Source organism: Streptomyces sp. NPDC001781 (genome assembly GCF_053596035.1).
This window is the reverse complement of record NZ_JBSFFI010000003.1, coordinates 56565-114235: the sequence shown is the minus strand read 5'-3', so window position 1 is coordinate 114235 and position 57671 is coordinate 56565. Positions and strand designations below refer to the sequence as shown.

General features: G+C 72.3%; 47 protein-coding genes (2 of these 47 cut by a window edge). 37 read left to right on the top strand and 10 right to left on the bottom strand.

Annotated features, from left to right (window positions below; genetic code table 11):
• Both rpsI and glmM read left to right on the top strand, forming a co-directional pair.
• A protein-coding gene (gene rpsI, locus ACWCV3_RS03605; RefSeq protein ID WP_135783691.1) for a 30S ribosomal protein S9 crosses the window boundary here: on the top strand, positions 1–454 show its 3' portion. Its footprint begins 68 nt before the window's first position; only the last 454 of its 522 coding nucleotides appear in the window; its start codon lies off the left edge, out of view; its stop codon occupies positions 452–454.
• Between the two features lie 180 nt (positions 455–634).
• The gene (gene glmM, locus ACWCV3_RS03600) at positions 635–1993 is read left to right on the top strand and encodes a phosphoglucosamine mutase (protein ID WP_451217804.1); all 1359 of its coding nucleotides are present in this window, start codon (positions 635–637) and stop codon (positions 1991–1993) included.
• Positions 1994–2227: 234 nt separating this feature from the next.
• Here the strand turns inward: glmM and ACWCV3_RS03595 are convergent, their stop codons facing one another.
• Positions 2228–3193: a DUF389 domain-containing protein gene (locus ACWCV3_RS03595; RefSeq protein WP_451217801.1), complete on the bottom strand. Its 966-nt coding sequence runs from the start codon at positions 3191–3193 to the stop codon at positions 2228–2230.
• 23 nt (positions 3194–3216) lie between these two features.
• Complete coding sequence (gene coaA / locus ACWCV3_RS03590; RefSeq protein WP_451218231.1) at positions 3217–4185, bottom strand: type I pantothenate kinase; 969 nt, start codon at positions 4183–4185, stop codon at positions 3217–3219.
• Positions 4186–4398: 213 nt separating this feature from the next.
• Here coaA and ACWCV3_RS03585 point away from each other — a divergent pair, with 213 nt between their 5' ends.
• From ACWCV3_RS03585 to ACWCV3_RS03545, 9 genes are all read left to right on the top strand, one after another.
• A complete protein-coding gene (locus ACWCV3_RS03585; protein ID WP_451217798.1) occupies positions 4399–4596 on the top strand; it encodes a hypothetical protein in 198 nt (65 codons plus the stop codon).
• Positions 4597–4709: 113 nt separating this feature from the next.
• Positions 4710–5921, top strand: a complete 1212-nt coding sequence (locus tag ACWCV3_RS03580) for an acyltransferase family protein (protein ID WP_451217795.1) — start codon at positions 4710–4712, stop codon at positions 5919–5921.
• A gap of 172 nt (positions 5922–6093) precedes the next feature.
• The gene (gene glmS / locus ACWCV3_RS03575) at positions 6094–7941 is read left to right on the top strand and encodes a glutamine--fructose-6-phosphate transaminase (isomerizing) (protein ID WP_451217792.1); all 1848 of its coding nucleotides are present in this window, start codon (positions 6094–6096) and stop codon (positions 7939–7941) included.
• Positions 7942–7964: 23 nt separating this feature from the next.
• A complete protein-coding gene (locus tag ACWCV3_RS03570; protein WP_451217789.1) occupies positions 7965–8336 on the top strand; it encodes a holo-ACP synthase in 372 nt (123 codons plus the stop codon).
• A gap of 46 nt (positions 8337–8382) precedes the next feature.
• Positions 8383–9816: an NAD(P)H-hydrate dehydratase gene (locus ACWCV3_RS03565; RefSeq protein WP_451217786.1), complete on the top strand. Its 1434-nt coding sequence runs from the start codon at positions 8383–8385 to the stop codon at positions 9814–9816.
• Positions 9817–9881: 65 nt separating this feature from the next.
• Entirely contained in the window at positions 9882–11036 is a 1155-nt protein-coding gene (alr, locus tag ACWCV3_RS03560; RefSeq protein ID WP_451217783.1) for an alanine racemase, read from the top strand.
• Positions 11037–11122: 86 nt separating this feature from the next.
• On the top strand, positions 11123–12364 hold the full coding sequence (locus ACWCV3_RS03555) for an alpha/beta fold hydrolase (protein ID WP_451217780.1): 1242 nt from the start codon (positions 11123–11125) through the stop codon (positions 12362–12364).
• Complete coding sequence (gene tsaE, locus ACWCV3_RS03550; RefSeq protein WP_451217777.1) at positions 12330–12842, top strand: tRNA (adenosine(37)-N6)-threonylcarbamoyltransferase complex ATPase subunit type 1 TsaE; 513 nt, start codon at positions 12330–12332, stop codon at positions 12840–12842. Before ACWCV3_RS03555 ends, tsaE begins: the two co-directional genes overlap by 35 nt.
• A gap of 126 nt (positions 12843–12968) precedes the next feature.
• Positions 12969–13118 (top strand): hypothetical protein, encoded by a 150-nt coding sequence (locus ACWCV3_RS03545; RefSeq protein WP_451217774.1) that lies wholly within the window; start codon positions 12969–12971, stop codon positions 13116–13118.
• 12 nt (positions 13119–13130) lie between these two features.
• Here ACWCV3_RS03545 and ACWCV3_RS03540 read toward each other — a convergent pair whose 3' ends face one another.
• Entirely contained in the window at positions 13131–13682 is a 552-nt protein-coding gene (locus ACWCV3_RS03540; RefSeq protein WP_451217771.1) for a hypothetical protein, read from the bottom strand.
• A gap of 146 nt (positions 13683–13828) precedes the next feature.
• On the opposite strand from ACWCV3_RS03540, the gene tsaB reads away from it, so the two are divergent.
• Genes tsaB through ACWCV3_RS03520 form a run of 4 tightly spaced genes read left to right on the top strand, consistent with a single transcriptional unit; the run spans position 13829 to position 16326 of the window.
• On the top strand, positions 13829–14485 hold the full coding sequence (gene tsaB / locus ACWCV3_RS03535; RefSeq protein ID WP_451217768.1) for a tRNA (adenosine(37)-N6)-threonylcarbamoyltransferase complex dimerization subunit type 1 TsaB: 657 nt from the start codon (positions 13829–13831) through the stop codon (positions 14483–14485).
• A gap of 17 nt (positions 14486–14502) precedes the next feature.
• Positions 14503–14985: a ribosomal protein S18-alanine N-acetyltransferase gene (gene rimI / locus ACWCV3_RS03530; RefSeq protein WP_451218228.1), complete on the top strand. Its 483-nt coding sequence runs from the start codon at positions 14503–14505 to the stop codon at positions 14983–14985.
• Positions 14978–16075, top strand: coding sequence for a tRNA (adenosine(37)-N6)-threonylcarbamoyltransferase complex transferase subunit TsaD (tsaD, locus tag ACWCV3_RS03525; RefSeq protein WP_451217765.1), 1098 nt, complete (start codon positions 14978–14980; stop codon positions 16073–16075). Before rimI ends, tsaD begins: the two co-directional genes overlap by 8 nt.
• Positions 16072–16326: a hypothetical protein gene (locus tag ACWCV3_RS03520; protein WP_451217762.1), complete on the top strand. Its 255-nt coding sequence runs from the start codon at positions 16072–16074 to the stop codon at positions 16324–16326. Before tsaD ends, ACWCV3_RS03520 begins: the two co-directional genes overlap by 4 nt.
• A 266-nt stretch (positions 16327–16592) precedes the next feature.
• Here ACWCV3_RS03520 and ACWCV3_RS03515 read toward each other — a convergent pair whose 3' ends face one another.
• On the bottom strand, positions 16593–17777 hold the full coding sequence (locus tag ACWCV3_RS03515) for a class I SAM-dependent methyltransferase (protein ID WP_451217759.1): 1185 nt from the start codon (positions 17775–17777) through the stop codon (positions 16593–16595).
• 90 nt (positions 17778–17867) lie between these two features.
• On the opposite strand from ACWCV3_RS03515, the gene ACWCV3_RS03510 reads away from it, so the two are divergent.
• The 4 genes from ACWCV3_RS03510 (at position 17868) to groL (ending at position 21830) form a co-directional block, all read left to right on the top strand.
• The gene (locus tag ACWCV3_RS03510) at positions 17868–18773 is read left to right on the top strand and encodes a polysaccharide deacetylase family protein (RefSeq protein WP_451217756.1); all 906 of its coding nucleotides are present in this window, start codon (positions 17868–17870) and stop codon (positions 18771–18773) included.
• Positions 18770–19447 (top strand): hypothetical protein, encoded by a 678-nt coding sequence (locus ACWCV3_RS03505; RefSeq protein ID WP_451217753.1) that lies wholly within the window; start codon positions 18770–18772, stop codon positions 19445–19447. The genes ACWCV3_RS03510 and ACWCV3_RS03505 overlap by 4 nt, the downstream gene beginning before the upstream one ends.
• Before the next feature lie 328 nt (positions 19448–19775).
• The gene (gene groES / locus ACWCV3_RS03500; protein ID WP_135783711.1) at positions 19776–20084 is read left to right on the top strand and encodes a co-chaperone GroES; all 309 of its coding nucleotides are present in this window, start codon (positions 19776–19778) and stop codon (positions 20082–20084) included.
• Between the two features lie 117 nt (positions 20085–20201).
• A complete protein-coding gene (gene groL / locus ACWCV3_RS03495) occupies positions 20202–21830 on the top strand; it encodes a chaperonin GroEL (RefSeq protein ID WP_451217750.1) in 1629 nt (542 codons plus the stop codon).
• Between the two features lie 638 nt (positions 21831–22468).
• Here groL and ACWCV3_RS03490 read toward each other — a convergent pair.
• Together ACWCV3_RS03490 and ACWCV3_RS03485 are read right to left on the bottom strand one after the other, a co-directional pair.
• The gene (locus tag ACWCV3_RS03490; RefSeq protein ID WP_451217747.1) at positions 22469–23242 is read right to left on the bottom strand and encodes an SDR family NAD(P)-dependent oxidoreductase; all 774 of its coding nucleotides are present in this window, start codon (positions 23240–23242) and stop codon (positions 22469–22471) included.
• Positions 23243–23295: 53 nt separating this feature from the next.
• Entirely contained in the window at positions 23296–23964 is a 669-nt protein-coding gene (locus ACWCV3_RS03485) for an MOSC domain-containing protein (RefSeq protein ID WP_451217744.1), read from the bottom strand.
• An 80-nt stretch (positions 23965–24044) separates the two neighbouring features.
• Between ACWCV3_RS03485 and ACWCV3_RS03480 the strand changes: the two genes are divergently transcribed.
• Entirely contained in the window at positions 24045–24944 is a 900-nt protein-coding gene (locus ACWCV3_RS03480) for a LysR family transcriptional regulator (RefSeq protein ID WP_451217741.1), read from the top strand.
• A 101-nt stretch (positions 24945–25045) separates the two neighbouring features.
• On the opposite strand, the gene ACWCV3_RS03475 is transcribed toward ACWCV3_RS03480, so the two are convergent.
• Positions 25046–25369, bottom strand: a complete 324-nt coding sequence (locus ACWCV3_RS03475; RefSeq protein ID WP_451217738.1) for a WhiB family transcriptional regulator — start codon at positions 25367–25369, stop codon at positions 25046–25048.
• 380 nt (positions 25370–25749) lie between these two features.
• On the opposite strand from ACWCV3_RS03475, the gene ACWCV3_RS03470 reads away from it, so the two are divergent.
• The 4 genes from ACWCV3_RS03470 (at position 25750) to ACWCV3_RS03455 (ending at position 30558) form a co-directional block, all read left to right on the top strand.
• Positions 25750–26361 (top strand): response regulator transcription factor, encoded by a 612-nt coding sequence (locus ACWCV3_RS03470; RefSeq protein ID WP_003948568.1) that lies wholly within the window; start codon positions 25750–25752, stop codon positions 26359–26361.
• Between the two features lie 706 nt (positions 26362–27067).
• Positions 27068–27655, top strand: coding sequence for a sigma-70 family RNA polymerase sigma factor (locus tag ACWCV3_RS03465; protein ID WP_030811807.1), 588 nt, complete (start codon positions 27068–27070; stop codon positions 27653–27655).
• A 133-nt stretch (positions 27656–27788) separates the two neighbouring features.
• Positions 27789–29297, top strand: a complete 1509-nt coding sequence (guaB, locus tag ACWCV3_RS03460; protein ID WP_451217734.1) for an IMP dehydrogenase — start codon at positions 27789–27791, stop codon at positions 29295–29297.
• A gap of 136 nt (positions 29298–29433) precedes the next feature.
• Entirely contained in the window at positions 29434–30558 is a 1125-nt protein-coding gene (locus tag ACWCV3_RS03455; RefSeq protein WP_030811813.1) for a GuaB3 family IMP dehydrogenase-related protein, read from the top strand.
• 61 nt (positions 30559–30619) lie between these two features.
• Here ACWCV3_RS03455 and ACWCV3_RS03450 read toward each other — a convergent pair whose 3' ends face one another.
• On the bottom strand, positions 30620–31822 hold the full coding sequence (locus ACWCV3_RS03450; RefSeq protein ID WP_451217731.1) for a nucleotide sugar dehydrogenase: 1203 nt from the start codon (positions 31820–31822) through the stop codon (positions 30620–30622).
• Between the two features lie 304 nt (positions 31823–32126).
• Between ACWCV3_RS03450 and ACWCV3_RS03445 the strand changes: the two genes are divergently transcribed.
• The 9 genes from ACWCV3_RS03445 (at position 32127) to ACWCV3_RS03405 (ending at position 48719) form a co-directional block, all read left to right on the top strand.
• A complete protein-coding gene (locus tag ACWCV3_RS03445; protein WP_451217728.1) occupies positions 32127–33833 on the top strand; it encodes a glycerol-3-phosphate dehydrogenase/oxidase in 1707 nt (568 codons plus the stop codon).
• Positions 33834–34549: 716 nt separating this feature from the next.
• Positions 34550–36517, top strand: a complete 1968-nt coding sequence (locus ACWCV3_RS03440; protein WP_451217725.1) for a serine/threonine-protein kinase — start codon at positions 34550–34552, stop codon at positions 36515–36517.
• A gap of 161 nt (positions 36518–36678) precedes the next feature.
• On the top strand, positions 36679–39123 hold the full coding sequence (locus ACWCV3_RS03435; RefSeq protein ID WP_451217722.1) for a protein kinase: 2445 nt from the start codon (positions 36679–36681) through the stop codon (positions 39121–39123).
• Between the two features lie 168 nt (positions 39124–39291).
• Positions 39292–40842 carry a serine/threonine-protein kinase gene (locus tag ACWCV3_RS03430; protein ID WP_451217720.1) on the top strand — a complete coding sequence of 517 codons (1551 nt, stop codon included), beginning with the start codon at positions 39292–39294 and terminating at the stop codon, positions 40840–40842.
• Between the two features lie 74 nt (positions 40843–40916).
• Positions 40917–42485: a serine/threonine-protein kinase gene (locus ACWCV3_RS03425; RefSeq protein ID WP_451217717.1), complete on the top strand. Its 1569-nt coding sequence runs from the start codon at positions 40917–40919 to the stop codon at positions 42483–42485.
• Between the two features lie 83 nt (positions 42486–42568).
• Positions 42569–44173 carry a serine/threonine-protein kinase gene (locus ACWCV3_RS03420; protein ID WP_451217714.1) on the top strand — a complete coding sequence of 535 codons (1605 nt, stop codon included), beginning with the start codon at positions 42569–42571 and terminating at the stop codon, positions 44171–44173.
• A 66-nt stretch (positions 44174–44239) separates the two neighbouring features.
• Positions 44240–45103 carry a protein kinase domain-containing protein gene (locus ACWCV3_RS03415; protein ID WP_451217711.1) on the top strand — a complete coding sequence of 288 codons (864 nt, stop codon included), beginning with the start codon at positions 44240–44242 and terminating at the stop codon, positions 45101–45103.
• 124 nt (positions 45104–45227) lie between these two features.
• Positions 45228–46841: a succinic semialdehyde dehydrogenase gene (locus ACWCV3_RS03410; RefSeq protein WP_451217708.1), complete on the top strand. Its 1614-nt coding sequence runs from the start codon at positions 45228–45230 to the stop codon at positions 46839–46841.
• A gap of 57 nt (positions 46842–46898) precedes the next feature.
• Entirely contained in the window at positions 46899–48719 is a 1821-nt protein-coding gene (locus ACWCV3_RS03405; protein WP_451217705.1) for a GMC family oxidoreductase N-terminal domain-containing protein, read from the top strand.
• A 663-nt stretch (positions 48720–49382) separates the two neighbouring features.
• On the opposite strand, the gene ACWCV3_RS03400 is transcribed toward ACWCV3_RS03405, so the two are convergent.
• Both ACWCV3_RS03400 and ACWCV3_RS03395 read right to left on the bottom strand, forming a co-directional pair.
• Positions 49383–49652, bottom strand: coding sequence for a chorismate mutase (locus tag ACWCV3_RS03400; protein ID WP_451217702.1), 270 nt, complete (start codon positions 49650–49652; stop codon positions 49383–49385).
• A gap of 246 nt (positions 49653–49898) precedes the next feature.
• Positions 49899–50033, bottom strand: coding sequence for a hypothetical protein (locus ACWCV3_RS03395; protein ID WP_451217699.1), 135 nt, complete (start codon positions 50031–50033; stop codon positions 49899–49901).
• Positions 50034–50587: 554 nt separating this feature from the next.
• On the opposite strand from ACWCV3_RS03395, the gene ACWCV3_RS03390 reads away from it, so the two are divergent.
• The 4 genes from ACWCV3_RS03390 to ACWCV3_RS03375 all read left to right on the top strand — a co-directional run.
• Positions 50588–53755 carry an RHS repeat-associated core domain-containing protein gene (locus ACWCV3_RS03390; protein ID WP_451218225.1) on the top strand — a complete coding sequence of 1056 codons (3168 nt, stop codon included), beginning with the start codon at positions 50588–50590 and terminating at the stop codon, positions 53753–53755.
• Between the two features lie 838 nt (positions 53756–54593).
• The gene (locus ACWCV3_RS03385; RefSeq protein ID WP_451217696.1) at positions 54594–55115 is read left to right on the top strand and encodes a hypothetical protein; all 522 of its coding nucleotides are present in this window, start codon (positions 54594–54596) and stop codon (positions 55113–55115) included.
• Between the two features lie 279 nt (positions 55116–55394).
• Entirely contained in the window at positions 55395–56975 is a 1581-nt protein-coding gene (gene guaA / locus ACWCV3_RS03380; RefSeq protein WP_451217693.1) for a glutamine-hydrolyzing GMP synthase, read from the top strand.
• A gap of 145 nt (positions 56976–57120) precedes the next feature.
• Positions 57121–57671: the 5' portion of a class II aldolase/adducin family protein gene (locus ACWCV3_RS03375; RefSeq protein WP_451217690.1), read on the top strand. The gene runs 244 nt beyond the window's last position; only the first 551 of its 795 coding nucleotides appear in the window; it begins with the start codon at positions 57121–57123; its stop codon lies off the right edge, out of view.

The window sequence follows — 57671 nt, the reverse complement described above, 5'->3', positions numbered from 1 at the left end:
CGAGACCGAGCTCCCCGTCGAGGGCGAGTACACGTCGGAGTCCCTCGCGTCCCGCTTCGGCGAGCCCCAGCCGGCCGCCGGCCTGGGCCGTCGCAAGAACGCCATCGCCCGCGTCCGGATCGTTCCGGGCACCGGCAAGTGGAAGATCAACGGTCGCACCCTCGAGGACTACTTCCCGAACAAGGTGCACCAGCAGGAAGTCAACGAGCCCTTCAAGGTGCTCGAGCTCGAGGGCCGTTACGACGTCGTCGCCCGCATCGCGGGTGGCGGTGTCTCCGGTCAGGCCGGTGCGCTCCGTCTCGGTGTCGCCCGTGCGCTGAACGAGGCGGACGTCGACAACAACCGCGGCGCCCTGAAGAAGGCCGGCTTCCTCAAGCGCGACGACCGTGCGGTCGAGCGCAAGAAGGCCGGTCTCAAGAAGGCCCGCAAGGCTCCGCAGTACAGCAAGCGCTAAACAGCGGCGCTTCGCGCGTACTCCGAACGCCCCGGCGGCACGCCCTGTGTGCCGCCGGGGCGTTCGTTTATCTCCGCCAAGGGCGTATAACGACACAAGAGGCTCAAAGTCTTGTGTGATCGGATGCTCGGGCGGCATGCCATGATTCCTGGCAGCAGTGACGCTTCCTCGGGAGGACAAGTGGGACGACTTTTCGGTACCGACGGCGTGCGTGGCGTCGCCAACGCGGACCTGACGGCCGAGATGGCGCTCGGCCTGTCCGTCGCGGCGGCGCACGTACTGGCCGAGGCCGGCACGTTCGAGGGGCACCGGCCGACCGCCGTGGTGGGCCGTGACCCGCGCGCGTCCGGGGAGTTCCTGGAGGCCGCCGTGGTCGCGGGCCTCGCCAGCGCGGGCGTGGACGTGCTCCGCGTCGGTGTGCTGCCCACGCCCGCCGTCGCCCACCTGACCGGCGCGCTGGGCGCCGACCTCGGTGTGATGCTGTCCGCCAGTCACAACGCGATGCCGGACAACGGCATCAAGTTCTTCGCACGCGGCGGCCACAAGCTCGCGGACGAGCTGGAGGGCCGTATCGAGGCCGTCTACGAGTCGCACCGCCACGGCGAGCCCTGGGAGCGCCCCACCGGCGCCGGGGTCGGCCGGGTCCGCGACTACGAGGCGGGCTTCGAGACCTACGTCACCCACCTGCTCTCGGCGCTGCCCAACCGGCTCGACGGGCTGAAGATCGTCCTGGACGAGGCGCACGGCGCCGCCGCCGGTGTCTCGCCGGAGGCGTTCTCCCGCGCCGGGGCGACCATCGTCACGATCGGTGCCGAGCCGGACGGCCTCAACATCAACGACGGCTGCGGTTCGACCCACCTGGGGCTGCTGAAGGCCGCCGTGCTGGAGCACGGCGCGGACCTCGGCATCGCGCACGACGGCGACGCCGACCGCTGCCTGGCCGTGGACCACACCGGCGAGGAGGTCGACGGCGACCAGATCCTCGCCGTGCTCGCGCTGGCGATGCGCGAGCGGTCCACGCTGTCCGCCGACACGGTCGTGGCCACCGTCATGTCCAACCTGGGCTTCAAGCTCGCCATGGAGCGGGCCGGCATCAGCCTGGTGCAGACGGCCGTGGGCGACCGGTACGTGCTGGAGGAGATGAAGGAGCACGGCTACGCCCTCGGCGGCGAGCAGTCCGGGCACGTCATCATCTTGGACCACGCCACCACCGGTGACGGCACCCTGACCGGTCTGCTGCTGGCGGCGCGGGTCGCCGAGACCGGCCGGGCGCTGCGTGAGCTGGCCTCGGTGATGGACCGGCTGCCGCAGGTCCTGGTCAACGTCCCGGACGTGGACCGCTCGCGGGTGGGCACCTCGGCCGACCTCGCGGCCGCCGTCGGCGAGGCCGAGCGTGAACTCGGCCGCACCGGCCGGGTGTTGCTGCGTCCCTCGGGCACCGAGCCGCTGGTCCGCGTCATGGTCGAGGCCGCCGACATCGACCAGGCCCGCACGATCGCCGGCCGGCTGGCGGACGCGGTCAAGTCGGCGCTGGGTTAGGGCCCGTCCGGCGGATCACGGCGCGGACGCGGGGTCTTGCACGCCCGTCCGCGGCGTTGCCGGACACCCCCTGGTGCTGTGACCGGAAGGGTTCACCGGCTCGCGGCGTCCGGCGCGGCACCTCGCCGCGTTGTCGCGTCGCCCGAGTACATCCCGTACGCGGGCGGTGCTCCGCCTTGCGATGCACCGCACCGGACGCCGCGAGCTTTCCGGCAAACCCTTCCGGTCACAGCGCTAGGCCACTTCGGCCTTCGCGCCGTCGGAGTCGTGCCCGCTCGTCCGGCCCGTCCTGGCCCAGAACGCCTTCTGGGCCAGGAGGGTCAGCACACCCGCCACCACGATGCCGAACAGGTTCAGCAGCAGTTGCTCGCACGAGCCGACGGTCTGCGTGGTGTCCCCGTAGGCCAGGGCCACGGCGGCGTTGGCGGCGGCCGGGACGGTGGTGACCGAGATGGCCACGCCGACCAGGGCGCCGGACTTGGCCGAGGTCAGCGAGAGCGTCCCCGCCGCGCCCGCGAGCAGCGCCACCACGAACGAGAAGGCGTCCGGCGCGTACACGAACCCGGTGTTGGGCCGGTCGCCTTCCAACTGGCTTTCGGTGAACTGGCCGGCCGCGTCCATCAGCACGCTGAAGCCGACGGTGAGGGCCATCGCGGCGGCGAAGCCCACCACCAGCGCGATCAGCGAGCGCGCGGCGAGCCGCGGCTTCCAGCTCACCAGGGCCGTACTGACCCCCGCCAGCGGCCCGAACTCCGGGCCCACCGCCATCGCGCCCACGATCAGCACCGCGTTGTCCAGCACCACACCGCAGGCCGCGATCATCGTGGCGATGGCCAGGAAGGCGACGTAGGTCACCGAGAGGGTGGACTCCTCGTGGGTCGCCTCGACCAGGTGCTGCCACAGCACGGCGTCCGCGGCCTCGCCGGGCGCCTCCTCCTCGGCGCGGTCGGCGCGGGTCGACAGCGACAGGTCCACGTTGTCCGCGGCGATCGAGCCGGTGCGGTCGATGCCGAGCTCCTGGAGCCGGGAGAGCAGGCCGTCGCCCGCCTCCCGCGCGACGTCGCACATCACCACGTCCCCGGCCGGGTCGCGGGCGGCGCCGGGCAGCACCACGAGGTGGACGGCGCCGACCGTGGACTCGATCAGGCGGACCACCTCGTCCGTGCGGTCGGACGGGACTATCAGACGCAGATGCAGCATGTGCCCATCCAACCCTGTCGCCGCTACAGCTTGCGCAGGCGCAGCCGCTGCACGGTGTGGTCGGGTCCCTTGCGGAGCTGGAGGGTCGCCCGGCCGCGGGTGGGGGCGATGTTCTCCGTCAGGTTGGGCTTGTTGATGGTCCGCCACAGCGTGCGCGCGTAGTCCACCGCCTCCTCCTCGGAGACCTGGGTGTACTTGCGGAAGTACGAGGACGGGTTCTGGAAGGCGGTCTGGCGCAGCTTCTTGAACCGCTCCAGGTACCAGCGCTCGATGTCGTCGCCGCCGGCGTCGACGTAGACGCTGAAGTCGAAGTAGTCGGCGAGGCCGACGCGGGTGCGGCCGTCGCTGCCGGGCAGGGCGGGCTGGAGGACGTTGAGGCCCTCGACGATGAGGATGTCCGGGCGGCGCACGGTGAGGCGCTCGCCGGGGACGATGTCGTAGATCAGGTGGGAGTAGACCGGTGCGGTGACCTCGTCCTTGCCGGCTTTGATGTCGGCGACGAACCGGGTCAGGGCGCGGCGGTCGTAGGACTCGGGGAAGCCCTTGCGGGACATCAGCCCGCGGGCCTGCAGCTCCCTGGTGGGCAGCAGGAAGCCGTCGGTGGTGACCAGCTCGACGCGGGGGTGCTCGGGCCAGCGGGAGAGCAGGGCCTGGAGCAGGCGGGCCACGGTGGACTTGCCGACGGCCACCGAGCCGGCCACGCCTATGACGAAGGGGGTGCCGGACTGGGAGCCCTTCTCGCCCAGGAAGGTGTTCAGGGCGCCTCTGAGGCCGTCGGTGGCGCCGACGTAGAGGTTGAGCAGGCGGGAGAGCGGGAGGTAGATGTCCCGCACCTCGTCGAGGTCGATGACGTCGCCGAGGCCGCGCAGCCTCTCCACCTCCTCGGCGGTGAGCGGCTGCGGCGTCTTGTCGCGCAGCGCGCTCCATTCGGCGCGGGTGAGATCGACGTAGGGAGTCGCCTCCGGCCTGTGCCGGTGGGCGCTCCGGGGCATCGCGGAGACCGGTGAGATCACATTCCATTGTTAACGCTGTTTGAACGGCGGTGTGCGTGGGGTGCGTCACGCGGGGCGTGCGGGGAGATCACGTCGCCGTCACGGTCGGGTACCGGCTGGATCCTCGATGATCATTTGTGCGCAGGCTGTGCGTGACGTGCGGGACAACTGTGCGCAAAGCGCGGGGGAAACACCGAAGAGAAGAGCGCCCCTGTGAGTGCCACCGCCGTCCGCCGCACCGTCCTCGCCGCGTCCGCCGCGGCGCTGGCCCTGCTCGCCACCGCCTGCGGCGGCTCCGACGGGGCGGACAGGGCGGACGAGGGCACGATCAACATGGCCGCGATGGCCTCCGGCAAGGACTACCAGGCGCCGGCCGACGTCATCGCCGCTCAGGTGGCCAAGCTGGGTTGAGCGGTGAGGGAGTTGTTCCGAGACGGCGGCACAACTTTTCTCCCACCCACGTGTCGTGTGAACGTAAGTCCGCACAGCACGAACGCAGAGCCCGGCACTGAAACGGTGAATGGATGATCCAGAGGGATGAGACGGCCGTGGCCGTCACGGCCGACGAGCGACACGTGGAGGAGGCCGTCACCGTCCACGTCCCGGTGTCACAGGCACCGTCGGAGCCGAAGGAGGCCGCCCCCGGTGCGCGGGGCAAGGGGCAGCGGCTGGCCGCGCTGGACGGGCTGCGGTTCCTGGCCGCCGTCGCGGTGGTGGTCTTCCACTTCACCGGGCAGACCCCGGACACGATGGAGCACATCTGGGGACGCCCGTACCAGGCGATCTTCCCGGACTCGCACCGCTACCTGGCCTTCGGCCGGCTCGGTGTCGACCTGTTCTTCCTGATCAGCGGCTTCGTGATCTGCATGAGCGCATGGGGCCGGTCACCGCGGGACTTCTTCATATCCCGCGTCACCCGGCTGTACCCGATGTACTGGATCGGCGTGCTGGTGTCGACGGCCGTCATCTACCTCTTCGACACCCCGATGGGGCACCCGAACCCGCGGGTGGTCTTCGCCAACCTCACGATGCTCCAGAAGCCGCTCGGCGTGGACGACCTGGACTCGGTGTACTGGACGCTCTGGCCGGAGCTGTGCTTCTACCTGACGTTCTCCATCGTGGTGTGGAAGGGGCTCACCTACACCCGTGTCGCCGTCTTCGCCGGTATCTGGACCGTCGCCGCGGTACTGGCCCCGGCCGCGCACCTGCCGCTGCTCACGGTGCTGGTCAACCCGGTCTCCGCGCCGTTCTTCATCGCGGGCATGGCGTTCTACCTGATGTACCGGTTCCGGGCGACCCCGCTGCTGTGGGGGATCGTGCTCATGTCGTGGCTGCTGGCGATGCACTTCATCCTCACCCCGCACGGCGGCCGGCTCGACTGGGACACCTGGCACCCGTGGCGCGGCTGGCTGGTGCTGACGATCACCGGCTTCTTCGCGCTGATCGCCGCCATCGCGCTCGGCTGGACCAGCCGCATCCAGTGGCGGTGGCTGAGCGTGGCGGGAACGATGACCTTCCCGCTGTACCTGCTGCACGACGTGATCGGCCTGACCGTCGCCCACCACTTCGGCGACCGGATGGACCCCCGCCTGCTGGTGGTGTGCACCGTGGCCGCGCTGGTCCTGCTCGCCTACGTGGTGCACCGGCTCGTGGAGCGCCCGATCGCGAAGTACATGCGCCGCTGGCTCAACAGCGCCTCCTTCGGCCTGGAGGCCCCCGAGGTACGCCGCGGCTGATCCGGGAAGCCGATCCGGGAGGCCGGTCCGGCGAGGGGAGGCACCGCACGGACCACGTCCGTGCGGTGCCTCCCCTTTTTGTCCCCTCAGGCCTCCGTACGCGAGTGAAAATTTCCGAATCCGGGCACGCGGAAGCGGTTTTCGATCACTGACGGACCGTAGGGTGCGGCACATGTGCGGAATCGTGGGATACGTAGGGGCGCGGTCGGCGCTCGATGTCGTGATGGCCGGGCTGAAGCGGCTGGAGTACCGGGGCTACGACTCGGCCGGTGTCGCGGTGCTCGCGGACGGCGGGACGGCCACCGCGAAGCGGGCCGGGAAGCTGGTCAACCTGGAGAAGGAGCTGGCCGAGCACCCGCTCCCGGCCGGAGCCACCGGCATCGGGCACACCCGCTGGGCCACCCACGGCGGCCCGACGGACGCCAACGCCCACCCGCACCTGGACAACGCGGGCCGGGTCGCCGTCGTGCACAACGGCATCATCGAGAACTTCGCCGTCCTGCGCGCCGAACTCACCGAGCGCGGCCACGACCTGGTCTCCGAGACGGACACCGAGGTGGTCGCGCACCTGCTGGCGGAGGAGTTCTCCGCGAGCGCCGACCTGGCGGAGGCGATGCGGCTGGTGTGCCGCCGGCTGGAGGGCGCCTTCACGCTGGTCGCGGTGCACGCCGACGAGCCGGACGTGGTCGTGGGCGCCCGCCGCAACTCCCCGCTCGTGGTGGGCGTCGGCGAGGACGAGACGTTCCTCGCCTCCGACGTGGCCGCCTTCATCGCGCACACCCGCGAGGCCATCGAACTGGGCCAGGACCAGGTGGTCGAACTGCGCCGCGACGGCGTCACGGTGACCGGCTTCGACGGCAGCCCGGCCGACGTCCGCGCCTACCACGTCGACTGGGACGCCTCGGCCGCCGAGAAGGGCGGCTACGACTACTTCATGCTCAAGGAGATCGCCGAGCAGCCCAAGGCCGTCGCCGACACCCTCCTCGGCCGTATCGACTCCTCCGGCTCGCTCACCCTGGACGAGGTGCGGATCGGCGCGGTCGAGCTGCGCGAGGTCGACAAGGTCGTCATCGTCGCCTGCGGCACCGCCTTCCACGCCGGGCTGATCGCCAAGTACGCCATCGAGCACTGGACCCGCATCCCCTGCGAGGTCGAGCTGGCCAGTGAGTTCCGCTACCGGGACCCGATCCTCGACGGGCGGTCGCTGGTCATCGCCATCTCCCAGTCCGGCGAGACCATGGACACCCTGATGGCCCTGCGGCACGCCCGCGAGCAGGGCTCCAAGGTGCTGGCCATCTGCAACACCAACGGCTCGACCATCCCGCGCGAGTCCGACGCCGTGCTCTACACGCACGCCGGCCCCGAGATCGCCGTCGCCTCCACCAAGGCGTTCCTGACCCAGCTGGTCGCCTGCTACCTCGTCGCCCTCTACCTGGGCCAGGTGCGCGGCACCAGGCGGGCCGACGAGATCCGGGACGTCGTCCGCGACCTCTCCCGCATCTCCGGCGCGATCGACCGGGTCCTCGAGACCATGGAGCCGGTACGGGAACTCGCCCGCTCGCTGGCCGGGAAGGACACGGTGCTCTTCCTCGGCCGCCACGTGGGCCACCCCGTCGCCCTGGAGGGCGCCCTCAAGCTCAAGGAGCTGGCCTACATGCACGCCGAGGGATTCGCGGCGGGCGAGCTGAAACACGGCCCGATCGCGCTGATCGAGCAGGACATGCCGGTCGTCGTGGTCGTGCCCTCCCCGCGCGGCCGTTCCGTGCTGCACGACAAGATCGTGTCCAACATCCAGGAGATCCGCGCCCGCGGCGCCCGCACCGTCGTCATCGCCGAGGAGGGGGACGAGGCGGTCGTCCCGTACGCCGACCACCTGATCCGCGTCCCCGCCACGCCCACCCTGCTCCAGCCGCTGGTCTCCACGGTGCCGCTGCAGGTGTTCGCCTGCGAACTGGCCACCGCGCGCGGCAACGAGGTGGACCAGCCGAGGAACCTGGCGAAGTCGGTGACGGTCGAGTAGCCGGATCGCCTTAGGCTCCCGCCATGAGCATCATCGGGGTCGGGATCGACGTGGCCGAGATCGACCGGTTCAGGGCGGCACTGGAGCGCACCCCCAACCTGGCCGCCCGGCTGTTCGTGGCGGGGGAGCTGACGCTGCCGGGCGGGGAGCGGCGGGGGGTCGCCTCCCTCGCCGCCCGCTTCGCGGCCAAGGAGGCCCTCGCCAAGGCGCTGGGCGCGCCCGCCGGTCTGCTGTGGACCGACGCCGAGGTCTACGTCGAGGACAGCGGGCAGCCCCGGCTGCGGGTCAGGGGAACCGTCGCGGCCCGCGCGGCCGAGCTGGGGGTGCGCTCCTGGCACGTCTCGCTCAGCCACGACGCGGGCGTCGCCTCCGCCGTGGTGATCGCCGAGGCGTGAGCCATCCGGGTGCGAGGGCCCGCGGATCGGGGGCAGACTCGGACCCATGCGTACTGCGTACAGCGTGGAGACGGTACGGGCCGCCGAGCGCGACCTGATGGCCCGGCTGCCCGAGGGCACCCTGATGCAGCGGGCGGCCGCCGGACTGGCCGCCGCCTGCGCCGGGTTCCTCGGGCGGGTGTACGGCAGCCGGGTGGTGCTGCTCGTCGGCAGCGGCGACAACGGAGGCGACGCGCTCTACGCCGGGGCCCGGCTGCGGCAGCGCGGCGCCGGGGTAACCGCCGTCCTCCTCTCGCCCGGCCGCGCCCACGCGGGCGGCCTCGCCGCGCTGCGCCGGGCAGGCGGCGCGCTCGCCCGCCCCGAAGAGGCGCTCGGCGCGATCGAGCGGGCCGATCTCGTGGTGGACGGCGTCGTCGGCATCGGCGGCAAGGGGGGTCTGAGGCCCGACGCCGCCCGGCTCGCCTCGGCCGCCGAGCGGGCGCGGGCCGCGATCGTGGCCGTGGACCTGCCCAGCGGGGTCGACGCGGACACCGGAGAGGTGCCCGGCGCCGCCGTACGCGCCGACCTCACCGTCACCTTCGGCGCCTGCAAGCCCGGCCTGCTGATCGATCCCGGCCGGGAGCACGCCGGTGCGGTGCGGCTCGTCGAGATCGGTCTCGAACTGCCCGCCAACCCGGTGCTTCAGGCCCTCCAGCACGAGGACGTGGCCCGGCTGCTGCCCCGTCCCGGTGCCGGGAGCGACAAGTACCGGCGCGGGGTGCTCGGCGTCGCCGCCGGCTCGGCGCGCTACCCCGGCGCCGCCGTCCTCGCCGTCTCCGGCGCGCTGCGCGGCGGCGCGGGCGCCGTACGGTACGTCGGGCCCGCCGGGGACGCGGTGATCGCCCGTTTCCCCGAGACCCTCGTCTCCGACCGGGGCCCCGGCCACGCGGGCCGGGTGCAGGCGTGGGTGGTGGGACCGGGCGCCGGGGACGACGCGGCGACCGTGGCCGAGGTGCTCGGCGCCGACGTACCCGTGCTGCTGGACGCCGACGGGCTGCGCCTGGCCGACCGCGACCTCGTGCGGGGGCGCACCGCACCGACCCTGATGACCCCTCACGCGGGCGAGGCCGCCGCCCTGCTGGGGGTGCGCCGCGAGGAGGTCGAGGCGGCCCGGCTGACGTCGGTGCGCGAACTGGCCGCCGGCTACCGGGCGACGGTGCTGCTGAAGGGCTCCACCACGCTGGTCGCCGACCCCGGCGGCGGCCCGGTACGGGTCAACTCCACCGGCACCGGCCGGCTGGCCACCGCGGGCAGCGGTGACGTGCTGTCAGGGCTCGCCGGATCGCTGCTCGCCTCCCGCCTGTCCGCGCTGGACGCGGGCAGCGCCGCGGCCTACCTCCACGGTCTCGCCGGGCGCCTGGCCTCGCGCGGCGCCCCCATCGCCGCACTGGACATCGCCCGGTACCTCACCGACGCGTGGCGGGACGTCGTCAGGGACTGAGCCCGGCGGATCGCCGAGGAGTGCGGCCGGGGGCCGCCGACGCCCTCTGAGAGACTGGGGGCGCCATGAACGAGACTTCCGCTGTGCCGACCGCGCCCCTGCGCGCCCGTGCCGAGATCGATCTGGGTGCCCTGCGCGCCAACGTCCGGGCGCTGCGCGCCCGTGCCCGGGACGCGCACCTGATGGCCGTCGTCAAGTCCGACGCGTACGGCCACGGTGCCGTGCCGTGCGCCCGCGCGGCCCTGGAGGCCGGGGCGACCTGGCTGGGCACGGCCACTCCGGAGGAGGCCCTCGCGCTGCGCGCCGCCGGGCTGCCGGGCCGGATCATGTGCTGGCTCTGGGTGCCCGGCGGGCCCTGGCGGCAGGCGATCGAGGCCGGCCTCGACGTCGCGGTCAGCGGCATGTGGGCGCTGCGCGAGGTCACCGCGGCCGCGCGTGACGCGGACCGCGCCGCGCGGGTGCAGCTCAAGGCCGACACCGGGCTCGGCCGCAACGGCTGCCAGCCCGAGGACTGGCCCGAGCTGGTCGGCGCCGCCCTGGCGGCCGAGGCCGCCGGGCTGATCAAGGTCACCGGACTGTGGTCCCACTTCGCCTGCGCCGACGAGCCCGGCCACCCCTCCATCGCCGCCCAGCTCACCCGGTTCCGGGAGATGGTGGCGTACGCCGAGGAGCGGGGCGTGCAGCCCGAGGTGCGGCACATCGCCAACTCCCCGGCCACGCTGACCCTTCCGGAGACCCACTTCGACCTCGTCCGCACCGGCATCGCGATGTACGGCGTCTCGCCCAGCCCCGAGCTGGGCACCCCGGCCGACTTCGGGCTGCGGCCGGTGATGACGCTGAGCGCGTCGCTGGCGCTGGTCAAGCGGGTGCCGGGCGGCCACGGCGTCAGCTACGGCCACCACTACGTCACTCCCGGCGAGACCACCCTCGGCCTGGTGCCGCTGGGCTACGCCGACGGCATCCCCCGGCACGCCTCGGGCGGCGGCCCGGTGCTGATCGACGGCAAGCCGCGCACCGTCGCCGGCCGGGTGGCGATGGACCAGTTCGTCGTCGACCTCGGTGGCGACGAACCCGAACCGGGCACACGGGCCGTGCTGTTCGGGCCGGGCGACGGGGGAGAGCCCACCGCCGAGGACTGGGCGCAGGTGTGCGGCACGATCGCGTACGAGATCGTCACCCGGATCGGCACCCGCGTGCCCCGCGTCCATCTGAACGGATGACCCCCGCGGGTACCGGGCACGCTACTGTCCGGTAGCGCGGGACGCACCGGCCCGGCGGACGGTATACGGCGAGGAGGGAACGGCACGTGAGCGAGAGCAGAGCGGAGGCCGTGGTGGACGCGTTGACCGCGACGGCCGCGTCCGGCGGCTGGCGCAAGGCGACCGGTCTCGCCGGCGCCGCGATAGGCGTCCTCGCCGCGGGCGCGGCGGCGGGGGTCGCCATAGAGCGGATGACGGTCGGGCGCGGCATGCGCCGCAAGGCCGCCCTGGCGCTGGACTCCGCCGGCCCCTACGGCACCCTGCGCGGCACGCCCGGCAAGGCGATCGCCGACGACGGCACCGAGCTGTACTACGAGGTCGACGACGTCGAGCCCGACCCCGGTCCGAGCGTCTCCCCGCGCCGCCGCAGGCTCTTCGGCCGCAAGGCGCCGGCCCCGGTGACCGTCGTCTTCTGCCACGGCTACTGCCTCGGCCAGGACTCCTGGCACTTCCAGCGGGCCGCCCTGCGCGGCGTCGTCCGCACCGTCCACTGGGACCAGCGCAGCCACGGGGAGTCCGGGCGGGGCGTGGCCCAGACCCGCGACGGGCTGCCCGTCACCATCGACCAGCTCGGCCGGGACCTGAGGGCGGTGCTGGACGCGGCGGCGCCCGAGGGGCCCGTGGTCCTGGTGGGGCACTCGATGGGCGGGATGACGGTCATGGCGCTGGCCGCGCAGTACCCGGAGTACGTCCGGGACCGGGTCGTCGCCACCGCGTTCGTCGGCACCTCCTCCGGGCGGCTCGGCGAGGTCGACTTCGGGCTGCCGGTGGCCGGGGTCAACGCGGTGCGCCGGGTGCTGCCGGGCATACTGAAGGCGCTCGGACAGCGGGCGGAGCTGGTGGAGAAGGGGCGCCGGGCCACCGCGGAACTGTTCGCCGGGGTGATCAAGCGGTACTCGTTCGCGGGGCGGGACATCGATCCGGCGGTCGCCCGGTTCGCGGAACGCATGATCGAGTCCACGCCCATCGACGTGGTCGCGGAGTTCTACCCGGCCTTCGCCGACCACGACAAGACCGAGGCGCTGGCCGGCTTCCAGGACATGCCGGTGCTCGTGCTGGCGGGGGTGCGGGACCTGGTGACGCCGAGCGAGCACAGCGAGGCCATCGCGGACCTGCTGCCCGACGCCGAGCTGGTGCTCGTGCCGGACGCCGGGCACCTGGTGATGCTGGAGCATCCCGAGGCCGTCACCGACCGGCTCGCGGACCTGCTGACCCGCGCGGGAGCCGTGCCGGCAGGGGCTACCGTAAGCGGTTATGGAAGAGGCAGCAGCACCGTACGACCCGGCTGAGACCCGGCTCACCGTCACCTCCCCCGAGCAGATGCGCGAGCTGGGCCTGAGACTGGCCGGGCTGCTGCGCGCGGGCGACCTGGTGATGCTCACCGGGGAGCTCGGGGCGGGCAAGACGACGCTGACCCGAGGACTCGGCGAGGGGCTCGGGGTGCGCGGCGCGGTCACCTCGCCGACCTTCGTCATCGCCCGGGTCCACCCCTCGCTGGTCGACGGGCCGCCCCTGGTCCACGTCGACGCCTACCGGCTCTCCGGCGGCCTCGACGACATGGAGGACCTGGACCTCGACGTGTCCCTGCCCGAGTCGGTCGTCGTCGTGGAGTGGGGCGAGGGCAAGGTCGAGGAACTGACCGACGACCGGCTGGAGATCCTCATCCACCGCGCGGTCGGCGACACCACCGACGAGGTCCGCCACGTCACCCTGACCGGACTCGGGGACCGCTGGTCGAAGGCGGATCTGGACGCGCTCAGCGGCTGAGGACACCGATATCCCGACAGGCTGTCGGAAACGTATTGCGCGGGACGTACCGGGCGTGGTCACATGGTACCCAGCCCGTGGTTAGGCATGCCTTACCACGACCGCTCCCGCAGCTCAGGAGGCGCCATGCCCGCTTCGCGTCCCCCGGCCCGCCCCGAGCCCGCCCACCAGCCCCCCATGCGCGCCCTCCTGGCCTCGTGCGCGGCGGCCAGAGCGATCTCCACCCCGCCCCCGCCCCCGGCTGGACACACGCCGGCCCACCGCGAGGCGGCCTGACCCGCGCACGCCTCAGCGGATCACCACGACCGGCACCCCGATCGTGGCGAACCGCCACATCGCCTCGCCGTCGGGGCGGGTCTCGCGGACGGCGCCGGTGCGGGGGGAGCCGGGTTCGGGGGCCTGGTCGCGGGTGGCGGCGCTGAAGCCGACCGTGACGCCGTCGACCTGGGTGAAGCGGACCACGTGTTCGACCGGGAGGCCGTCGCTGCCGGTGATGGCGTTGGAGCGGGAGGTCACCCAGTAGGAGCCGGGGGCCGGGTCGACGCCGCCGGGGCGGACACCGAAGGTGCGGGTGACGCGCCCGCGGCCGTCCACCAGCCAGACGCGGTCGTCGTCGACCGAGTACACGACCCGCTCGCCCTTGCCCGAGTCGGCCGGCAGGGCGGTGGGGTGGCGGCGGTCGCGCGGGGCCTTGGTGGCGGCCACCGAGGGGGAAGCGCTCGCCGAGGGGCCGCGCAGGCTCGCCGGGACGGTCGCGTCGGCCTGGTAGGCCAGGAGGCCGACGGTGCCGACGGACACCGCGACGAGTCCGGCCACGATCCCCGAGCTGGTCCCTGCCACGTGTGCCACCTCTGCCTCGTATCCGTGCCGATCCGTACGGTTAGCGGGATATGCGGATTTTCTCTCGGTTCGTACAGACCGTAGCAGTCAGTGACGGTCCGACCGGGACGGGCGTGCGCGAGCCGTCGGCGCCGTAGGCTGTTCGCGTGCTTCTGCTCGCTCTGGATACCGCCACCCCCGCCGTCACCGTCGCCCTGCACGACGGGACGGACGTCGTCGCCTCGTCGAGCCAGGTGGACGCCCGCCGTCACGGGGAGCTGCTGCTGCCCGCCGTGGACCGTGTGCTCGCCGCCGCCGGGGTCGGGCTGGACGCCGTGACCGGCATCGTCGTCGGCACCGGGCCCGGCCCCTACACCGGGCTGCGGGTCGGCCTGATGACCGCCGACACCTTCGGGCTCGCCCTCGGCGTCCCCGTGCACGGCGTGTGCACCCTGGACGGCCTGGCCTACGCGGCCGACATCCCCGAGGGCCCCTTCGCCGTGGCGACCGACGCCCGGCGCAAGGAGGTCTACTGGGCGACGTACGCCGACTCCCGCACCCGGCTCACCGGTCCGGCCGTGGACCGCCCGGCCGACATCGCCGAGCGGGTCGCGGCGATGCCCGCCGTGGGCGCGGGCGCGCTGCTCTACCCGGACACCTTCCCCGACGTGCACGAGCCGGAGCACGTGTCCGCCGCCGCGCTCGCCTCGCTGGCCGCCGCGAGACTGGCCGCCGGGGAGGAGCTGGACGAGCCCCGCCCACTGTACCTGCGCAGGCCCGACGCCCAGGTGCCGAAGAACTACAAGGTGGTCACCCCCAAGTGACGGCGACGCTGCGCGAGATGCGCTGGTGGGACATCGACCCCGTCCTGGAGCTGGAGAAGGACCTGTTCCCCGAGGACGCGTGGTCGAGGGGCATGTTCTGGTCCGAGCTGGCCCACGCCCGCGGGGACGGCGCCACCCGCCGCTACCTCGTCGCCGAGGACGGCGGCCGGCTCGTCGGGTACGCCGGACTCGCCTCCTCCGGCGACCTGGGCGACGTCCAGACCATCGCCGTCGCCCGTGACCAGCAGGGCACCGGCCTCGGCGCCCGGCTGCTGACCGAGCTGCTGCGGGCCGCGACCGCCTTCGAGTGCGCCGAGGTGATGCTGGAGTGCCGGGTGGACAACACCCGTGCCCAGAAGCTCTACGAGCGCTTCGGCTTCGCCCCCATCGGGTTCCGGCGCGGCTACTACCAGCCGGGCAACGTGGACGCCCTGGTGATGCGCCTGACCGACCCCTCTTCCTCCCTGGAAGACGTACAAGGAACCGAGATCAATGGCTGACGAACCCCTCGTCCTCGGCATCGAGACCTCCTGCGACGAGACCGGCGTCGGCATCGTCCGCGGCACCACCCTGCTGGCGGACGCCGTCGCCTCCAGCGTCGACGAGCACGCCCGCTTCGGCGGTGTCGTGCCCGAGGTCGCGTCCCGCGCGCACCTGGAGGCGATGGTCCCGACCATCGACCGCGCCCTGAAGGAGGCGGGCGTCACCGCCCGCGACCTCGACGGAATCGCGGTGACGGCCGGCCCCGGCCTCGCGGGCGCCCTCCTGGTCGGCGTCTCCGCCGCCAAGGCGTACGCCTACGCCCTCGGCAAGCCGCTCTACGGCGTGAATCACCTCGCCTCGCACATCTGCGTGGACCAGCTGGAGCACGGCCCGCTGCCCGAGCCGACCATGGCCCTGCTGGTCTCCGGCGGCCACTCCTCGCTGCTGCTCTCCTCGGACATCACCTCCGACGTGCGGCCGATGGGCGCGACCATCGACGACGCGGCCGGAGAGGCGTTCGACAAGATCGCCCGCGTGCTGAACCTGGGCTTCCCCGGCGGCCCGGTCATCGACCGCTACGCCCGCGAGGGCGACCCGGCGGCCATCGCCTTCCCGCGCGGTCTGAGCGGCCCCCGCGACCCCGCCTACGACTTCTCCTTCTCCGGCCTGAAGACCGCCGTGGCCCGCTGGATCGAGGCCAGGCGCGCGGCGGGCGAGGAGGTGCCGGTGCGGGACGTGGCGGCGTCCTTCCAGGAGGCCGTGGTGGACGTGCTGACCCGCAAGGCGGTGCGCGCCTGCAAGGACGAGGGCGTGGACCACCTGATGATCGGCGGAGGTGTCGCGGCCAACTCCCGGCTGCGGGCACTGGCGCAGGAGCGCTGCGAGGCGGCCGGCATCCGGCTGCGCGTGCCGCGCCCCAAGCTGTGCACGGACAACGGTGCGATGGTGGCCGCGCTCGGCGCCGAGATGGTCGCCCGCAACCGGTCCGCCTCCGACTGGGACCTGTCCGCCGACTCCTCGCTGCCGGTCACCGACCCGCACGTGCCCGGCAACGGGCACAGCCACGACCACGTGCACGAGGTCAGCAAGGAGAACCTGTACTCGTGAGCGTCGCCCTGATGTGGGAGGCGAAGGCCGCCGAGGGCCGGGGCGGGGAACTCCTCGCCTGGGCCCGCGCCCAGCGGCTCGACAAGAGCCCACTGCGCCGCGAGACCTTCCGCGCGCCGGGCGACCGGGTGCTGGTCATCACCTGGTGGGACGCGGCCTACGACGCGGACGTGCCGGAACTCCCGGCGCCGGACGCGGAGCTGGTGTCGCGGCCGGTGCACCGCTGGCGGTTCGAGCGCGTCGACGACTGAGGGGCCCGAGGGGCCTGGCACGGCTCGGGTGGCGCACCTCCGCGATCACGCGCTATGATCATCACACAGCGAACGGCCGGAACAACTCCGGTACGAACGCCGCGCGTTGGTGGTCCAAGTCAAGACGCCCCGCTTCCTGCGGGGAAATGCAGGTGCAATCCCTGCCCAGCGCTCCAGTACGAAGGCCGCTCCGGTTCTGACCGGAGCGGCCTTCGCCGTTCCCCGTCCGCTCGCCCCACCGGGGCCGCCAGGGCCCCTCCTCCGGATCAGGCCGGGTGCCCGATCAGCATCGTCGGCGCTCCCGCCACGCGGGTCATGAACACGGTCGCGGCGTGGGGGCCCTGCGGCTTGACCTTCCGCCGGAGCTCCTCCGGCTCCACCGCCGAGCCGCGCTTCTTCACGGTCAGGTTGCCGACCCCGCGCTCCCGCAGCAGCGCCTTCAGCTTCTTGACGTTGAAGGGCATCCGGTCGGTGATCTCGTAGGCGGTGGCGTACGGGGTCGGGCGGAACTCGTCGGCGGTGACGTAGGCGATCGTCTCGTCCAGCAGACCGCCCTGAAGCTCCTCGGCGACCTCCGCGACCAGATGGGCCCGGATCACCGCCCCGTCCGGCTCGTACAGGTACCGGCCGGGCGGGCGGACCGCCGGGTCGGGCAGGCCCCGGCCCCGGAGGATGCGCGGGCCGGGGAGGAGGGTGGCACGGACACCGCCCGGCGCCTCGGTGCCGAACCAGAGGACGGCCTCCTTCACGTCTCCGGCGTGCGAGATCCACTCGGCCTCCGCCTCGGCGGGGACCGCCTCGTGCGGGATGCCGGGTGCGATCTTCAGGGCGGCCCGAGGCGCGGCGAGCGCGGTGGCCACGGCCCAGGACAGGGGCGGCGAGTACGCCTCCGGGTCGAAGACGCGGCCGCGTCCGCCGCGCCGCGCGGGGTCCACGAACACCGCGTCCCACCCGGCGGTGTCCACCTCGGTGACGTCGGCCTCGCGCACCTCGATCAGGTCGGCGAGCCCCAGCACCTCGGCGTTGGCCCGCGCGACGGCCGCGGTCAGCGGGTCCCGGTCCACCGCGAGCACCCGGATGCCCGCGCGGGCCAGCGCGAGCGCGTCGCCGCCGATCCCGCAGCACAGGTCGGCCACCGAGGAGACGCCGAGCGCCCGCATCCGCTCCGCGCGGTACGCGGCCACGCCCGCCCGCGTCGACTGCTCGACCCCGTTCGGCGTGAAGAACATCCGCCGCGCGTCCTCGGCCCCGAACTTGGCCTCCGCCCGCTGCCGCAGCCGGGCCTGGCCGAGCGCGGCCGACACCAGCCCCGCCGGGTGGGTGCGGCGCAGCCGGGTGGCCACGGCGAGTTCGTCGGCCGGCGCGGTGCCGCGCACCTCGTCGAGGAGGGCCCGGCCCTCGTCGGTGCGCAGCGCGTGGAATCCCTGGAGGGCGGAGAGCTGGTCGTTCACCGGCTCATTGTGGGCCACCCGGTGGACCGCGCGCCCCCGGCGGCGGTGTCGGGCCGGGATCCGGGCCGCGGGCTGCCAGGATCCGACACCATGCGACACGTAGGACAAAATTATAAATACCGGGCAAGTTCCCGGACGCTTGCCGTGCGCAGCTCCGTCGCCGCGCTGACCACCGCCGCCGTACTCGCCGGCTGCTCCGGCCCCGGCTCCGCCCCCGCCGGACAGGGCGGCCCCGCCAAGGCCCCCGACGCCGCCTCGGCCCGCCTCGCGGAGCAGCGCCGCATGGTGGCGGCGGCCCGCAAGTGGCGGCTCGAACAGGTCCCGCTCACGGCCCCGGCCCCGCCGAAGGTGAAACCGAGGATCACCGCCCGCGCGGGCTTCGAGGTGAACCACCAGGAGGACGAGAACCTCCCCCCGGTCTTCACCACCGTCCCCACCGACAAGAAGATCGTCTTCCTCACCATCGACGACGGGGCCGAGAAGGACCCCCGGTTCCACCAGATGATGCGGGAGCTGAAGGTCCCGTACACCGCCTTCCTCAGCGACTACCTGGTGAAGGACGACTACGGCTACTTCCGCGAGAGCCAGGCGTACGGCAACACGCTCGACAACCACACCCTGACGCACCCGTATCTGCCCGGCCTCTCCTACGAGCAGCAGCGCCGGGAGATCTGCGGCATGCAGGACATCATGGTGAAGCAGTACGGCAAGCGCCCCGAGGTCCTGCGGCCGCCCTACGGCGACTACAACCAGGACACCCTGCGCGCCGCCAAGTCCTGCGGCATCAAGTACGCGCCGATCTGGAACGAGGAGGTCTTCGTCGACCACTGGGAGTACCGCGAGGACGACAGGAAACTACGCAAGGGCGACATCGTCCTCACCCACTTCCGGGGCACCGACGAGTGGGACGGCACGATGGTCGACGACATGCGCCGCTTCCTCGACAAGGTCACCCGCGAGGGATACGCCGTGGCACGCCTGGAGGACTACCTGTGAGGCGCGGGGCGCGGCCGGCCGTCCGCGCGGTACGGGCCGTCGCGCTCGCCTCGGCCGCCCTGCTGCTCGCCGGCTGCGCCCAGTCGGTCGACCCCATCGAGCGACTCGGCAAGAAGGCCGCGCAGGGCGTCCGCCACCCGGTGCCGGTCTCCGAAGTCGCCTACCGCCACTGGGGTCTGGCGGCCCCTCTCGCCGCCCCGCCCCGCCATGCGGGCCGCCCCCTCTCCCGGCGTGCGGGGACCCGCGTGTGGGACCACGTGGCCACGGCCGACCGGGTCGTCTTCCTCACCTACGACGTGCCGGTCGCACAGGACCGGAGCCTGGCGGCGCTCGTCGGCGAACTGCGCCTGCCGGTCACCGTCCTCCCCCGCGCCCGCGAACGGCGCGGGCCGTGCACCGCCCACGCCCGGCTGCTGCGCGCGCACGCCACCGCGTACGACCCCGCCACCCTGCGCGCGGCCGCCGCCTGCGGGGTCACCGCCCTCGTCCACTGGCGCGCCGAGACCAGCCGCCGGGGCCTCGTCTTCCGGGGCGCCCCCGGACACCTGACCCCCGGCGACATCGTCCGCGTCACCCCGGACCGCCGGGGCGGCCTGGCGGGGCGTACGGCACGTGTGCTGAGAGAGGCCCAGGCAAGGGGCCTGACGGCCGGAAAGCTGACGGACTACCTCTAGGGTCTTTCGTCTGGATCACGCCGGGCCCGCGGGGTCCGGCCCGATCCAGACGAAAGACCCCGGGCACCCCGGACATTCCCGCCTCCGGCGCGGCGCGCGTCCCCGCGGCACGGTCACCCCGAAGACGTGCCGGACGCCGACGCGCCGCACTGCAATTGGCACTCCGCTTGACCGAGTGCTAACCCCGGTCATAGTCTCGGCTCTGGCACTCGCCACACGAGAGTGCCAACAAAGCGACGGGCAGGTCCGGCACCCGCGACGACGGATCGACCTGGTCGCCACCTCAGACAGTCAACCCCGTGAATTCTCAGAAGGGGGAGGTCGGATCGTGACGACCGCCAGCTCCAAGGTTGCCATCAAGCCGCTCGAGGACCGCATCGTGGTCCAGCCGCTGGACGCCGAGCAGACCACGGCCTCTGGCCTGGTCATCCCGGACACCGCGAAGGAGAAGCCCCAGGAGGGCGCCGTCCTCGCCGTCGGTCCGGGCCGCTTCGAGAACGGCGAGCGCCTGCCGCTCGACGTCAAGGTCGGCGACATCGTGCTGTACAGCAAGTACGGCGGCACCGAGGTGAAGTACAACGGCGACGAGTACCTCGTCCTCTCGGCCCGCGACGTTCTCGCGGTCATCGAGAAGTAGTTCACCCCGAAGCATCTGCTTTACCACTGCGCCCCTGGTTCCCGCGACCGTCAAGAAGCCGGGCGGCCGGGGGCGCAGGCACATCCACCAAGAATTTCCGAGAGGGCTCCCGCTGTCATGGCGAAGACACTGAAGTTCGACGAGGACGCCCGTCGCGCCCTTGAGCGCGGCGTCAACAAGCTGGCCGACACGGTGAAGGTGACGATCGGCCCCCGCGGCCGCAACGTCGTCATCGACAAGAAGTTCGGTGCGCCGACCATCACCAACGACGGTGTCACGATCGCCCGTGAGGTCGAGATCGAGGACCCGTTCGAGAACCTCGGCGCCCAGCTCGTGAAGGAGGTGGCGACCAAGACCAACGACATCGCGGGTGACGGCACCACCACCGCCACCGTGCTCGCCCAGGCCCTGGTCCGCGAGGGCCTGAAGAACGTCGCCGCCGGCGCGTCCCCGGCCGCCCTGAAGAAGGGCATCGACGCCGCCGTCAAGGCCGTCTCCGAGGACCTGCTCGCCTCCGCGCGCCCGATCGACGAGAAGTCCGACATCGCCGCCGTCGCCGCGCTGTCCGCCCAGGACCAGCAGGTCGGCGAGCTGATCGCCGAGGCCATGGACAAGGTCGGCAAGGACGGTGTCATCACCGTCGAGGAGTCCAACACCTTCGGTCTGGAGCTGGACTTCACCGAGGGCATGGCCTTCGACAAGGGCTACCTGTCCCCGTACTTCGTCACCGACCAGGAGCGTATGGAGGCCGTCCTCGACGACCCGTACATCCTGATCAACCAGGGCAAGATCGCCTCGATCACCGAGCTGCTCCCGCTGCTCGAGAAGGTCATCCAGACCAACGCCTCGAAGCCGCTGCTGATCATCGCCGAGGACGTCGAGGGCGAGGCCCTGTCGACCCTGGTGGTCAACAAGATCCGCGGCACCTTCAACGCCGTCGCGGTGAAGGCCCCCGGCTTCGGCGACCGCCGCAAGGCGATGCTGCAGGACATGGCCGTCCTCACCGGCGCCACCGTCATCTCCGAGGAGGTCGGCCTCAAGCTCGACCAGGCCGGTCTCGACGTGCTCGGCACCGCCCGCCGCGTGACCGTCACCAAGGACGACACCACGATCGTCGAGGGCGGCGGCAACGCGGCCGACCTGACGGGCCGCGTCGCGCAGATCAAGGCCGAGATCGAGAACACCGACTCCGACTGGGACCGCGAGAAGCTCCAGGAGCGCCTCGCCAAGCTGGCCGGCGGCGTGTGCGTGATCAAGGTCGGCGCCGCCACCGAGGTGGAGCTGAAGGAGAAGAAGCACCGTCTGGAGGACGCCATCTCCGCGACCCGCGCCGCGGTCGAGGAGGGCATCGTCTCCGGTGGTGGCTCCGCGCTGGTCCACTCCGCGAAGGTCCTGCAGGACGGTCTGGGCAAGACCGGCGACGAGGCCACCGGCGTGAGCGTCGTCCGCAACGCGGTCGTCGAGCCGCTGCGCTGGATCGGCGAAAACGCCGGCCAGGAGGGCTACGTCATCGTCTCCAAGGTCAAGGACATGGAGAAGGGCCAGGGCTACAACGCGGCCACCGGCGAGTACGGCGACCTGGTCAAGGCCGGCGTCATCGACCCGGTCAAGGTCACCCGCTCCGCCCTGGAGAACGCCGCCTCCATCGCCTCCCTCCTCCTCACGACCGAGACCCTGGTCGTCGAGAAGAAGGAAGAGGAAGAGGCCGCCGCCGGCCACGGCCACGGCCACGGTCACTCCCACTGAGCGCTGCGCTGAGCCTCCGCTGAGCTGAGCCACGGTGCCCGGCACCCCTTCGGGGGTGCCGGGCACCGTGCGTTCCAGGACGCACTGGTACGGCCCTTGGCCTCGCAGATCAGCCGCTCCTCGGCGCGCACCGCTTCGAGGCCGGTCCAGCGGTCCGCGGGCTCGACCGGCGTCCAGCCCTCGGCGAGCAGCCAGGTGCGGACGCGTCGGTCACTCGGTCCTCGTCGCCGGCCCGGGCCAGGAGATCGTCAGATATGACGGCTAGCCTCACGGGTGCAGGCCTGCACGACGGGGCGGGAGCCGTCCGAAGGCCCTTCGGGAAAAGCCCGTCCAGCACCTCCCACTCCGTCGCCCGGTCCACCGACTCCACCGTGCGGCCGTCCGGCGTCGGTGGGGCGCACGACCGCCACATGGTGCCGCAGCACCCGCCGGCCCACCACGAACGAGCCCAGGCAGTCCTTGCCGACCGACCGGACGGCTCCCGCAGCAGGCCCGGACGCCTCGTGGTCGGGCCGCCCGGTACGTCCTGACTCCCTCAGCCTGCCGCTGCCGCCCCCGCCCCGGCAGCTCCCTCATCGACCCGCCCGCCCGGGCTCACCGCCCGGCCCCTGAAGTCACCCACGTCCAAGGGGGGAACGTCACTTCGGCCCGTACTTGCGTCCCGTGCGGGCGCTGATTCCGCCCAGCAGACCCCGGGGGGCGATCTTCGCCAGGCCCATGAGGGCCTTGTAGCGGGGGTCGGGGATGGAGACGGTCTTGTTGCGGGCGAGGTCGTCGAGGGCCTCGGCGACGAGTTTGTCGGCGTCCAGCCACATCCAGCCGGGGATGCTGTCCGTGCCCATGCCGGCCCGCTCGTGGAACTCGGTGCGGACGAAGCCGGGGCACAGGGCCATCAGCCGGACCCCGCTGCCCGCGAGGTCCTTCGCCGCGCCCTGGGTGAACTGCACGACCCACGCCTTGGAGGCGCCGTACGTGCCGCGCGGGACGAAGGCCGCCACGGAGGCGACGTTCACCACGCCGCCCCGGCCGCGCTCGCGCATCGCCTCGGTCGCCGCCGAGGTCAGCCGCAGTACCGCCTCGCAGTGGACCTTGAGCATCCGCAGCTCGTCGGCCATGGAGACGTCGAGATAGCGGCCCTTGTTGCCGAAGCCGGCGTTGTTGACCAGCAGGTCGACCGGGTGCCTGCGGTCACCGAGCCGCTCGGCCACCGCCTCGATGCCCTTGTCCTCGGCGAGGTCGGCGGTCAGCACCTCCGCCTCGATGCCGTGCCGGTCGTGCAACTCGGTCGCCTGCTCGCGCAGCCGCGCCGTGTCGCGCGCCACCAGCACCAGGTCGTGCCCGTCCGCCGCCAGCCGTCGTGCGAACGCGGCGCCGATGCCCGCGGTCGATCCCGTAATCAGAGCCGTTGTCATGACCCAAGCCTAGTGACCCGTGCCGACGGCGCCCGGCCCGTCGTGACGGCCGCTCAGCGCGCCTGGTCCGCCAGGTACTTGCGTACCAGGGCCAGCGTCTCGCCGTGCAGCGCGTCGCCCGCCGCGAGCAGCGAGGGAAGCAGGTGGCGCTCGGTGGTCACCGCGCGGAACTGCGTCGCCGCCGTCACCCCGTGGTCCGGCCGGTACGTGATCTCCACCGCGTCCCCCGCCCGTATCTCGCCCGGCTCGATCACCCGCAGGTAGGCACCCGTGACGGCCTTCCGGGTGAACCTCTTCACCCAGCCCCGCTCGGCCATGTGGCCCTGGAACGTACGGCACGGGATCCGCCCCGACGTCACCTCCAGCACCACCCCGGACCCGATCCGCCAGCGCTCCCCGATCAGGGCCCCGGACACGTCGAGCCCCTCGGTGGTCAGGTTCTCCCCGAAGAAGCCGCTCGCCAGCGACCGGCCCAGCTCGCGCTCCCAGTCGTCCAGGTCCTCGCGCGCGAAGGCGTACACCGCCTGGTCGTCCCCGCCGTGATGGCGCAGCTCGCACACCGCGTCCCCGGCCAGCCCGCTGCCGCCGGCCCCCTTCGGCCCCGGCGCCGCCACCCGCACCGGGCCCTCGACGGGCCGCTTGTCGATGCCCGTCAGACCCTCGGCCTGGTCGGTGTACGGCACGGCGCGGGGTCGCCCCAGATTGACGGAGAGAAGCCTCATGCGCGCACGGTACGTGATCACCACCCAAAGCGTCGACGCGATTTCGGGACCTGATCCCAAGCACCCCTTATGCTCAAGGGGTGATCGAGGCCCGCCATCTCCGCGTCCTGCGCGCCGTCGCCGCCACCGGTTCCTTCTCGGCTGCGGGGCGTGAGCTGGGCTGCACCCAGCCCGCCGTCAGTCAGCAGATGAAGGCGCTCGAAGCCTCCGTCGGCACCCCGCTGCTGGTCCGGGGCGGCCGGGAGATGCGGCTGACCCAGGCCGGAGAAGCCCTGGTCAGGCACGCCTCCGGCATCCTCGCCGGGCTCACCGCCGCCGAGGAGGAGGTCGCCGCCATCGCGGGCCTGCGCGCGGGCCGGGTCCGGCTGGTCTCCTTCCCCAGCGGGACCTCCACCCTGGTCCCCACCGCGCTGGCCGCCCTGCGCGCCGCCCACCCCGGCACCCGCGTGTCTCTGGAGGAGGCCGAGCCGCCCCGGTCGGTCGGGCTGCTGCGCGAGGGCGACTGCGACGTGGCCCTCGCCTTCCGCTACCAGGGCGCTCCCGCCACCGAGGAGTGGGACGACCTGGTGGTACGACGGCTGCTGACGGACCGTCTGGTCGCCCTGGTCCCCGAACGGCACCGGCTCGCGGGCGCCGAGGCCGTCGCCATCGGGGAACTGGCCGAGGAGCCCTGGATCGCGGGCTGCCCGCGCTGCCGGGGCCGGCTCGTCCAGGTCTGCGAGGGCGCCGGGTTCACCCCCCGCATCGACTTCGCCACCGACGACTACCCGGCCGTGGTCGGCCTGGTGGGCGCCGGCCTGGGCGTGGCCGTACTGCCCCGGCTCGCGGTGGAGTCGGTACGGCCCAGGGGGGTGTGCGTGGTCCGGCTGGAGCCCGCGGTGCACCGGGAGATCGTCGCCCTCACCCTGCCCGACCTGGCCCAGGTCCCGGCCGTCGCCGCCACACTGGAACAGCTCGGCAGGGCCGCTTCGCGCGCCTGAAGCGCCGGGTCGAATCGGACCGGAGCCGATCGGCGAAGCGCCACCAGAGCACGGCTCAAGGGCACGCGGGTGCGTGCCCTGATGAATGCAGAAACGTTCCTTCAGGCGTGGGGGCCGGGGCTCCCGCTTGTGGTGGACACCAGGCGGTTGCGCGCCCGGCCCATCAGCTCTTCGCGCTCGTCCTCGGTCAGCCCGCCCCACACGCCGTACGGCTCACGCACCGCCATCGCGTGGGCCGCGCACTGCGCCCGTACCGGGCACCGCATGCAGACCTCCTTGGCCGAGTTCTCACGTGCACTCCGCGCCGCACCGCGCTCGCCCTCCGGATGGAAGAAGAGCGAGCTGTCCACGCCTCGGCAGGCAGCCAGCAGCTGCCAGTCCCACAGGTCCGCGTTCGGTCCGGGAAGGCGGGAGAAATCTGCCATTACGTGACCCCTTGTAGCCGTTCTGGGCGGATACCTTGCCTTCGACCGTACATCTCCGGTCTAAGGAGATGAAAATATGACTCATTGCGAATCTAGCCTCAGACACTGAGAAATGGCACCAAAAGCGACTAAATGGGTCACAAGTTGTGCGGAAAGTCGGTGGGGCCGTGGCGCCGCGGGCCCTGTGTCCGAGCCCTCACGTAGAGTGCCGAAGTCAGTACGCCGACCCGTAACTCTTTCGGGTGACCGTCGTTGAGAGTGCGGAGGCGGTTGAAAACACAAGTGCTCGGGCAGGCGTCCGAGACGGTCGACCGCACAGGTGACGATTCCGTACCAGCCTGGAGGCTCAAGGTGACGCGCATCAGCTCCGGAGGGCGGTCATGACTTCCGTCCTCGTCTGCGACGACTCCCCGCTTGCCCGAGAGGCGCTCCGCCGCGCGGTTGCGACCGTACCCGGCGTCGAGCGCGTGACGACGGCCGCCAACGGCGAGGAAGTCCTCCGCCGCTGGGGCGCCGACCGCTCCGACCTCATTCTGATGGACGTACGCATGCCCGGACTGGGCGGCGTCGAGACCGTGCGCCGCCTGCTGTCCGCCGACCCGGGCGCGCGCATCATCATGCTGACCGTCGCCGAGGACCTCGACGGCGTCGCCCTCGCGGTCGCCGCGGGCGCGCGGGGCTATCTGCACAAGGACGCCTCCCGCGCCGAACTGCGCGCGACGGTGACGCAGGCCCTCGCCGACCCGACCTGGCGCCTCGCCCCGCGCCGGCTGCGCTCGGCCGAGATGGGCGCGGCACCCACGCTCACCGCGCGGGAGATCCAGGTGCTGGAGGGCATGAGCCACGGCCGCTCCAACGCGGAGATCGGCCGTGAGCTGTTCCTCTCCGAGGACACCGTCAAGACCCACGCCCGGCGCCTGTTCAAGAAGCTCGGCGCCTCCGACCGCGCCCACGCGGTGGCACTCGGCTTCCGCTGGGGACTGGTCCGGTAACGCGTGCGCGGCCGCTGCGCCCGGCCTCGGCCCCGGGGCTCCTGGCGGGCGCCGGAGGGTGTGGGTGCGCGCGCGAGACCGGCCCCGGCGGTGATGCCCGCTGCGGGCGGGCGCCGGGTGGTGCCGGTCCCGGCCGGTACCGTGCCGAGTGTCCCGGCCGGTCCCGGCGGGCCTCGTCGGCCCGGTCGGCCGCAGGCTCCGGCGACGGATGCGGCATCCGCCGCTGCCGGGGGCGTGCTCGTGGTGGGTGGCCGGTGGGCCGCCGGCCCCGGGCCTGGTCCGGCCCTCGACGGTGCGCTTCGTACACGTGGCGGTGCTCACCCGGGTGCCCCGGGCAGGCGCCGCGGTACGGGCCCGCGGGCCGGAGGTGCTCCTCGACCGCGCGGTCCTGCGGACCCTGGGTCGGGGCCGAGCGGCCTCACCGGAGACACCCCTGTTCACAGGCGCCTTCGTATCGGCCACGCCCGGCGCGCCCGTGGCGGAAACGGTTCCGTCCGCGGTCCGCGAGGGACCGCGTGCTCCACGTTTCGGTGGGGATGCCGCATCCTTGAGGTGTGGAGTCTCTCGGGGACAAGTCGAGCGAGCGGAAAACGAGCGGAAGGGGAGGGCGCAGGAGATGAGTGCCGGCGCACCTGCTCATAACGCTTCGGTGCACAACCACGAACGCGATGCCGCGGACGGCGCGGCCGCAAGGCACCATGGACCGATGCGCGACGACGAGGCGGGCACGGCCCCCGGGCCGATCGGCCCCCTGGTGCACCGTGCCGTCGACGGGGACGAGCAGGCCACGCACGACCTGCTCGCACACGTCCACCCCCTCGCGCTGCGCTACTGCCGCACCCGTCTGTCCCGGCTGCCCGGCGACGCCCGGCACTTCGTGGAGGACCTCGCCCAGGAGGTCTGCGTGGCGGTGCTGCTGGCCCTGCCGCGCTACCGCGACACCGGGCGCCCCTTCGAGGCGTTCGTCTTCGCCATCGCCTCCCACAAGGTGGCCGACCTCCAGCGCGCCGCGATGCGCCACCCCGGCTCCACCGCCGTCCCCTCGGACGAGATGCCGGAGCGCCCCGACGACTCCCTGGGGCCCGAGGAGCGCGCCCTGCTCAGCTCCGACGCCGCATGGGCGAAGAAGCTGCTGGCCAACCTCCCCGAGAACCAGCGCGAACTGCTGCTGCTCCGGATCGCCGTGGGCCTGACCGCGGAGGAGACGGGACAGATGTTGGGAATGTCACCAGGTGCGGTGCGCGTGGCCCAGCATCGCGCGCTCAGCCGTCTGCGCGCCCTGGCCGAGCAGTAGGCCCCGGCGTCCCCACGCCGAAATTCGTACGAACATACGAAGCCTGAAGTGCCCCCGTAGCGTGGAATTTGCTCATGACGCTTCCCGTTAGCATGGACATCCGCACCGATCAAGGCCATTTGGGGAAGGTGTCATGACTGCCAACGTCGACGGAGTGCCCGGTAAATTCCAGACACTCGGGCTGACCTACGACGACGTGCTGCTGCTGCCGGGCTCGTCGGACATGGCGCCCGACGACATCGACACCGCCTCGTACGTCTCCCGGAACGTGCGGGTCAACATCCCGCTGCTGTCCGCGGCCATGGACAAGGTGACCGAGTCCCGCATGGCGATCGCCATGGCCCGTCAGGGCGGCGTGGGCGTGCTGCACCGCAACCTGTCCATCCAGGACCAGGCCAACCAGGTCGACCTGGTGAAGCGGTCCGAGTCGGGCATGGTCACCGATCCGATCACCATCCACCCGGAGGCCACGCTCGCCGAGGCCGACGCGCTGTGCGCCCGGTTCCGGATCAGCGGTGTGCCGGTGACGGACAACGACAAGAAGCTGCTCGGCATCGTCACCAACCGCGACATGGCCTTCGAGACCGACCGTGCCCGGCGCGTCCACGAGGTCATGACGTCGATGCCGCTGGTCACCGGCAAGGTCGGCATCTCCGGCCCGGAGGCCATGGAGCTGCTGCGCAAGCACAAGATCGAGAAGCTGCCGCTGGTCGACGACCGCGGTGTGCTCAAGGGTCTGATCACGGTCAAGGACTTCGTCAAGGCCGAGCAGTACCCGAACGCGGCCAAGGACTCCGAGGGCCGGCTGCTGGTCGGCGCGGCGGTCGGCGTGGCCGGTGACTCCTTCGAGCGTGCCCAGGCGCTGATCGAGGCGGGCGCCGACTTCATCGTCGTCGACACCGCGCACGGTCACTCCCGGCTGGTCGGCGACATGATCGCCAAGATCAAGTCCAACTCCTCCGGCGTCGACGTGATCGGCGGCAACATCGCCACCCGTGACGGCGCCCAGGCGCTGGTGGACGCGGGCGCGGACGGCATCAAGGTGGGCGTCGGCCCCGGCTCCATCTGCACCACGCGTGTGGTCGCCGGCGTCGGTGTCCCGCAGGTCACCGCGATCTACGAGGCCGCGCTCGCCGCCAAGGAGGCCGGGGTCCCGGTCATCGGCGACGGCGGCCTGCAGTACTCCGGCGACATCGCCAAGGCCCTGGTCGCCGGCGCCGACACGGTGATGCTCGGCTCGCTGCTCGCGGGCTGCGAGGAGTCGCCGGGCGAGCTGATGTTCATCAACGGCAAGCAGTTCAAGTCCTACCGGGGCATGGGCTCGCTGGGCGCGATGCAGACCCGCGGCGACCGCAAGTCGTTCTCCAAGGACCGGTACTTCCAGGAGGGTGTCGCCTCCGACGAGGCGCTGATCCCGGAGGGCATCGAGGGCCAGGTGCCCTACCGCGGCCCGCTGTCCTCCGTCGTGCACCAGCTCGTCGGCGGTCTGCGCCAGTCGATGTTCTACGTCGGCGGCCGTACCGTCCCCGAGCTGCAGGACAACGGCCGGTTCGTCCGGATCACCTCGGCGGGTCTCAAGGAGAGCCACCCGCACGACATCCAGATGACGGTCGAGGCCCCGAACTACAGCAGCAAGAAGTGACGCACACGCACGTGTGCCGGTCCTGACGAGGGCGGTCCCGGAGCATCCGGGACCGCCCTCCGCTTCGTCGGGACGGCCGCCGGCGGCCCGGTCGGGGATACTGGAAGACGCTGTAAGCATCAGGGAAAGGCATGACGTGACTGAGATCGAGATCGGGCGCGGCAAGCGCGGCCGCCGGGCGTACGCCTTCGACGACATCGCGGTCGTCCCCAGCCGCCGTACGCGGGACCCGAAGGAGGTCTCGATCGCCTGGCAGATCGACGCCTACCGCTTCGAGCTGCCGTTCCTGGCCGCTCCCATGGACTCGGTCGTCTCCCCGGCCACCGCGATCCGCATCGGTGAGATGGGCGGCCTCGGCGTCCTCAACCTCGAGGGCCTGTGGACCCGGCACGAGGACCCCCAGCCGCTGCTGGACGAGATCGCGGAGCTGCCGGCCGAGGCGGCCACCCGGCGCCTCCAGGAGATCTACGCGGCTCCGGTCAAGGAGGAGCTGATCGGGCAGCGCATCAAGGAGGTGCGGGACGCCGGTGTGGTCACGGCCGCCGCGCTCTCCCCGCAGCGCACCGCCGAGTTCTCCAAGGCCGTCGTCGACGCGGGCGTGGACATCTTCGTCATCCGCGGCACCACGGTGTCGGCGGAGCACGTGTCCTCCTCGCACGAGCCGCTGAACCTGAAGCAGTTCATCTACGAGCTGGACGTGCCGGTGATCGTCGGCGGCTGCGCCACGTACACCGCCGCCCTGCACCTGATGCGCACCGGCGCGGCGGGCGTGCTGGTCGGCTTCGGCGGCGGCGCCGCGCACACCACGCGCAACGTGCTGGGCATCCAGGTCCCGATGGCGACCGCGGTCGCCGACGTGGCCGCCGCCCGGCGCGACTACATGGACGAGTCCGGCGGCCGGTACGTGCACGTGATCGCGGACGGCGGGGTCGGCTGGTCCGGCGACCTGCCCAAGGCGATCGCCTGCGGCGCGGACGCGGTCATGATGGGCTCTCCGCTGGCCCGTGCCACGGACGCGCCCGGCAAGGGCCACCACTGGGGCATGGAGGCGGTCAACGAGGAGCTGCCGCGCGGCCAGAAGGTCGACCTCGGCACCGTCGGCACCCTGGAGGAGGTCCTCACCGGTCCCTCCCGCACCCCCGACGGCTCCATGAACTTCTTCGGGGCCCTCCGCCGCGCCATGGCCACCACCGGCTACAGCGAGCTGAAGGAGTTCCAGCGCGTCGAGGTCACGGTCGCGGACAGCCAGCACCGCCGCTGATTCCTCCCGCATCGCCAAGGGCCCGGTCACCTCATCGGTGACCGGGCCCTTCGGTCTGCTCTCAGAGGCGGTGTGCCGCGCCCGTCGGGGTCACTCCCCGGGTGTCCAGCAGGAGCTGGGCCTTCACCGACAGGCCCTGGAGGTCGTAGATGCGGTGGGGCTGGAGGAGGAGGGTGAGGTCTGCGGCGGCGGCGGCCTCGTAGAGGGAGTCGGCGCGGGGGACCGGGCGGTCCAGGACGTGCCAGGCGGGGATGTGGGGGTCGTGGTAGCTGACAAAGGCGCCGAGTTCCATCAGGCGGACGGCGATCTCGTGGGCGGGAGTGCTCTGCTGGTCGGCGAGGTCGGCCTTGTAGGTGACGCCGAGGAGGAGGACGCGGGCGCCGCGGGCGGACTTGCCGTGCTCGTTGAGGAGGGCGGCGGCGCGCTGGACGACGTAGTGCGGCATGCGCTCGTTGACCTGCTGGGCCAGCTCCACCATGCGCAGACCCCGGCTGGCGTGGCCGGTGAGGTCCTGCGGCACACCGTGGCCGCCGACGCCGGGTCCCGGCCGGAACGCCTGGAAGCCGAACGGCTTGGTCTCCGCGCACCGGATCACGTCCCACAGGTCGACGCCCAGTTCGTGGCAGACGACGGCCATCTCGTTGACCAGCGCGATGTTGACGTGCCGGAAGTTGGTCTCCAGCAGCCGCACCGCCTCCGCCTCGCGCAGCCCCCGCGCCCGGACCACCTTGTCGGTGAGCCGCCCGTAGAACGCGGCTGCCGACTCGGTGCAGGCCGGGGTGAGCCCGCCGATGACCCTCGGGGCGGGGGTGTGTTCGCGGCTGCCGGGGTCGGTCCGGCTGGGGGAGTAGGCGAGATGGAAGTCGCGTCCGGCGCGCAGTCCGGAGCCCTGCTCGAGGACCGGCCGCAGCAGCTCCTCCGTGGTGCCGGGCAGGACGGGCGACTCCAGGATGACCGTGGTGTGCGGGCGCAACCGCCCGGCGAGGGCGCGGGCGGCCGCCTCGACCTGGCCGAGGTCGAGTTCGCCGTCGGCGCCGCGCGGGGTGGGCGCGCAGATGACGGCGGTGCGGACCCGGCCGAGCTGGGCGGGGTCGGTGCTCAACCTGAATCCGGTGGAGCGCATCCGGCGCAGTTCCGCGGGGCTGAGCGACCCCGCAGCGGGGCCGGTGGCGTACCCGATGGTGGGGATGCCTGCGGCGACGGCGGCCTGGGCCAGCGGCAGGCCGTAGGGACCGAGTCCGATGACGGCGAGATCTGCGGGCATGGCGTGGGCCGTCCTTCCCGATAGCCGAAGGGGGGATGGTGCGCAAGCCCGGTGGACTACCTGAGCGAGCGCACAGTCAGACTAGGTACAAATATGACCGTTATGTGTGATTGTGTTCGTGTGTCTTCGGGGTGTCTTCGGGCGGATACGCGCAGGTTGTCCACAGGTCGGGGCCCGTGGTGGCCGAACCCGGCCGGGCCCGCCAGACTTTCGAGCATGAGGTTCTGGGCATGAGGAGGGGACGAGGGGGCGGCGCCGCACCGGGCGCGGCCCGCCAGGTGGTTTGCGAGAGCGGGAGGCAGCGGTGAGGACAGCGACCCTGGATCCGGCGCGGCGCGCCGAGGCGCTGGCGGAGATGGCCGAGCGTGAACTGGACGTGCTGGTGGTCGGCGGCGGCATCGTGGGCGCGGGTACCGCGCTGGACGCGGCCACACGTGGCCTGTCCACCGGCCTTGTCGAGGCGCGGGACTGGGCGTCCGGCACCTCCAGCCGGTCCAGCAAGCTGATACACGGCGGTCTGCGCTATCTGGAGATGCTCGACTTCCCGCTGGTGCGCGAGGCACTGAAGGAACGCGGCCTGCTGCTGGAGCGTCTCGCACCGCACCTGGTCAAGCCGGTCCCGTTCCTCTACCCCCTCCAGCACCGCGGCTGGGAGCGCCTCTACGCGGGCACGGGAGTAGCGCTGTACGACGCGATGTCCCTGGCGAAGGGGCACGGCCGGGGCCTGCCCAGGCACCGCCACCTCAGCCGCAACCGGGCCCTGCGCGTCGCCCCCTGCCTGCGCAAGGACGCCCTCGTCGGCGCCCTTCAGTACTACGACGCCGAGGTGGACGACGCCCGCTTCGTCGCCACCCTGGTCCGCACCGCCGCGTCCTACGGCGCCAAGGTCGCCAACCGTGCCCGCGTCACCGGGTTCCTGCGCGAGGGCGAGCGGGTGGTCGGGGTCCGGGTGGAGGACGTGGAGGGCGGCGAGGAGTACCAGATCCGTGCCCGCCAGGTGGTCAACGCCACCGGGGTGTGGACCGACGACACCCAGGGGCTGGTGGGGGAGCGCGGCCAGTTCCACGTCAAGGCGTCCAAGGGCATCCACCTGGTCGTGCCCAAGGACCGCATCCACTCGAGCACCGGCCTGATCCTGCGTACCGAGAAGTCCGTCCTCTTCGTCATCCCCTGGGGCCGGCACTGGATCGTCGGTACCACCGACACCGAGTGGGACCTCGACAAGGCCCACCCGGCCGCGTCCAGCGCCGACATCGACTACCTGCTGGAGCACGTCAACTCGGTCCTCGCGGTACCGCTCACGCGTGACGACGTGGAGGGCGTCTACGCGGGCCTGCGGCCTCTGCTGGCCGGCGAGTCCGAGGCCACCAGCAAGCTGTCCCGCGAGCACACCGTGGCCCATCCGGTACCGGGTCTGGTGGTCGTCGCGGGCGGCAAGTACACGACGTACCGGGTGATGGCGCAGGACGCCGTCGACGCGGCGGTGCACGGCCTGGACCGCAGGGTGGCGAAGTCCGTCACCGAGGAGATCCCGCTGCTCGGCGCCGAGGGCTACCCGGCGATGTGGAACGCCCGCGACCGCATGGCCGAGCGCAGCGGGCTGCACGTGGCCCGGGTCGAGCACCTGCTGAACCGGTACGGCTCGATGGCCGACCAGCTCCTCGACCTGATAGCAGCCGACCCCGCCCTCGGCGAGCCCCTGCGGCACGCGGACGACTACCTGCGCGCCGAGATCGTCTACGCCGCCTCCCACGAGGGCGCCCGGCACCTGGACGACGTCCTCACCCGCCGCACCCGCATCTCCATCGAGACCTTCGACCGGGGCACCCGCAGCGCCCGCGAGGCCGCCGAGCTGATGGCACCGGTGCTCGGCTGGGACGAGGACCAGATCTCCCGCGAGGTCGAGCACTATGAGAAGCGGGTCGAGGCCGAGCGCGAGTCCCAGCGCCAGCCCGACGACCTCACGGCGGACGCGGCCCGGCTGGGCGCGCCGGACATCGTGCCGCTGTAGGGCGGCTTGGCGAGCCCGCGCGGGACACGCTCGATGCTGGAGCGGAAGGGGTGGCTCATGCGGCCGGAGGGCCTGAAGGGGGGCAGCGGTCCCCGGCCGCGGGTGGCCCGGTGATGCCGGCGATGCCGCTGGGGCGGGTGAGCGGTTTGTGCGGGGTGATGCGGGATTCGTTGCCGGCGTGCCGTGTCCCGGCGCGGACTCGGGGCAGGAGTCCGGGGAGGTGCTGTTCGGCGGTGCCGGACAGCGAGAGCCTTTGTTCCGCGGCGAGTTGGAGCACGGCGGTCGCCACGTAGGTCCTGGTGGCAGGCCCGGCGCGGAAGTGATCGGCACGGGCGGCACCCCGGCCCGCGTCCGCGTGGCGCCACGCGCGGCGCGTGCCAGGAAGGTCCATCGCGAGAGGGCGGCGGCGGGGGCACCATCCTCGCCGGACAGCGAGAAGGCACAGTGTCCGAGAAGCCGGCGGCGGGAGTCGCGCCGGGAGCCGTGGAGGTGAGCAGCGGAGCCGCGAGAACCGGTATGGACAGGACTGTCCGAAGGGTCGGCACCCCTGGCTCCTTCCGTGGCGGGAGACATCATCCCGGCAACTGGAACATCTGGTTCAGGAGCCCCGTCGGCGCGGCGGACGCGGTGCGGCCGGAGGGGCCCCCTGGGCGTCGGCCGGTTGCCGGGTGAGGGACAATGAAGGCTCTGTCAGGGCGGGTTGCATGAGGGGACGCATGTCGGAGGCGGAGCGGGCGGGGTCATCCCGTCAGGAGACTCGTCAGGGCACGAACGAGCGTCGTCTTCTCGCCGGGCGGTACCGGCTGGGGGACGTGCTGGGCCGGGGCGGCATGGGCACGGTCTGGCGTGCCGAGGACGAGACCCTGGGCCGGACGGTCGCGGTCAAGGAGCTGCGGTTCCCGTCGAACATCGACGAGGAGGAGAAGCGGCGCCTGATCACGCGCACGCTGCGCGAGGCCAAGGCGATCGCCCGTATCCGCAACAACAGCGCGGTGACGGTCTTCGACGTCGTCGACGAGGACGACCGGCCGTGGATCGTCATGGAGCTGGTCGAGGGCAAGTCCCTGGCCGAGGTCATCCGTGAGGACGGCGTGCTGACGCCCCGTCGGGCCGCCGAGGTCGGGCTCGCCGTGCTGGACGTGCTGCGGTCCGCGCACCGCGAGGGCATCCTGCACCGCGACGTGAAGCCGTCCAACGTGCTGATCGCCGAGGACGGCCGGGTCGTGCTCACCGACTTCGGCATCGCCCAGGTCGAGGGCGACCCGTCGATCACCTCCACCGGCATGCTCGTCGGCGCTCCCTCCTACATCTCCCCGGAGCGGGCCCGCGGGCACAAGCCCGGTCCCGCCGCCGACCTGTGGTCACTGGGCGGCCTGCTGTACGCGTCGGTCGAGGGCGTGCCGCCGTACGACAAGGGATCGGCCATCGCCACCCTGACCGCCGTGATGACCGAGAGCCCGGAGGAGCCCAAGAACGCGGGCCCGCTGGGCGACGTCATCAAGGGCCTGCTCACCAAGGAGCCCGAGCGGCGGCTCGACGACGCGGGCGCGCGGGCCCTGCTCAGCAAGGTCGTCCACGCCGGCGACGCCGAGCCGCTGGACGCCACGCGGGTCGTGCCGATCCCGGCGCAGCCCGACTCCCCCGAGACCCGGCGGGAGGAGTCCGGCGAGAAGGTGCGCGGTGCGCTGCGCTCGGTGCGAAAGGCCGCCGGTGCCGCGTCGGCCGCCGCTGCCGCGCGGTCGAGGAGCGAGTCCGGTGCGACGGCCGGCACCGGTGGGCGTGGCAGGTCCGACACGCCGAACCCCAGCACGAACAAGCCAAGTTCGAGCTGGCCCGTCATGCCCCGGCCCGACATGGACCTCCCGCCGAGGCCGGCGCCCAAGGCGTCGCTCACCGACGTGGTGCCCCGGCGCACGCTGATCGTCATCGCGGCGGTGATCGCGCTGGCCCTGGTGGTGGTCGGCACCGTCCTCGCCCTCACCCTCGGCGGTGACGACGGCAAGGGCACCGGCGCCCAGGGCGCGCCCAGCGCCGGCGCCTCCGGCAAGCAGGATCCGGGCAAGGGCGGGTCCGGCGCGGCGGAGACGGACGGCTCGGGCTCCGCGCCCGCCACCGACGGCTCCCGCTCCGGCGGCGCCAGTGACGCGAGCACCGCCGACGACTCCGGCGGCAAGGGCAAGGGCAAGGACGGCAGCGCCGGTCCGGACGACGACTCCTCCGGCTCGTCGGGGAAGAAGGGATCGGGCAGCGCGCCCGTCGTGACGACCCGCAAGAGCTCCCAGGGCTACTCGATCGGCCTGCCCAAGGGCTGGAAGTACGGGTCGTCCAGCGCCGCGGGCGACCGCTACACCGGCCCAGGCGGGCAGAAGCTGCTCGTCGCCTGGACCAGCACGCCCAAGAGCGACCCGGTGAAGGACTGGCAGAACCAGGAGCGCTACATGGTCCGCTCCCAGTACGACCGCATCCGGATAGAGAAGGTGGACTACCGGGGCTGGGCCACGGCCGACTGGGAGTTCACCTACGTGGACGGCGGCACCAAGTACCGTTCCATCGACCGGGGTTTCAAGGTCAACGACCACCTCGGGCACGCGCTCATGTACACCGCGAAGAGCTCCGACTGGGACGGCGCGCTGCGCCAGGACACCTGGAAGACGCTCACGACGTCCTTCGAGCCCAAGCCGTGACCTGACCGAGCCCGGGTTGGGAGCCCGGAAATCGGTCATCCCCTCGGTGCGGGTTGCCTCCGGCACGTATCGTGAATGGTTGAGAACCGTACGCAGCCGGGTGTGACGCGTGACGGGCGGTGAACGATCGCAGGCGACCGGAACGGCAGGGGGTGGCAGACGTGGACGACTACGCGGGGCGGGTGCTCGCCGACCGCTACCGACTGCCGCTGCCGCCCTCCGACGAGTACGAACTCACCGAGACGTACGCCTTCGACACCTACAGCGGCCAGGAGGTGCTGGTCCGTCAGGTGCCCTTGCCCGAGGTCGTCGAGGCCGAGGTGATCGACGCCGAGGGGCTGCCCGAGGGGTTCACGGCGCGTGAGCGCGGCAGGCGCGCCCCGGCGGGCCGCAGCGCCACCCGTACGCCCGGCGACCCCGCCGTCCGGCGCGCGGTGGAGGCCGCGCAGGCGGCGGCCCGGATACCGGACCATCCGCGCCTGGACCAGGTCTTCGACGTGTTCGCCGAGGCCGGTTCGCTGTGGATCGTCAGCGAGGCGGTGTCGGCGCGTCCGCTGTCCGCGCTCCTCGCCGAGCAGCCGATGTCCCCCTACCGGGCGGCCGAGATCGCGGCCGACGTGGTGATGGCGCTGCGCGTGCTGCACGCCCACGGCTGGACCCACCGCAACATCACCGCCCGCACGGTCCTGGTCTGCGACGACGGCCGGGTCATGCTGACCGGCCTCGCGGTCGGCGCGGCCGAGGAGGCGCTCTGCGGCTACGACCCGGTCCCGGCCCAGGACGGCCCGGAGGGCCACCCGTCGCCGGACCAGCGACAGCCCGGCGGGAGCGTCGTACCGCGTACGGCCGGGGCGGCTGCCGTCGCAGACCCGGACCCCGAGGCCGCACGGCGTGCCGCGATCCAGGCACGGGTGTCCGGCGGACTGCCCGCACCCGCCGCCGGCGGCGACGCCGGCACCCCCGCACCGGTCCTGCCGCGCCCCATGGAGAGCGGGGACGACATCCGGGCCGCCCGCGCCGGGGCCATCGCCGCGTACCGCGCGGGGGCGCGCGCCGCCGCCCGGGTACAGGAGTCGCAGCGGGGCGGCCGTACCGCCCTGCCGGGCGCGCGGACGCCCGCCGAGGGGGAGATCGCGGAGCAGGGCGGCAACCCGCCCGGTCACGTGGCCGATCCGTACGGGGTGGCCGGACGCCCCTGGCACGGCGCGGCGCCTCGCCGAGCCCAGCCGGAGGCGGCACCGCCGTACCCGTCGAACCCCGCCCGGCCGGTCCCGCCCGTTCCGCCCCGGCCCGCGCTGCCCGCGCAGAACGGCGGCGGTACCGGCGCTTCCGGGTGGGACGAGCCGGAGACCGCCGGGGCGCGCCGGGGGCCCGGCACCGCCATCGCGGCCGAGCGGTCGCGGCACATGCGGATGACGGTGGTCGGCCCGGTGACCGAGCGGTGGGCGCCCGAGCAGGCCGGGCCGGTGCACGAGAACTGGCAACTGGCCCCGCCCGTCGGCCCGGCGACCGACCTGTGGGCGCTCGGCGCGCTGCTCTTCCGTGCCGTCCAGGGCCACGCGCCCTACCCGGAGGAGTCCACCGCGGAGCTGGTGCAACTGGTGTGCGCGGAACCGCCCGCCTTCGCCGAGGAGTGCGGGCCGCTGCGCCCGGTCGTGGAGTCGCTGCTGCGTCAGGACCCCACCGAACGGATCGATTTCGAGGAGCTGAGCGGCTGGCTGCGCTCGCTGGTGCGCTCCGCGCCGGAACCCGACGCCGGTGCCCACGTGGTGCCGGTGCCGCCCGCAGACCCGGCCCGGCTCCCGATAGTGCGCCGGCGCGGTGAGCTGGCGCGGTGGCGGCGCCGCGGCAAGGCGCCGGTGCCGCATCCGCACGCCCGGCACAAGCGGGCCCGGCAGGAGGCGCAGGGCTCCCCGCGCAGCCTCGGCCGCACCCTGCTGCTGCTCGTCCTCCTGCTGCTCGCGGGAGCCGTGGCGTACGCGGTGATGTTCATGCCCAAGCAGGGCGAGGACGGTGACCGTGCCGGAGCGGCGGGGCAGGCGAGCCCCGCGCCCTCCCACGAGCGGCAGCCGTCCGAGGAGGCGAGCACCCCGGACGACGGACCCACCGCGTCCTCGCCCGCCACCGAGACCCAGACCGGCGGAGGGGCGGCGGCGGACGGGTTCACCCTGCGCACCGACCCGGCCGGCTTCGAGGTCGCCGTCGCCAAGGGCTGGTCCCACGCGCCGCGCAACGGCAGCGGCCAGGTGGTCTACTCGCGCGGGAACTTCGAGCTGGTCGTCGTCCCGGGCCGGGACGGCACCGCCACCTACGGCACCGACCCGATGGTGTACCAGCGGGACAAGGAAAGGGAGTTGCAGCCGTACCGCGACTCCAGCTGGGCCACCGCGTCCGGGCTGCGCACCATCGAGGTGGGCGGACGGACCATGGCCGAGGGGCAGTTCACCTGGACCGACGCCCAGGGGCGCGACCTGTTCGTGCGGAACATGGCGATGCTGCTGAACGGGCGGTACCACATCGTGCAGGTGCGCGGCCCGGAGGCGGAGCGGGACGAGGTCACCCGGCTGTACGACCAGGCGACGGCCACCTACCGCTACACAGGCTGAGGCGACGCTCCGACAGGGTCCGTTGCGGAAGCGGGCGTTCGGTTGCGCGGACCGTGCGGAAGCGACAACAGTCACAGTGCGGATTCCGTGGCACCCCGCCGGTTCCCTGGGCGCGGACCGGTCCCTAGTCTGACCCTGACAAGAGCATTGCGGGGCAACGTGAATCAGATGCAGGGCCAGCTCGTGGCGGGCCGCTACCGGCTCACCGATTCCATCGGCAGCGGTGGCATGGGACGGGTGTGGCGCGCCCATGACGAGGTGCTGCACCGGAAGGTCGCCGTCAAGGAGCTGACCGCGGCGCTGTACGTCTCCGAGAGCGACCAGCACGTGCTGCTGGCCCGTACCCGCGCCGAGGCCCGGGCCGCCGCGCGCATCAACCACTCCGCCGTCGTCACCGTGCACGACGTGCTGGAGCACGACGGCCGCCCGTGGATCGTGATGGAGCTGGTCGAGGGCGAGTCACTGGCCGACGCGGTCAAGGAGCGCGGGCGGATCGAGCCCCGCGAGGCCGCGCGGATCGGGCTGTGGGTGCTGCGGGCACTGCGCGCGGCGCACACGGCGGGGGTGCTGCACCGTGATGTGAAGCCCGGCAACGTCCTGCTGGGCCGGGACGGCCGGGTACTGCTCACCGACTTCGGCATCGCCCAGATAGAGGGCGACAGCACCATCACTCGTACGGGTGAGGTCGTCGGCTCGGTCGACTACCTCGCTCCGGAGCGCATACGCGGGCACGACCCGGGGCCCGCGTCCGACCTGTGGGCACTCGGGGCGACGCTGTACACCGCCGTCGAGGGCCGCTCGCCCTTCCGCCGCACCTCGGCACTGGGCACCATGCAGGCTGTCGTGGAGGAGGACGCCGAGGAGCCCCGCAACGCCGGGCCCCTCGCCCCGGTCATCGCCGCCCTGCTGCACAAGGACCCCGCCCGCCGCCCCGACCTGGCCACCGCCGAGCGCATGCTGGACGACGCGGCGGCGGGCCGCCGGACACAGACCGCACCGCTGTCCACCCCGCCCCCGCAGAGCGCGGCGCCCGCCCCCCGCGACACCGCCGTCACCCCGGTGAGCCCGTCCCGGCGCGGCCACCGTACCCGCACGCTCGCGCTGGCCGCCGCGGCCGTCCTGGTCTTCGGCGCCAGCCTGACCGTCGGGTACCTCCGGTGGGGAGGCGGCCACGACAGGACGGCCGAGGGGGGCGATCCCACCGGCAGCGCGTCCGCGCCGGCCACGAGCGGCTCCGCCGCCGTCCCCGACGACTGGCAGCGGTACGACGACCCGGTCGGCTTCAGTCTCTCCCTGCCCAAGGGCTGGAAGCGGTCCGTCTCCATCGACCAGGACGGCATCCGGCAGGTCGACTACTCGCCCGACAAGGGGAAGCACCTCGTCCGGGTGGCCGTCGACACCGACCCGGACTTCCGCACCTCCTACGAGCATCTGACCGATCTGGACCGGCGGGTCTCGGCTCGGCTGCTGCAGTACCGGCGGCTGGTCCTCAAGGAGGAGGTCTTCCGCGACGAGCCGGGCGCCCGCTGGGAGTACACCTGGAACGCCCTGGCCAAGGACGGCCCCCACTACTTCCCGGGTCCGTACCACGCCATCGACGTCGGCTACATGAACTCCGACGACACTGAGTACGCCCTCTACTCGTCCTCCCCGGCCGGCGACTGGCCCGCCACCGAGAAGCAGTTCGCCAGGATCCTGCGGAGCTTCCAGGAGGGCTGAATCGGCCGCCGCACACGTACCTTGGCCGGTCAGCGCCCCGGAAGGGGTGGGTCCGGTGCGGCATGATGGGCGGTATGGGGACCGAGGGGCACGACCTCCGTGTGGTCGCGGGCCGTTACCGCCTTGAGGCGCGCATCGGACGCGGCGGGATGGGCGTCGTCTGGCGGGCCGACGACCTGGTGCTGGGCCGTCAGGTGGCCGTCAAGGAACTCAGCCTGGACGACTCCCCGTCCGAGGAGGACGCGCGACGGCGCCGGGAGCACTCGTTCCGGGAGGCACGGGCGGTCGCGCAGTTGCGGCACCCGCACATCATCGTGGTGCACGACGTGGTCGAGCAGGACGAACGCCCCTACCTCGTGATGGAGCTGATCGACGGCTGCTCGCTCGCCGAGCGCGTCGCCGCGGGCGGTCCGGTGGACGCCGGCGAGGCCGCCCGGATCGGCGCCGACCTGCTGAGCGCGCTGGCCACCGCGCACGCGGCCGGGGTGCTGCACCGGGACATCAAGCCCGCCAACGTGCTGCTGGAGGCCGGCACCGACCGGGTCGTGCTCACCGACTTCGGCATCGCGCGGGTCTCGGGGGCCACGACGCTCACCGAGACCGGTTCCTTCGTCGGCTCGCCCGAGTACACGGCCCCGGAGCGGATGTCGGGGCTGCGCGGCGGTCCCGCGTCCGACCTGTGGTCGCTGGGCGCGCTGCTGTGCGCCGCGCTGAGCGGCGAGTCGCCCTTCCGGCGCGACTCGCTCGGCGGCATCCTCCACGCCGTCGTCACCGACGAGATCCGGCCGCCCGCCGAGGCCGGCCCGCTGCTCCCGGTCGTCCGGGGGCTGCTGGAACGCGACCCCGAGCTGCGGCTCGGCGCGGCCGACGCCGAGCGGATGCTGCGTACGTACCTGGAGACCGGCCGCGTGCCCCCCGCCTCCGGGGTCCCCGCGGCCGCGCGCACGCTCCGGCTGCTCGGCGCGGTACGCGGCACCAACTCCGACACGCCGCCGGCCCCGCCCGGGCCTCCGCGCGACCCCGCCCGGCCGGCGTCCCCGCGACGAGCGAGACTGGCCGCGGCCCTGCTGGTCGCCGCCGTGGCCGGAGCAGCGGTGTCGGCGGCGGTGCTGATGCTGCACGAGAACCGGGGCGGCACCGACGACGCACCCGGTGCCCCCTCCGCCTCCCGCACGCCGGGCCCCTCCGGCACCCGGGCGCCCTCCGGCTACCGCACCGTCCGGGATCCCGCGGGCTTCGCCCTGGCCGTGCCGGACGGTTTCACCCGTGAACGGCAGGGCGAGCGCGTCTTCTACCTGTCCGCCGGGGGCGCCTTCCGCCTCGGCATCAAGATCTCGCCGCCGGAACCGGGCGGCCCCGCCGCCGTCCTGCAACGCCTGGCGGCCGGGGGAGCGGACAGCAACCCCGGCTACCGCGACGGCCGCGTCACCGAGACCAGCCACGAGAAACACCCCGCCGCCCTCTGGGAGTTCACCTGGAACGGCTACACCCCTGCCGAGGGCGCCCGGCACACCTACGACCTCTGCTGGGAGGAGGGCGGCCGGATGTACGACGTGTGGGTCTCGGGCCCGGTCGGCAGGGTCCGCGAGGCCCGCGAGCACTTCGACGTGGCCGTGGACACCTTCACCGTCACGGCTCCCTGAACCGGCCCGGCTCGGTCACGGCTCTGTGACCGGTTCCGGTACCCCCCTGGCTGCGCCCGCGGGCCGCTTGGTAGGCATGGACCATGAGCAGCGACGGGGGAGTCGGCCGCGCGACCGACGACACGACGAGTTTCGTACTGCGCCCGCCGGACCGGGACCCGGGACCACGGGACCGGCCGGCCGTACCGGCGGGACCGCCTCAGCAGCCCGGCGAACCCGGTGCCGGGCGGCTGGTCGCCGGGCGGTACCGGCTGCTCGGCAAGCTCGGGCACGGTGGCATGGGCACGGTGTGGCGGGCCAGGGACGAGACGGTGGAGCGCGAGGTCGCCGTCAAGGAACCCCGCGTGCCCGACCACCTCTCCGAGCGCGAACGCGCCAACGTCTTCGAGCGGATGCGCCGCGAGGCCCGCGCCGCCGCCCGCCTCGACCACCCGTCCGTGGTGGACGTGCACGACGTCGCCGTGGTCGACGGCCGCCCGTGGATCGTCATGGAACTGGTGCACGGCCGCTCCCTCGGCAGTGTCCTCCAGGAGGGCACGCTGGACCCGCGCGAGGCGGCCCGGATCGGCCTCGACGTGCTCGGCGCGCTGGAGACCGCGCACGCGGCGGGCGTCCTGCACCGCGACGTGAAGCCGGACAACGTCCTGCTGGGCCGGCACGACCGGGTCGTCCTCACCGACTTCGGCATCGCCCAGATCGAGGGCGAGACCCAGCTCACCGACACCGGCGGCTTCGTCGGCTCGCCCGAGTACACCGCGCCGGAACGGGTGCTGGGAAGGCGGCCGGGCCCGGCGAGCGACCTGTGGTCCCTCGGCGTGGTCCTGTACACGGCGACCGAGGGCGTGTCGCCGTTCCGGCGCAGCAACACCCCGGCCACCCTCCAGTCCGTCCTGCACGCGACCCCCGCCCCGCCAGCCGCGCGGGGCCCGCTGGCCGAGGTCATCGACGGCCTGCTCCGCAAGGACCCGGCCGCCCGTCCGACGGCACCGCAGGTACGGGCACTCCTGGAGGCCGCCGTACGGCCCCCGGCCCCGCCGCCGCGCACCGAGTACGTGTCCGCGCCCCGGTGGCGGCCGGGCCGCAGGACGTGGCTCGCGGCCGGTGCGGTCGCGGTGGTGGCCGCGATCGCGGGCTGGCTGGTCCTCGCGGACCCGTTCGCGGGCCCGCTGCCCGACGGCTGGACCGACCGGAAGGCACCCGCGCTGGGCGCCACCCTCGCCGTCCCCGAGAGCTACCGGCTGAGGCTTCCCGAGAAGGACGACACCGACAGGAACTGGGTGTCGTACTCCGACTGGAGCGGTGCCGTCTCCGTGGTGCTGAGCCTGGACCGCAAGGGCGACGACTCGCTGAACGGCATCCAGAGCAACGCGGCCGCCCAGATGTACGCCGACGACGAGAAGTTCAAGAAGGACGGCGCGTACCAGCTCGACATGCCGGGCGGCGCGAAGACGAAGCCGGACGGCTCCGCCACGTACCAGGGGCGGAAGGCGGCGCGGAACACCGTCTCCTACACGACCGACGACACGCAGAACCCGGTCCCGCGCGAACTCCAGTTCTTCTACTACCGGACCGCGTCGGGCGACATGTACAAGCTCGTCGTCGGCTATCCGGGCAAGGGCGACCTCACCGCGCGGGGCCGGGAGGTGGCCCGGCAGGCCATCGCCGGAGTGCGCTTCGACAAGCCCTGAAAACAGCCGAGTTGACAGTGTGCGCCCGCGTCGACAAGCCCCCGGTGCGCGCGGTACTGATGGGGCATGAGTGACGACGGCGCACCCCCGCTCGACGTACCCCCGCCAGGCGGGCGCTACCGGCTCCTCGAACGGGTCGGGGCCGGCCCCACCGGAACCGTCTGGCGAGGACGCGACGAGCGGGACGGGGGCCCGGTCGCCGTCAAGGAGCCCCGGCTGCCCCGCGGTCCGGCGGGCGACGAGGCCGGACGGGCCGCGCACCGGCTCCGGCGCGAGGCCGGCGCCGCCGCCCGTGTGCGCCACCCGTCCGCCGTGCGGGTCCTGGACGTGGTGGACGAGGACGGGCTGCCCTGGATCGTCATGGAGTGGGTCGAGGGCGAGTCGCTGCGCGAGACCGTGGAGCGCGGTCCGCTGCCGCCCGCCGAGGCGGCCCGGATCGGGCTCGCCGTGCTGGGCGCGCTGCGCGCCGCGCACGCCGTCGGCATCGTGCACCGCGACATCAAGCCGGCCAACGTGCTGATCGAGTCCGGCACCGGGCGCGTGGTCGTCACCGACTTCGGGATCGGCGACGGGCACACCGAGGACGCCCCCGAGGGGTTCGTCGCACCGGAGCGGGCGTCCGGACGGGGTGCCGGGCCCGCCTCCGACCTGTGGTCGCTCGGCGCGCTGCTCGCCGCCGTGACGGCCGGGGACCCCGGCCCGCTCGCCCCGCTGCTGGACCGCCTGCGCGCCCCGGACCCCGCCGCCCGGCCGGACGCGGCGGAAGTGGCGGCTGAGCTGGGGAGACGCGCCGGAGTGCGGGAGGAGGAGCCGGAACAGGACCCCGGCCCGGAGCCCGTGCAGACCGTCCAGCACCCCGACCCGGTCGTTGTCCGGACCCCGCTCGCGGCCCTCGGGGTGCCGCCGTCGAAAAAACCCGGCGCCGAGTGACCGGACCGGCAACGGGCTGATCAGCGCGTTTACCGCCAGTGATCACTGGCGGAATGTGTGCGGCCGGTGAAACCCCGTTACCGACGGGTACCGAAAGGACGGCCACCGGCATACCCTGCCGCTCATGACGGACTCGCAGGCCCCGGAAGTCACCGGCACCAACCCGATCGCCCCGGCCCCCGAGGGTGTGCGCACCGCCGCCGACGTGGTCACCCCCGAGCTGCTGGCGCAGCTCACCCGGGGCGTCACCGGTTCGGGCCGGACGAGCAACCACACCCCGCTCACCGGGACGAAGCTCGCCGACCTGCCCGAGTCCACCCCGGACGACGTCGCCGCCGCCTTCGAGGCCGCCCGCGCCGCCCAGCGGGCGTGGGAACGGACCCCGGTGCGCGAACGGGCCGCGGTGCTGCTGCGCTTCCACGACCTGGTGCTGGAGCGGCAGTCGGAGGTGCTGGACCTCATCCAGCTCGAGACCGGCAAGGCGCGGCTGCACGCGCACGAGGAGGTGCAGGCCGTCGTCGTCGCCGCCCGGCACTACGGCCGCCGCGCCCCCTCCTACCTGCGGCCCAGGCGGCACACCGGCGCCATGCCGACCCTGACCAAGGTGACCGAACTGCGGCACCCGCGCGGGGTCGTGGGCCAGATCGCCCCCTGGAACTACCCCCTCGAACTCTCCGTCGGCGACGCCCTGCCCGCCTTCGTCAGCGGCAACGCGGTCGTGATGAAGCCCGACACCGAGACCTGTCTGACCGCGCTGTGGGCCCGTGACCTGCTCGTCGAGGCCGGTCTGCCCACCGGGGTCTTCCAGGTGGTCATCGGTGAGGGCCCGGTGGTCGGCCCGGAGATCGTCCGGCACGCCGACTACGTCTCCTTCACCGGCTCCACCCGCACCGGCCGCGAGGTCGCCCAGGGCGCCGCCGCCCGGCTGATCGGCGTCTCCCTGGAACTCGGCGGCAAGAACGCCATGCTGGTCCTGGAGGACGCCGACATCGAGAAGGCCGCCGCCGGCGCCGTACGCGCCTGCTTCTCCTCGGCCGGCCAGCTCTGCATCTCCATCGAGCGGCTGTACGTCCACGAGTCCGTCGCCGACGCCTTCCTGGAGCGGTTCGTGGCCCGCACCAGGGCCATGCGGCTCGGCACCGCTCTCGCCTACGGTGCCGACATGGGCTCGCTGGCCGGGGAACGCCAGCTCAAGGCCGTCGAGGCGCACGTGACCGAGGCCGTCGCCAAGGGCGCCGAGGTGCTCGCGGGCGGGGTGGCCCGGCCCGACATCGGCCCGTACTTCTTCGAGCCGACCGTCCTCGGCGGTGTCGACGACACCATGTCCGTCTGCGCCGAGGAGACCTTCGGCCCCGTCGTCTCCGTCTACCGCGTCGGATCGGACGACGAGGCCGTGGAGCGCGCCAACGCGACTCCCTACGGCCTCAACGCCTCGGTGTGGACCGCCAGTCCGAAGCGGGGCCGGGAAGTGGCCGCCCGGCTGCGCACCGGAACGGTCAACGTCAACGAGGGGTACGCCCCCGCGTACGGCAGCGCCCAGTCCCCGATGGGCGGCATGAAGGACTCCGGTCTCGGCCGCCGCCACGGCTCCGAGGGCATCCTGAAGTACACCGAGGCCCAGACCGTCGCCCGTCAGCGGCTGCTGCCCATGGCACCCTCGCTCGGCATGGACGACGCCGCGTACGCGGCCTTCATGAGCCGCAGCCTGAAGGTGATGAAGGCGCTCCGCTTCCGCTGACGCCCTGCCCCCGGCCCGATCCGCCCGTTCCACCACCGTTCTCGACGAGGAGAGCACGTGCCGCAGGAGAAGACTGTCCCCACCCGGAACGAGGAAGGGCGCGACGACGGTTACGACTACGACGTGCTCGTGGTCGGCTCCGGCTTCGGCGGCTCGGTGACCGCCCTGCGCCTCACCGAGAAGGGCTACCGCGTCGGCGTCCTGGAGGCGGGCCGCCGCTTCACCCCGGCCACTCTGCCCCGCAACTCCTGGGACCTGCGCAACTACCTCTGGGCCCCGAAGCTCGGCCTGTACGGCATCCAGCGCATCCATCTGCTGGGCAACGTCATGGTCCTGGCCGGCGCGGGCGTCGGGGGCGGCTCCCTCAACTACGCCAACACGCTGTACGTACCGCCGAAGCCGTTCTTCGAGGACGCGCAGTGGCGGCACATCACCGACTGGCAGGACGAGCTGTCGCCCTACTACGACCAGGCCAGGCGGATGCTCGGGGTACGGCTGAACCCGACGACCACCCCCTCCGACACGCACCTGAAGGCGGCGGCGCAGCGGATGGGCGTCGGCGACACCTTCCACATGGCGCCGGTCGGTGTGTTCTTCGGGGACGGCGAGGACGCCGACGGCGCGGCCAGGGCGCGGCCCGGCGAGCAGGTCGCGGACCCGTACTTCGGCGGCGCGGGGCCCGCGCGGCGGGCGTGCACCGAGTGCGGCGAGTGCATGACCGGGTGCCGGCACGGCGCGAAGAACACCCTCAACGAGAACTACCTCTACCTCGCGGAGAAGGCGGGCGCGGTGGTGCACCCGCTGACCACCGTCGTCTCCGTCACCGACGACTCGCGCGGCGGCTACGCGGTCGCCACCCTGCCCACCGACCGCAAACGCACCGGCCAGGGGAGGCTGTTCACCGCCCGCCGGGTCGTCCTCGCGGCGGGCACCTACGGCACCCAGACCCTGCTGCACCGCATGAAGGCCAGCCACCTGCTGCCCCACCTCAGCCCCCGGCTCGGTGACCTCACCCGCACCAACTCCGAGGCCCTGGTCGGCGCCCAGACCGACGACCGGCGCTACCGCAAGGCGCACGGCGCGGAGAGGGTCGACTTCACACGCGGTGTGGCCATCACGTCCTCCGTCCACCCGGACGCCGACACCCACATCGAGCCGGTCCGCTACGGCCGGGGCTCGAACTCGATGGGCGGCCTCACCATCCTCCAGGTGCCCTACGCCGAAGGCTCCTCCCGCGTCCTCGGCTGGCTCGCGCACGCGGTCCGGCACCCGGTGCAGCTCCTCCGCTCGGTCTCCAACCGGCGCTGGTCGGAGCGGACCATCATCGGTCTGGTGATGCAGTCGCTGGACAACTCCCTGACGACGTATCTGAAGCCCGGCGGCGTCGGCAAGGGCCTGCTGACCGCCCGGCAGGGCCACGGCGCGCCCAACCCCACCCAGATCAGGGCCGCCACCGAGGCCGCCTCCGCCCTCGCCGCCGAGATCAACGGCTTCGCGGGCAGCAATGTCGGCGAACTGATGGGCACCCCGCTGACCGCGCACTTCCTCGGCGGCTGCCCCATCGGCGACTCCGCCCGGACGGGCGTGATCGACCCGTACCACCGGCTCTACGGGCACCCCGGCATCTCGGTGGTGGACGGAGCGGCGGTCTCGGCGAACCTGGGCGTGAACCCGTCGCTGACGATCACCGCGCAGGCCGAGCGGGCCATGGCGTACTGGCCGAACAAGGGCGAGGAGGACCCGCGGCCGGCGCCGGGGGCCGCCTACCAGCGGCTGGAAGCGGTGGCGCCGCGTACTCCCGCGGTCCCGGCGGACGCCTTCGGGGCGCTGCGGCTGCCGCTGCTGGCGGTGCCCGAGGTGCCGCGCAGGAAGGAGTGAGGGGGCGGGGCGGAAAAGAGACAGGGACCTGCGTCCCCCTCCGAACGCAGGTCCCCCGATTCCCACCGTCTTCTTGATCCGGTGCCTGGTTCGATCGTCGAGGACGCCCGGGGGTTGTACCGGCGGCCCGGATTCCGGTGTGGCGTCGATCACATCGGGGGGCGGGCATGACGAAGGGCCCCGCGGGACTCGGCCGCGGGGCCCTTGTCGCCGGCGCCGGCGTCAGGGACGCGCCGGTGCCGGGGAAGCGGCGCCGGGGGGTCGCGCCGCCCGTTTTGATGGTCCGCACCAGTGGCGGTGGTGGTGCGGTGAGGGTGCCGGGGATGCGCGGGGGACAAGGGGAGGATGCGCTGGGTGCCGCACGCCCTGAGGCGTCCGCGGCCGCCCGGTCCGGCACGGGTTCCTGTGTGCAGTTGTCCGCCGGACGGCCCCGGGCGTCCCCGGAGCCGGCCGTTCTCTTGGGTGACCGGGCTGCTGTCCCCTGCCGTCCGGTCACTGGTCCGGAGCGAGGTCCCACGGGGTACGGCACGACCCGTACCCCTCATCGCCCCGGCGAGCCACGCGTGGTTCTGTCGGGCCCGCCCCTGGCTGGCACGGACACGGGGCTCAACGAAGCGGTACGCGGGCCGGTCACGCGCCGTACGGGTGAGAGCGGTCCCGAACTCAGATGCGACCCCGGCACAGCTCCAGCAGGGTCATGGCGAGGGCGGTGCCGGGCCGGCCGAGCGCGTCCCGGTAGCGGCCCAGGATCTCCATCTCGCGGGACAGGCTCACCCGGCGGCCACCGGAGGCGATCCGGCTCTGCTGGACGACGGCGGAGACGGCCATCCGTTCCTGGACGAGGCCGATGATCCGGTCGTCGAGGGCGTCGATCCGCGTCCGGGCGTCGTCGATGGTCCGCTCGGGCTCAGTGTGCGGGGTGGCGGTGGTCATGTCGGGGCTCCTGGTGGCTGATGGCCGCCCCGGACCGGCAGGACCCGGAAAGACGACAGGCGCTCCGGGCCTTGTCGGCCCGGAGCGCCTGTCGGAAGTCGCTTGTTATGTGCTCAAGCGAGACGACCATGGCAGCCGGCGGGCCCGGTGCCATAGGTAAAGAGGAACGTCGTCTGGGTGAACACGGGGTCAGTATGCCACGACCACCGGTCACCCCGGACCGACTCCGACATCACCTGTTCAAGTTCAGTAGCCAGGCAACCACACGGCGAACGCCTCTGAAGCATTCACCAGCATCGCGACGTTGGCCGCCGACACCGCCCGCGACGTGAAAACCTTCAGCAGCGTCACTGGCGCCGCCGTGTGGGCTTCCACTGCCACGAGGGCAGCAAGCAGGGGAGTCCGAAAAGTCCTGGCTCTTGCGCACCCACAGCCCGGCGCAGACCAGGACCAGAATTCCTGCGGGCGCGTTGGTAAGCAGCACCCGCCCCGACTTGCAACTGCTCAGAAGTCCGGCCGCTTTCAGTCATTTGTACGCCGCATGTATCTGCTTCAGCATCGGCGCTCGGGAGGGACGATGCCCATGTCCATCCACATTTGATGTTGATTGGCTGCTTAAAGAGGAGCGGCGGATTCCTCCCCCGTGTGGATGAGCGGTTCGTGGGCACCTCCCGGACGTTTGTGTGATTCACGTGAAAGCGTCTGCGGGTCCGGTGGCCAGTGGGGCTGCCGGTATTTGTCTTCCCGTGGGGGGAATCATGCTTGAGCGTGCTTGGAGCGCGCCTTCTCGGCGTGCTCGGAGGAGATCACCGGTGGGGGCGCTGGCCGCGGTGACGGCCGCGGCACTGGCGGCGGCCGTCCTGCCGGCCACGGCAGCGGTCGCGGCGGGCGGCAAGCCCGCCTCGGCGTGGGGGAAAGGCGGCCCGCACTTCAAGATGCCGGCCGTGAAGGTCGGCGCGAACCGGCCGGTGAAGTCCAGGCCGTCGAAGGCGCCGAGCGACGCGGCGTATCTGCCCTGGCTGCGCGAGCAGCGCGCCCATGCGAAGGCCCCCGCGTCGGTGGCACAGGCGTCGGTGATGAACATCGTGCCGGAGGGCCAGGGCGATGTCCCCTGGCACCGTTCCACCAGCTTCGCCATCACCGACGCGCTGACGGCGAGGATCGACTACTCGACCGGCAACCTGATGCTGACGGCGACCGACTTCGACATCGCCGGGGTGGGTCAGCAACTGCGCCTGGCGCGGACGTACAACTCCCTGGACGCGCCCTACGGCCAGGTTTCCCAGCGGTGGTGGCAGCAGTACGAGCGTTATCTGTCGGTCTCCTCCAGCGAGGCGATCCTCTACGACGCCTCGGGCGCGACCGTCCGCTTCAAGAAGAACACCGACGGCACCTTCACCACGCCGACGGGTTACTCGCAAGACCTCAAGAAGAACACCGACGGCACCTACACGCTGAACAAGTGGAAGTCGGGCGCCAAGGAGACCTACGACGCGAGCGGCAAACTCACCAAGGTCACCGACCGCAACCACGGCACGCTCACAGTCACCCAGCACACCGGCGGCGGATTCAAGCTCACCGAGACCCGCTCGGGACGCTGGATCGACCTGACCAAGGCCGGCGCCACCCTCTGGCAGGCCAAGGACAGCACCGGCCGCACCGCCTCCTACGCCCTGGACGCCGCCGGCAACCTCACCGGCACCACGGACACCGAGGGCAAGACAGTCACCTTCGGCTATGACTCCTCGAACCGCATCAGCAAGATCACGACGGCCCAGGGGCGGGTCACGGTGTTCAGCTACGACGACGTCAACCGGGTCACCTCCATGCTGCGGGCCACCGGCTTCAACGGCTCCGGCGACACCGGCCCGACCTGGACATACTCCTACAGCGCGGCGTCGGCCACGGCCGCGGGCACCACGACGGCCAAGGACCCCGAACTCCACGCCACCGCCTACAAGCACGACGGCGACGGCCAGGTCACCGACGTCACCGACGCCCTCCAGCACAAGCGGTCCACCAAGTTCGACGCCAACCACAACATCGACACCGCCACCGACGCCATGGGCTCCGGCACCACTCCGGGCAACGTCACCGACTACGGCTTCAACTCCCGCAACAACCTGGAGACCGCGAAGACGCCCACCGGCGCCCTCACGACGAACCACTGGCAGACCATCGCCGGCGGCGACCACCCCTCCGACTCCACCAACGCCGACGGCGAGAAGACCACCTTCGGCTACGACAGCGTCGGCAACACCACCTCCGTCGCCCAGACCGGCACCGACGGCGGCAACGTCACCTACGACTACAACCCCGCCACGCCGACCTGCGGCGGCTTCGAGGGCCAGCGCTGCTCCGCGAAGACGAAGATGACGTCGTCGAAGACCGTGACGACCGGCTTCCACTACGACGCCCAGGGCAACCTGGACCGCGTCACGCCGCCGGCCCCGCTGGACAAGACGACGTACACCTACGACGCTCTGGGCCGCACCAAGACCGTCACCGACGCCCGCGGCGTCACCGTCACGTACGCCTACGACAACCGTGACCGCATCCGCACGGTGGACTCCACCAACCACATGCAGGTGACCTACACATACGACGGTGACGGCAACCTCACTCAGCGCACCGACGCCACCGGCACCATCGGCTACGAGTTCGACCCGCTGCAGCGTGAGACCGTCCGTCACCTCCAGGACGGCTCGCAGACCCTGCTCGCCTACACCCCGGCCGGCAATGTCGACTACTACCAGGACCCGGCCGGCAAGACCGACTACACCTGGAACGAGACCAACAAGCTCAAGCAGCTCACCGACCCGCAGGGCCGCAGCACCACGTACGACTACAACAACAACGACGTGCGCAAGACCACCACATACCCCGGTGGCACGGTGCAGAAGGTCGACGTCGACAACTCCGGCCGTCCCAAGGCCATCAAGGTGACCTCCGACCAGGGCACCCTGGTCGACCTGGCCTACACCTACGGATACGGCACCAACGGCGCCACCGACGGCAGCAAGATCCGCACCCAGACCGACAACGTCACCGGCCTGAAGCGCAGTTACACCTATGACGGAGCTGGCCGCTTCTCCTACGCCAAGGAGGAGAAGGCCGGCAGCGTCACCGACTCCTGGCAGTACTGCTACGACCTCGCCGGGAACCTCACCAGCCAGGGCACCGACCCCGGCTGCCCGCGCGGCACCACCTACACCTACAACGACGCCCAGGAAGTCACCGGCAAGTCCGGCAGCACCGGCACCTGGTCCTACGACCAGATCGGCAACGAGACCGCCGCCGACTCCACCAGCGACTACACCCGCACCGCCGAGACCTGGACCGACCACTCCCAGATGTCGTCGATCACCGTCAACGGCAAGGCGTACGCGGGCCAGTACGGCTCCACCGACCAGAGCGAACGCGTCAAGCTCGGCGACACCCTCTTCCACAACGGCCCCCTCGGCCTGTCCGCGAAGACCACCGCCGGAACCGACATGGGCTTCAACCGGGAACCCGGGGGCACCCTCAACTCCATGACGACCGGGGGCAAGAGCTACTACTACCTCACCGACGCACTCGGCTCGGTGATCGGCCTCGCCGACATCGACGGCAACAAGGTCGACAGCTACACCTACAGCCCCCGCGGCGTCCGCATCCTGGCCCAGTCCACCGAACCGGTGGCCCAGCCCTACCGCTTCGCCGGCAACTACCAGGACCCCACCGGCCTCTACCACCTCCAGGCCCGCTACTACGACGCCAACCTCGGCCGCTTCACCCAGCCCGACCCCTCCGGCCAGGAACAGAACCCCTACCTCTACGCCGAGGGCGACCCGGTCAACCGCATCGACCCCAATGGCCTACTCAGCCTGGGCGGCATCGGGGACGGACTCGGCATCGGGACCATCCTCTACGAAGGATTCACCGGCGGAACGGGAGCGGCCGAGAAGGCAACCGCAGGCATGATCGCCGACATCGGCATCACAGGTCTCTGCGAAGCTGGAGCCGCGGCGTTTACCGGACCGGGTGCCGTCCCCGCCTTGCCTTTCTGCATGGCTATCGGCGCGGCCGCAGGCGGCTACATAGGCGCCACCTACAAAAGCTGACGGATCAATCTCGGGTTTTGGAGTCGGTACTGCCCTGGGCCAGCACCCCGAACTATCGAACGGAGAGAATGAGATGATCAGACCAGGAAGAGGGGCTCAGATCCTGCTCTTCGGCACGCTGGCTCTTGTCTGCGGTGCACTTCTTCTGGGCATCTCTTCCGGCGGTCCGGCAGGAGCACTCGGATGGCTGCTCATTGCGGGGGGTGCCCTCTGTCTGCCTGCGGGGCTGATCAGCAGGAAGAAGGGGCGAGATTGATGTGGTCTCTTTCTGCCCCGCCGTCGCTGCAGGATGGACGATCAGCGCTCTTCTTCACCCTCGGATTCATCGTGCTGGTAGGGGTCGCTCTGTTCTTCTTTGGCAAGAAGAACCGGTGAGATCTCTCCGAGGCATAGCGCAATTGCCACCAGCGCGGCCAACTCAGAGGTACTCGCATACCAAGACACGTAACGCGGGAGCGAGCGATGTACGCGGCGCTTCGGTTGGGAACTGCTAGCCGAAGCGCCGCTGCGAGTGGACCGCCTCCCATCCGGGACTCGCAACGTGGAGTTTCAGCAGTGTGACCGGGGGCGGCGAGCAAGAGGCGGAGCCGGTCGCACCTGTGCACCTGGTCCCTGGAACATCATCCAGGACGCCGTTGGGACTCGGTCGGCGTCACCTGCCAGAACGCCTCCTGCGTGGCCGCCAGGCACCCCCCTGCCTCGCCGACGCCGCCCACGCTCTGCACGCCCGGCCGGCTGGACAACCCCCGACGCCCCGCCGGCCGTCCAGCACCCTGCCGATGACGAGTGCGTCGCTGCGCTCGTCATCGACTGCCCCGAGGCGCCAGCCGCGCCTCTGGTGTGGTCGGCGCTTCGGGATGGCGTTCGACCTCTCGTCGCCACCCTCTCGCTCGACGACGGCGGCCGCGGCGATCGGCACGCCGGAGAGGATTTCCGTGCACTCGGGATCGAGCTGGGCGAGCGCACCGACCAGGACCTCAAGGGCGACGGCCACGTCCTCCACTGCCGTCAGTGCTCCAGTCAGACGGGCCGGCGGCGCCGGCCCAGCATGCATGCCGCCCCCGTCGCCGCCGCAGCCCGTGACAGACGCCAGGCTGCGCAGTGCAGTCCTGGAGCAGATCGGCTCCTCACCGACGCGCTGGAACGAGCAGCCGTCGACGGATCGGTGCCCGGCCTGGTTTCGGCGCTGGAGCGGGTGACCTTCGAAGCCTGTGCCGATGTCGGTTTCCGGCTGTTCCTCAGAGCCATGAAGGCGTACTTCGTGCCGATCGACGAGGACCGCTGTGACGCGTTCACCGCGCTCGGAGAGCGTTTCGGTTATCCGGAGTTCCTCGTGGACGACAACCTCAACGTCGGCTAGGTCCGACCGGTCCGACGGTCGCCACGCAGGCCCCTCGGGGACAGAGCCGTACCGGCCCCTGTCCCGGAGGGGCCTTCCGCGTCCCGCACGGGTCGCGCCACCACATCCGACCGGTCGATGCCGGAGGCCGGTCACCCACCGGGGCGTATCCAGATCACCAGACGCCGCGATCCCCACCTGTCCCTCCCGTCCCCGAAGACGGCCATCTGGAAGGGGGCCGGCGCCCACCCCGTTAGAATCGGTCATACAGACCCCCGCCCCACCGCCGGAAGGCACCCCGTGTCATCAGCGACCCAGTCTGCCGCCGCCCCCGACACCGTCCTGGTCGTCGACTTCGGCGCGCAGTACGCTCAGCTCATCGCCCGTCGCGTCCGCGAGGCGCGGGTCTACAGCGAGATCGTGCCCAGCACCATGCCGGTGGCCGAGATGCTCGCCAAGAACCCCGCGGCGATCATCCTCTCCGGAGGCCCCTCCTCGGTCTACGAGGAGAACGCCCCGCAGATCGACGGCGCCCTCTTCGAGGCCGGCGTCCCCGTCTTCGGCATGTGCTACGGCTTCCAGCTCATGGCCCGGACCCTCGGCGGCACCGTCGACAACAGCGGCGCCCGTGAGTACGGCCGCACCGGCCTGCACGTCTCCATGTCCGGCTCCACCCTGTTCGAGGGCACCCCGGACGAGCAGCCCGTGTGGATGTCCCACGGCGACGCCTGCTCCGCCGCCCCCGAGGGCTTCACCGTCACCGCCTCCACCGACGTGGTCCCGGTCGCCGCCTTCGAGAACGACGAGAAGAAGCTCTACGGCGTCCAGTACCACCCCGAGGTCATGCACTCCACGCACGGCCAGCAGGTGCTGGAGCACTTCCTGTACCGGGGCGCGGGCCTGACCCCCTCCTGGACCACGGGCAACGTCATCGAGGAGCAGGTCGCCGCGATCCGCGAGCAGGTCGGCGACAAGCGCGCCATCTGCGGCCTGTCCGGCGGCGTGGACTCCGCCGTCGCGGCGGCCCTGGTGCAGAAGGCCATCGGCTCCCAGCTCACCTGCGTCTACGTCGACCACGGCCTGATGCGCAAGGGCGAGACCGAGCAGGTCGAGAAGGACTTCGTCGCCGCCACCGGCGTCCAGCTCAAGGTGGTCGACGCCGAGGAGCGCTTCCTCAAGGCGCTCGCCGGGGTCTCGGACCCCGAGGAGAAGCGGAAGATCATCGGGCGCGAGTTCATCCGTGTCTTCGAGCAGGCCCAGGCCGAGATCATCGCGGACGAGGGTCCGGCCGTGGAGTTCCTGGTCCAGGGCACCCTGTACCCGGACGTGGTCGAGTCCGGCGGCGGCACCGGCACCGCCAACATCAAGTCGCACCACAACGTCGGCGGCCTGCCCGAGGACCTCGAGTTCCAGCTCATCGAGCCGCTGCGCAAGCTGTTCAAGGATGAGGTCCGCATGGTGGGCCAGGAGCTCGGCCTGCCCGAGGAGATCGTCCAGCGCCAGCCCTTCCCCGGTCCGGGCCTCGGCATCCGCATCGTCGGCGACGTCACCAAGGAGCGCCTGGACCTGCTGCGCGAGGCGGACGCCATCGCCCGCGAGGAGCTGACCGCCGCCGGTCTGGACCGCGAGATCTGGCAGTGCCCGGTCGTGCTGCTCGCCGACGTCCGCTCGGTGGGCGTCCAGGGCGACGGCCGCACCTACGGCCACCCGATCGTGCTGCGCCCGGTCTCCTCCGAGGACGCCATGACCGCCGACTGGTCCCGGCTGCCCTACGACGTGCTGGCGAAGATCTCCACCCGGATCACCAACGAGGTCCGCGACGTCAACCGCGTCGTCGTCGACGTGACCTCCAAGCCGCCGGGCACCATCGAGTGGGAGTGACCCCGGTGCCGGCCCGCTGACCGGCACCACCCGAGGTGGAACGGCTCCGGCCGTTCCACCTCTTTTTCGTCACTCGACCTCTGTCGGTACCCCGCCACCCGACGGTAACTTCCGGTCCGTAAAGCACCCCAGCGCTGGAGGACCCATGCACCGCCCCATCCCTCCCCCGCCGCTGCCCACCGACAAGCTGCGGTTCGCCATGCCGCCCATGCACGAGTCGGTCGACGAGGAACGCCGCCACCGCAAGGAACGTCTCGCGGGCGCCCTGCGCCTCTTCGGGCGGGCGGGGTTCGAGGACGGCGTGTCGGGCCACATCACCGCCCGCGACCCGGAGTTCAGCGACTGCTTCTGGGTCAACCCGTTCGGGATGCCCTTCAAGCACGTCACCGTGAGCGACCTGGTCCTGGCCAACCAGGACGGCCAGGTCGTCGAAGGCGGCTACCACGTCAACCAGGCAGCCTTCACCGTCCACGCGGCGGTCCACGCCGCCCGCCCGGACGTCGTCGCCGTCGCCCACTGCCACTCCACGCACGGCCGCGCGCTCGCCTCGCTCGGCGAGGTCCCCGACCCCATCACCCAGGAGAGCTGCGCCTTCTACGAGGACACCGCGCTCTACGACGCCTACACCGGAGTCACCGTCGACGCCGAGGAGGGCCGCCGCATCGCCTCCGTGCTCGGTTCCAGCAAGGCGCTGGT

Coding starts and splice junctions, on each gene's coding strand:
- ACWCV3_RS03400 (WP_451217702.1), bottom strand. CDS start 49,652: ATGACCACCGCCACCCCGCACACTGAGCCCGAGCGGACCATCGACGAC.
- tsaD (WP_451217765.1), top strand. CDS start 14,978: ATGGCTGACGAACCCCTCGTCCTCGGCATCGAGACCTCCTGCGACGAG.
- groL (WP_451217750.1), top strand. CDS start 20,202: ATGGCGAAGACACTGAAGTTCGACGAGGACGCCCGTCGCGCCCTTGAG.
- ACWCV3_RS03545 (WP_451217774.1), top strand. CDS start 12,969: ATGCCCGCTTCGCGTCCCCCGGCCCGCCCCGAGCCCGCCCACCAGCCC.
- glmS (WP_451217792.1), top strand. CDS start 6,094: ATGTGCGGAATCGTGGGATACGTAGGGGCGCGGTCGGCGCTCGATGTC.
- rimI (WP_451218228.1), top strand. CDS start 14,503: ATGCGCTGGTGGGACATCGACCCCGTCCTGGAGCTGGAGAAGGACCTG.
- ACWCV3_RS03440 (WP_451217725.1), top strand. CDS start 34,550: ATGTCGGAGGCGGAGCGGGCGGGGTCATCCCGTCAGGAGACTCGTCAG.
- ACWCV3_RS03475 (WP_451217738.1), bottom strand. CDS start 25,369: ATGGCAGATTTCTCCCGCCTTCCCGGACCGAACGCGGACCTGTGGGAC.
- ACWCV3_RS03465 (WP_030811807.1), top strand. CDS start 27,068: ATGCGCGACGACGAGGCGGGCACGGCCCCCGGGCCGATCGGCCCCCTG.
- ACWCV3_RS03450 (WP_451217731.1), bottom strand. CDS start 31,822: ATGCCCGCAGATCTCGCCGTCATCGGACTCGGTCCCTACGGCCTGCCG.
- ACWCV3_RS03510 (WP_451217756.1), top strand. CDS start 17,868: ATGCGACACGTAGGACAAAATTATAAATACCGGGCAAGTTCCCGGACG.
- coaA (WP_451218231.1), bottom strand. CDS start 4,185: ATGCCCCGGAGCGCCCACCGGCACAGGCCGGAGGCGACTCCCTACGTC.
- ACWCV3_RS03415 (WP_451217711.1), top strand. CDS start 44,240: ATGAGTGACGACGGCGCACCCCCGCTCGACGTACCCCCGCCAGGCGGG.
- tsaE (WP_451217777.1), top strand. CDS start 12,330: ATGGAAGAGGCAGCAGCACCGTACGACCCGGCTGAGACCCGGCTCACC.
- ACWCV3_RS03425 (WP_451217717.1), top strand. CDS start 40,917: ATGGGGACCGAGGGGCACGACCTCCGTGTGGTCGCGGGCCGTTACCGC.
- ACWCV3_RS03430 (WP_451217720.1), top strand. CDS start 39,292: ATGCAGGGCCAGCTCGTGGCGGGCCGCTACCGGCTCACCGATTCCATC.
- ACWCV3_RS03390 (WP_451218225.1), top strand. CDS start 50,588: ATGCCGGCCGTGAAGGTCGGCGCGAACCGGCCGGTGAAGTCCAGGCCG.
- ACWCV3_RS03580 (WP_451217795.1), top strand. CDS start 4,710: ATGATCCAGAGGGATGAGACGGCCGTGGCCGTCACGGCCGACGAGCGA.
- ACWCV3_RS03490 (WP_451217747.1), bottom strand. CDS start 23,242: ATGACAACGGCTCTGATTACGGGATCGACCGCGGGCATCGGCGCCGCG.
- ACWCV3_RS03420 (WP_451217714.1), top strand. CDS start 42,569: ATGAGCAGCGACGGGGGAGTCGGCCGCGCGACCGACGACACGACGAGT.
- alr (WP_451217783.1), top strand. CDS start 9,882: ATGAACGAGACTTCCGCTGTGCCGACCGCGCCCCTGCGCGCCCGTGCC.
- ACWCV3_RS03565 (WP_451217786.1), top strand. CDS start 8,383: ATGCGTACTGCGTACAGCGTGGAGACGGTACGGGCCGCCGAGCGCGAC.
- ACWCV3_RS03595 (WP_451217801.1), bottom strand. CDS start 3,193: ATGCTGCATCTGCGTCTGATAGTCCCGTCCGACCGCACGGACGAGGTG.
- guaB (WP_451217734.1), top strand. CDS start 27,789: ATGACTGCCAACGTCGACGGAGTGCCCGGTAAATTCCAGACACTCGGG.
- ACWCV3_RS03485 (WP_451217744.1), bottom strand. CDS start 23,964: ATGAGGCTTCTCTCCGTCAATCTGGGGCGACCCCGCGCCGTGCCGTAC.
- ACWCV3_RS03570 (WP_451217789.1), top strand. CDS start 7,965: ATGAGCATCATCGGGGTCGGGATCGACGTGGCCGAGATCGACCGGTTC.
- ACWCV3_RS03410 (WP_451217708.1), top strand. CDS start 45,228: ATGACGGACTCGCAGGCCCCGGAAGTCACCGGCACCAACCCGATCGCC.
- ACWCV3_RS03470 (WP_003948568.1), top strand. CDS start 25,750: ATGACTTCCGTCCTCGTCTGCGACGACTCCCCGCTTGCCCGAGAGGCG.